50 protein-coding genes (1 of these 50 only partly in view) are annotated in these 57,671 nt (G+C 74.0%); 29 read left to right on the top strand and 21 right to left on the bottom strand.

Features of this window, described 5'->3' with window-relative positions:
- Window positions 1-769, bottom strand: the 5' portion of a protein-coding gene (locus ACIQBJ_RS09710; protein ID WP_400706412.1) for a metallophosphoesterase. The gene continues 374 nt to the left of window position 1, outside the view; 769 of the gene's 1,143 nt are visible here — the first part of the coding sequence; its start codon is at window positions 767-769; the stop codon falls past the left edge of the window.
- 146 nt (window positions 770-915) lie between these two features.
- Window positions 916-2,073 (bottom strand): LacI family DNA-binding transcriptional regulator, encoded by a 1,158-nt coding sequence (locus ACIQBJ_RS09705; protein ID WP_400706409.1) that lies wholly within the window; start codon window positions 2,071-2,073, stop codon window positions 916-918.
- Window positions 2,074-2,360: 287 nt separating this feature from the next.
- Between ACIQBJ_RS09705 and hisC the strand changes: the two genes are divergently transcribed.
- The 12 genes from hisC (at window position 2,361) to ACIQBJ_RS09645 (ending at window position 19,802) form a co-directional block, all read left to right on the top strand.
- Window positions 2,361-3,437 carry a histidinol-phosphate transaminase gene (hisC, locus tag ACIQBJ_RS09700; protein WP_400706406.1) on the top strand — a complete coding sequence of 359 codons (1,077 nt, stop codon included), beginning with the start codon at window positions 2,361-2,363 and terminating at the stop codon, window positions 3,435-3,437.
- Between the two features lie 185 nt (window positions 3,438-3,622).
- Window positions 3,623-4,915 carry a TrpB-like pyridoxal phosphate-dependent enzyme gene (locus ACIQBJ_RS09695; protein WP_400706403.1) on the top strand — a complete coding sequence of 431 codons (1,293 nt, stop codon included), beginning with the start codon at window positions 3,623-3,625 and terminating at the stop codon, window positions 4,913-4,915.
- A 204-nt stretch (window positions 4,916-5,119) separates the two neighbouring features.
- Entirely contained in the window at window positions 5,120-6,490 is a 1,371-nt protein-coding gene (locus ACIQBJ_RS09690) for an efflux RND transporter periplasmic adaptor subunit (protein ID WP_400706400.1), read from the top strand.
- Complete coding sequence (locus ACIQBJ_RS09685) at window positions 6,490-7,272, top strand: ABC transporter ATP-binding protein (RefSeq protein WP_400706397.1); 783 nt, start codon at window positions 6,490-6,492, stop codon at window positions 7,270-7,272. The genes ACIQBJ_RS09690 and ACIQBJ_RS09685 overlap by 1 nt, the downstream gene beginning before the upstream one ends.
- Entirely contained in the window at window positions 7,269-8,471 is a 1,203-nt protein-coding gene (locus tag ACIQBJ_RS09680; RefSeq protein WP_400706394.1) for an ABC transporter permease, read from the top strand. Before ACIQBJ_RS09685 ends, ACIQBJ_RS09680 begins: the two co-directional genes overlap by 4 nt.
- A 12-nt stretch (window positions 8,472-8,483) precedes the next feature.
- Window positions 8,484-9,128 carry a hypothetical protein gene (locus tag ACIQBJ_RS09675; protein WP_400706391.1) on the top strand — a complete coding sequence of 215 codons (645 nt, stop codon included), beginning with the start codon at window positions 8,484-8,486 and terminating at the stop codon, window positions 9,126-9,128.
- 149 nt (window positions 9,129-9,277) lie between these two features.
- The gene (locus ACIQBJ_RS09670) at window positions 9,278-10,039 is read left to right on the top strand and encodes a response regulator transcription factor (protein WP_400706388.1); all 762 of its coding nucleotides are present in this window, start codon (window positions 9,278-9,280) and stop codon (window positions 10,037-10,039) included.
- 1 nt (window position 10,040) lies between these two features.
- Window positions 10,041-11,564 carry a sensor histidine kinase gene (locus ACIQBJ_RS09665; RefSeq protein WP_400706385.1) on the top strand — a complete coding sequence of 508 codons (1,524 nt, stop codon included), beginning with the start codon at window positions 10,041-10,043 and terminating at the stop codon, window positions 11,562-11,564.
- A 264-nt stretch (window positions 11,565-11,828) separates the two neighbouring features.
- The gene (locus ACIQBJ_RS09660; RefSeq protein WP_400706382.1) at window positions 11,829-13,370 is read left to right on the top strand and encodes a cytochrome ubiquinol oxidase subunit I; all 1,542 of its coding nucleotides are present in this window, start codon (window positions 11,829-11,831) and stop codon (window positions 13,368-13,370) included.
- Between the two features lie 11 nt (window positions 13,371-13,381).
- The gene (cydB, locus tag ACIQBJ_RS09655; RefSeq protein WP_400706379.1) at window positions 13,382-14,383 is read left to right on the top strand and encodes a cytochrome d ubiquinol oxidase subunit II; all 1,002 of its coding nucleotides are present in this window, start codon (window positions 13,382-13,384) and stop codon (window positions 14,381-14,383) included.
- Between the two features lie 44 nt (window positions 14,384-14,427).
- Complete coding sequence (cydD, locus tag ACIQBJ_RS09650) at window positions 14,428-17,943, top strand: thiol reductant ABC exporter subunit CydD (RefSeq protein ID WP_400708111.1); 3,516 nt, start codon at window positions 14,428-14,430, stop codon at window positions 17,941-17,943.
- A 50-nt stretch (window positions 17,944-17,993) separates the two neighbouring features.
- Window positions 17,994-19,802 carry a GAF domain-containing protein gene (locus ACIQBJ_RS09645; protein ID WP_400706377.1) on the top strand — a complete coding sequence of 603 codons (1,809 nt, stop codon included), beginning with the start codon at window positions 17,994-17,996 and terminating at the stop codon, window positions 19,800-19,802.
- A gap of 18 nt (window positions 19,803-19,820) precedes the next feature.
- Here ACIQBJ_RS09645 and ACIQBJ_RS09640 read toward each other — a convergent pair whose 3' ends face one another.
- Entirely contained in the window at window positions 19,821-20,708 is an 888-nt protein-coding gene (locus ACIQBJ_RS09640; RefSeq protein WP_400706374.1) for an LLM class flavin-dependent oxidoreductase, read from the bottom strand.
- A 115-nt stretch (window positions 20,709-20,823) separates the two neighbouring features.
- On the opposite strand from ACIQBJ_RS09640, the gene ACIQBJ_RS09635 reads away from it, so the two are divergent.
- On the top strand, window positions 20,824-21,105 hold the full coding sequence (locus ACIQBJ_RS09635; protein WP_400706371.1) for a hypothetical protein: 282 nt from the start codon (window positions 20,824-20,826) through the stop codon (window positions 21,103-21,105).
- Window positions 21,102-21,494 (top strand): PIN domain-containing protein, encoded by a 393-nt coding sequence (locus tag ACIQBJ_RS09630; RefSeq protein WP_400706368.1) that lies wholly within the window; start codon window positions 21,102-21,104, stop codon window positions 21,492-21,494. Before ACIQBJ_RS09635 ends, ACIQBJ_RS09630 begins: the two co-directional genes overlap by 4 nt.
- Before the next feature lie 134 nt (window positions 21,495-21,628).
- On the opposite strand, the gene ACIQBJ_RS09625 is transcribed toward ACIQBJ_RS09630, so the two are convergent.
- Window positions 21,629-22,534, bottom strand: coding sequence for a serine/threonine-protein kinase (locus ACIQBJ_RS09625; protein WP_400706365.1), 906 nt, complete (start codon window positions 22,532-22,534; stop codon window positions 21,629-21,631).
- 79 nt (window positions 22,535-22,613) lie between these two features.
- Here ACIQBJ_RS09625 and ACIQBJ_RS09620 point away from each other — a divergent pair, with 79 nt between their 5' ends.
- From ACIQBJ_RS09620 to ACIQBJ_RS09610, 3 genes are all read left to right on the top strand, one after another.
- Window positions 22,614-23,159, top strand: a complete 546-nt coding sequence (locus ACIQBJ_RS09620) for an RNA polymerase sigma factor (protein WP_400706362.1) — start codon at window positions 22,614-22,616, stop codon at window positions 23,157-23,159.
- A complete protein-coding gene (locus ACIQBJ_RS09615; RefSeq protein ID WP_400706359.1) occupies window positions 23,156-23,944 on the top strand; it encodes a hypothetical protein in 789 nt (262 codons plus the stop codon). The genes ACIQBJ_RS09620 and ACIQBJ_RS09615 overlap by 4 nt, the downstream gene beginning before the upstream one ends.
- Before the next feature lie 95 nt (window positions 23,945-24,039).
- Window positions 24,040-24,759, top strand: a complete 720-nt coding sequence (locus ACIQBJ_RS09610) for a hypothetical protein (protein ID WP_400706356.1) — start codon at window positions 24,040-24,042, stop codon at window positions 24,757-24,759.
- A 61-nt stretch (window positions 24,760-24,820) separates the two neighbouring features.
- On the opposite strand, the gene ACIQBJ_RS09605 is transcribed toward ACIQBJ_RS09610, so the two are convergent.
- The 8 genes from ACIQBJ_RS09605 to ACIQBJ_RS09570 all read right to left on the bottom strand — a co-directional run bounded on the left by ACIQBJ_RS09605 (window position 24,821) and on the right by ACIQBJ_RS09570 (window position 32,949).
- Window positions 24,821-25,273 carry a hypothetical protein gene (locus ACIQBJ_RS09605; RefSeq protein WP_400706354.1) on the bottom strand — a complete coding sequence of 151 codons (453 nt, stop codon included), beginning with the start codon at window positions 25,271-25,273 and terminating at the stop codon, window positions 24,821-24,823.
- Window positions 25,270-25,479 (bottom strand): hypothetical protein, encoded by a 210-nt coding sequence (locus tag ACIQBJ_RS09600; RefSeq protein ID WP_400706351.1) that lies wholly within the window; start codon window positions 25,477-25,479, stop codon window positions 25,270-25,272. The genes ACIQBJ_RS09605 and ACIQBJ_RS09600 overlap by 4 nt, the downstream gene beginning before the upstream one ends.
- Window positions 25,480-25,531: 52 nt before the next feature.
- Window positions 25,532-25,675, bottom strand: a complete 144-nt coding sequence (locus ACIQBJ_RS09595; protein ID WP_400706348.1) for a hypothetical protein — start codon at window positions 25,673-25,675, stop codon at window positions 25,532-25,534.
- Window positions 25,676-25,845: 170 nt separating this feature from the next.
- Window positions 25,846-26,178: a hypothetical protein gene (locus ACIQBJ_RS09590; RefSeq protein WP_400706345.1), complete on the bottom strand. Its 333-nt coding sequence runs from the start codon at window positions 26,176-26,178 to the stop codon at window positions 25,846-25,848.
- 70 nt (window positions 26,179-26,248) lie between these two features.
- Entirely contained in the window at window positions 26,249-30,064 is a 3,816-nt protein-coding gene (locus ACIQBJ_RS09585; RefSeq protein WP_400706342.1) for a polymorphic toxin type 30 domain-containing protein, read from the bottom strand.
- The gene (locus ACIQBJ_RS09580) at window positions 30,061-30,789 is read right to left on the bottom strand and encodes a WXG100 family type VII secretion target (protein WP_400706339.1); all 729 of its coding nucleotides are present in this window, start codon (window positions 30,787-30,789) and stop codon (window positions 30,061-30,063) included. The genes ACIQBJ_RS09585 and ACIQBJ_RS09580 overlap by 4 nt, the downstream gene beginning before the upstream one ends.
- Before the next feature lie 127 nt (window positions 30,790-30,916).
- Window positions 30,917-31,786 carry a hypothetical protein gene (locus tag ACIQBJ_RS09575; protein WP_400706336.1) on the bottom strand — a complete coding sequence of 290 codons (870 nt, stop codon included), beginning with the start codon at window positions 31,784-31,786 and terminating at the stop codon, window positions 30,917-30,919.
- 197 nt (window positions 31,787-31,983) lie between these two features.
- Window positions 31,984-32,949, bottom strand: coding sequence for a LamG domain-containing protein (locus ACIQBJ_RS09570; protein ID WP_400706333.1), 966 nt, complete (start codon window positions 32,947-32,949; stop codon window positions 31,984-31,986).
- 909 nt (window positions 32,950-33,858) lie between these two features.
- On the opposite strand from ACIQBJ_RS09570, the gene ACIQBJ_RS09565 reads away from it, so the two are divergent.
- From ACIQBJ_RS09565 to ACIQBJ_RS09515, 11 genes are all read left to right on the top strand, one after another.
- Window positions 33,859-34,764, top strand: a complete 906-nt coding sequence (locus ACIQBJ_RS09565; protein ID WP_400706330.1) for a hypothetical protein — start codon at window positions 33,859-33,861, stop codon at window positions 34,762-34,764.
- Window positions 34,765-34,871: 107 nt separating this feature from the next.
- Window positions 34,872-35,684: an HAD family hydrolase gene (locus ACIQBJ_RS09560; RefSeq protein ID WP_400706327.1), complete on the top strand. Its 813-nt coding sequence runs from the start codon at window positions 34,872-34,874 to the stop codon at window positions 35,682-35,684.
- Window positions 35,685-35,841: 157 nt separating this feature from the next.
- Window positions 35,842-37,137: a hypothetical protein gene (locus ACIQBJ_RS09555; RefSeq protein ID WP_400706324.1), complete on the top strand. Its 1,296-nt coding sequence runs from the start codon at window positions 35,842-35,844 to the stop codon at window positions 37,135-37,137.
- Window positions 37,138-37,335: 198 nt separating this feature from the next.
- A complete protein-coding gene (locus tag ACIQBJ_RS09550) occupies window positions 37,336-38,214 on the top strand; it encodes a hypothetical protein (RefSeq protein ID WP_400706321.1) in 879 nt (292 codons plus the stop codon).
- 34 nt (window positions 38,215-38,248) lie between these two features.
- Complete coding sequence (locus tag ACIQBJ_RS09545) at window positions 38,249-39,130, top strand: hypothetical protein (RefSeq protein ID WP_400706318.1); 882 nt, start codon at window positions 38,249-38,251, stop codon at window positions 39,128-39,130.
- Entirely contained in the window at window positions 39,127-39,993 is an 867-nt protein-coding gene (locus ACIQBJ_RS09540; protein WP_400706315.1) for a hypothetical protein, read from the top strand. Before ACIQBJ_RS09545 ends, ACIQBJ_RS09540 begins: the two co-directional genes overlap by 4 nt.
- A complete protein-coding gene (locus ACIQBJ_RS09535; protein WP_400706312.1) occupies window positions 39,990-41,003 on the top strand; it encodes a hypothetical protein in 1,014 nt (337 codons plus the stop codon). The genes ACIQBJ_RS09540 and ACIQBJ_RS09535 overlap by 4 nt, the downstream gene beginning before the upstream one ends.
- Before the next feature lie 144 nt (window positions 41,004-41,147).
- Complete coding sequence (locus ACIQBJ_RS09530) at window positions 41,148-42,122, top strand: ABC transporter ATP-binding protein (protein ID WP_400706309.1); 975 nt, start codon at window positions 41,148-41,150, stop codon at window positions 42,120-42,122.
- Window positions 42,119-43,009, top strand: coding sequence for an ABC transporter permease (locus ACIQBJ_RS09525; RefSeq protein ID WP_400706306.1), 891 nt, complete (start codon window positions 42,119-42,121; stop codon window positions 43,007-43,009). The genes ACIQBJ_RS09530 and ACIQBJ_RS09525 overlap by 4 nt, the downstream gene beginning before the upstream one ends.
- A 10-nt stretch (window positions 43,010-43,019) precedes the next feature.
- On the top strand, window positions 43,020-43,937 hold the full coding sequence (locus ACIQBJ_RS09520; RefSeq protein ID WP_400706303.1) for an ABC transporter ATP-binding protein: 918 nt from the start codon (window positions 43,020-43,022) through the stop codon (window positions 43,935-43,937).
- Window positions 43,938-43,950: 13 nt separating this feature from the next.
- Entirely contained in the window at window positions 43,951-44,667 is a 717-nt protein-coding gene (locus ACIQBJ_RS09515; RefSeq protein WP_400706300.1) for an ABC transporter permease, read from the top strand.
- 140 nt (window positions 44,668-44,807) lie between these two features.
- On the opposite strand, the gene ACIQBJ_RS09510 is transcribed toward ACIQBJ_RS09515, so the two are convergent.
- Window positions 44,808-46,064, bottom strand: coding sequence for a CynX/NimT family MFS transporter (locus ACIQBJ_RS09510; protein ID WP_400706297.1), 1,257 nt, complete (start codon window positions 46,062-46,064; stop codon window positions 44,808-44,810).
- 59 nt (window positions 46,065-46,123) lie between these two features.
- Window positions 46,124-46,843 carry a FadR/GntR family transcriptional regulator gene (locus ACIQBJ_RS09505; RefSeq protein WP_400706294.1) on the bottom strand — a complete coding sequence of 240 codons (720 nt, stop codon included), beginning with the start codon at window positions 46,841-46,843 and terminating at the stop codon, window positions 46,124-46,126.
- Window positions 46,844-47,120: 277 nt separating this feature from the next.
- Here ACIQBJ_RS09505 and ACIQBJ_RS09500 point away from each other — a divergent pair, with 277 nt between their 5' ends.
- A complete protein-coding gene (locus ACIQBJ_RS09500; protein WP_400706291.1) occupies window positions 47,121-48,932 on the top strand; it encodes an LCP family protein in 1,812 nt (603 codons plus the stop codon).
- Between the two features lie 84 nt (window positions 48,933-49,016).
- Here the strand turns inward: ACIQBJ_RS09500 and ACIQBJ_RS09495 are convergent, their stop codons facing one another.
- The 7 genes from ACIQBJ_RS09495 to ACIQBJ_RS09465 form a co-directional block, all read right to left on the bottom strand.
- Window positions 49,017-49,835, bottom strand: coding sequence for an HAD family hydrolase (locus ACIQBJ_RS09495; RefSeq protein ID WP_400706288.1), 819 nt, complete (start codon window positions 49,833-49,835; stop codon window positions 49,017-49,019).
- Window positions 49,836-49,869: 34 nt separating this feature from the next.
- Entirely contained in the window at window positions 49,870-51,147 is a 1,278-nt protein-coding gene (gene serS, locus ACIQBJ_RS09490; protein ID WP_400706285.1) for a serine--tRNA ligase, read from the bottom strand.
- Window positions 51,148-51,914: 767 nt separating this feature from the next.
- Window positions 51,915-52,850, bottom strand: coding sequence for a prephenate dehydratase (gene pheA / locus ACIQBJ_RS09485; protein ID WP_400706282.1), 936 nt, complete (start codon window positions 52,848-52,850; stop codon window positions 51,915-51,917).
- 144 nt (window positions 52,851-52,994) lie between these two features.
- Window positions 52,995-54,305 (bottom strand): iron uptake transporter deferrochelatase/peroxidase subunit, encoded by a 1,311-nt coding sequence (gene efeB, locus ACIQBJ_RS09480; RefSeq protein WP_400706279.1) that lies wholly within the window; start codon window positions 54,303-54,305, stop codon window positions 52,995-52,997.
- Entirely contained in the window at window positions 54,302-56,329 is a 2,028-nt protein-coding gene (locus ACIQBJ_RS09475; RefSeq protein WP_400706276.1) for a FixH family protein, read from the bottom strand. The genes efeB and ACIQBJ_RS09475 overlap by 4 nt, the downstream gene beginning before the upstream one ends.
- Before the next feature lie 6 nt (window positions 56,330-56,335).
- Entirely contained in the window at window positions 56,336-56,809 is a 474-nt protein-coding gene (locus ACIQBJ_RS09470; protein WP_400706273.1) for a copper chaperone PCu(A)C, read from the bottom strand.
- On the bottom strand, window positions 56,806-57,483 hold the full coding sequence (locus ACIQBJ_RS09465; protein ID WP_400706270.1) for an SCO family protein: 678 nt from the start codon (window positions 57,481-57,483) through the stop codon (window positions 56,806-56,808). The genes ACIQBJ_RS09470 and ACIQBJ_RS09465 overlap by 4 nt, the downstream gene beginning before the upstream one ends.
- Window positions 57,484-57,671 lie beyond the last annotated feature (188 nt).

Genomic DNA, 57,671 nt, shown 5'->3' with positions numbered 1-57,671 from the left:
GCAGGTGGCCGTCCTCCAGGGCCATCGCGGGCAGCCGGGACAGCCAGCTGACGTGGTGCGGCTGCAGGCGCTCCAGGTCGTGCTGCTGGCCGCCGTTGAGCCGCCAGGCGGCCAGGAAGGAGGCGGTCCCGGCGGTGGACTGGACGGCCTCGTCGCCGTAGCGGGCGGCGCCGAGGAAGAGCAGTTCGTGGTTGCCCATCAGGGCGCGGCAGTAGCCGCCGGCCGCGGCGGCCTCGGCGGCGAGCTGCATGACCAGGTCGATGACGCCGATGCCGTCGGGGCCGCGGTCGGTGAAGTCGCCGAGGAACCAGACCCGGGAGCGGCCGGCCGACCAGTGGCCCTCGGTGTCGATCAGGCCCTGCTGGTGGAGGGCGGCGAGCAGCTCGTCGAGGTAGCCGTGCACGTCGCCGATGACGAACAGCGGCCCGGGGCCCTCGCCGGGCTCGGGCTGCGGGTAGGGGAAGTGCACCTCGACCGGCGGGGCGTCCAGCGGCGGGCCGAGCTCGATGGTCGGCGGGTCCTCCGAGGAGGCCGCGGTGGGCGCGTAGTGGCCGGGGACGGGGGCCGCGTCGCCGAACTGGCCGCTGGGGGCCCAGTGCTGTTCGAGGTAGCGGGCGCCGCCGTAGGTGCTGTGGGTCTCCTCGTACGGGGCGCCGGCGGGTTCGGCCGGCTCGAACCAGGAGCCCTGCGGGAGCACGTCGAGGTCCTGACGGGGGCCGTGGCCCGAGTACGGCTGCTCGGGATCGCGGAAGAGGTCCTCGGGTGTCATTCGCCCATCATAGGAAGCGCACTCTCCCGGCGTCCTCACCTGGTCGGTATCCGATGTCGCCGACCCCGCCGCGGGGCCGCCCCGCCGCCCGGTCTGCCCCGGTCTGGGCTGGTCCAGACCATTGGGCGGGAGCGCGGGCGGCGGGGTCACACCTCGCCGGGCGGGCGGGGCGGACTGACCGTGGTGCGCGGGCTGCGGCGCTGCGAGGAGGCCCGGACGATCAGCTCGGTCGGCATCAGGGTGCCGGGCGGCGGGCCGTGCCCGGCGGTCCGGTAGCGGGGCGGGAACAGCCGGCCGGGGGCGGCGCCGGAGCCGGCGTCGACTCCTTCGATCGCGTCGATCAGCAGGTTGACCACGGTGGTGCCGATCCGGCGGGGCTTCAGCGACAGGGTGGTGATCGGCGGTTCGGTGTTGGCGTAGACGTCGGACTCGCTGCAGCAGACCAGCAGCAGGTCGTCCGGGACGCGCAGGCCGTAGCGGCGGGCGGCGGCCAGCAGGTCGGTGCCGTTCGGGTCGAACAGGCCGTAGACCGCGTCCGGGCGGTCCGGGCGGGCCAGCAGCCGGTCGGCGGCGACCGCGCCGGCCGCCGGGTCGTGCGCCGGGTAGGTCTCGTACACCGGCTCCTGGCCGACCCGGTCGCACCAGGCCAGGTACGCCTCGGTGGAGAGCCGGGTGTAGGTGTCGGTGGAGGTGCCGGTGAGCAGGCCGATCCGGCGGGCGCCGGCCTCGCTGAGGTGCTCCAGGATGCCGAGCACGGCGGCCTCGTGGTCGTTGTCGACCCAGGCGGTGACCGGGCAGTTGCCGGGCTTCCCGTCGGAGACCACCGGCACCCCGGACCGGTACAGCTCGGTGACCAGCGGGTCCTGGTCGGGCGGGTCGATCACCACCGTGCCGTCCAGCGCGATGTTGCTCCACACGTCGTGCCGGGAGGACGCGGGCAGCACCACCAGGGCGTAGCCGCGGCCCAGCGCGGCGCTGGTGGCGGCCCGCGCCATCTCCGCGAAGTAGGCGAACTCGGTGAAGGTGAACGGCTCCTCGCCGTACGTGGTGACGGTCAGGCCGATCAGGCCGGACCGCCCGGTGCGCAAGGTCCGGGCGGCGGCGGAGGGCCGGTACCCGAGCCGCTCGGCGACCTCGCGGACCCGGCTGCGGGTCTCGTCGGGGAGTCGGCCCTTGCCGTTCAGGGCGTCCGAGACCGTGGTGATGGACACGCCGGCGGCGGCCGCGACGTCCCGGATACCGGCCCGCTCCAGGCGCCGTGATGCGGTGGTCCGGCGACCGTTCTGATTGGCTGCTGCTGTCATGGCGGACCGATCGTATGGCTCATGACGGCGTTCCGTGACCGGTTCGCTACAGGACGAAGAAGATACGTTTCTCCATGAACAGGTTTGGGACGTTCCCTTCGATAGCTGCGGTTTTCCGGCTCGGATACCTCTGACATGTGCCAAAGGAACCCGGCAGAATGGCTGATCTGCACCCGTAACCCGGACGAGCATCTCACCCTCACGGGTGAGGGCGGTCGGTATCGTTCACGGCACCCGACCGGGGACGGAACGGCGCCACCGCCGAGGAAGAAGAAACGGAGACCCCCGTGGTTCAGCGTGAGCACGGTCCCCGGCTGCGGCCGAACCTGGACGACATCCCCAGCTACAAGCCCGGCAAGCCGGCCGGCGCCGACGCCTTCAAGCTGTCCTCCAACGAGAACCCCTACCCGCCGCTGCCGGGAGTCCTGGAGGCCGCCCTCGCCGCCGCCGGGAGCTTCAACCGCTACCCCGACATGGCCGTCGGCGGCCTGACCGCCGAGCTGGCCGCCCGTTTCGGCGTCCCCGCCGAGCACATCGCCACCGGCACCGGCTCGGTCGGCGTCGCCCAGTCCCTGGTGCTCTCCACCGCGGGCGAGGGCGACGAGGTGATCTTCGCCTGGCGCTCCTTCGAGGCGTACCCGATCATCACCCGGATCGCGGGCGCCACCCCCGTGCCCGTCCCGCTGACCGCCGACGAGGCCCACGACCTCGACGCGATGCTCGCCGCGGTCACCGACCGGACCCGGCTGATCTTCGTCTGCAACCCCAACAACCCGACCGGTGCCGCGATCCACCGCGAGGAGCTGGTCCGCTTCCTGGACGCCGTCCCCGCGCACGTCCTGGTCGTGCTGGACGAGGCCTACCGCGAGTTCATCCGCGACGAGGAGGTCCCGGACGGCATCGAGCTGTACCGCGACCGCCCCAACGTCTGCGTGCTGCGCACCTTCTCCAAGGCGTACGGCCTGGCGGGCCTGCGGGTCGGCTTCGCGGTCGCCCACCAGCAGGTCGCCGACGCGCTGCGCAAGACCGCCGTCCCGTTCGGCGTCAGCCAGCTCGCCCAGGACGCCGCGGTCGCCTCGCTGCGCGCCGAGGAGGCGCTGCTGGAGCGGGTCGAGTCGCTGGTCGGCGAGCGCGCCCGGGTGAGCGCCGCGCTGCGCGCCCAGGGCTGGACGGTCGTCGACTCGCAGGCCAACTTCGTCTGGCTGCGGCTCGGCGAGCGCACTGCGGACTTCGCCGCCGCCGCGGCCGAGGCCGGCGTGGTGGTCCGCCCGTTCCCCGGCGAGGGCGTCCGGGTGTCGATCGGCGAGGTCGCGGGCAACGACCTGTTCCTGGCCGCCGCGGAGGCGTTCCGCAAGGAGCTCTGAACCGACCCGCCGCAGTCCGGCCGCAGACCCGCCGCAGACCGGCCGCAGTCCGGCCTTCGGTCGTCCGGAGGGTGACCGTCCGTCAGCTGATCGAACGTCAGTCCAGGGGGTGCGCGCGGAGGTTGCGCACCCCCTCGGCGTGGAAGGACCCCTGCGGCCGCGACCGCACCGCAGGGAGACTCCGGATGAGCCCGCACGACACCGACCCGATCCCCACCACCTGGTACAACATCCTCCCGGACCTGCCCGCGCCGGTCCCGCCGATGCTGCACCCGGGCACCAAGGAGCCGGTCACCGCCGAGGACCTCGCCCCGCTGTTCCCCGCCGAGCTGGTCGCCCAGGAGCTCGGCGGCCCGCGCGAGGTGGACGTCCCCGGCGCCGTCCTCGACCTGTACCGCCGCTTCCGCCCCGCCCCGCTGGTGCGCGCCGAGCGGCTGGAGCGGGCGCTCGGCACCCCCGCCCGGATCTACTACAAGTACGAGGGCGGCAACCCGACCGGCTCGCACAAGCTCAACACCGCGCTGGCCCAGGCGTACTACAACAAGCGGGCCGGGGTGACCCGGCTGGTCACCGAGACCGGCGCCGGGCAGTGGGGCAGCGCCCTCGGCCTGGCCTGCTCCTTCCTGGAGCTGGACTGCGAGGTCTTCATGGTCCGGGTCTCCTACGACCAGAAGCCCTACCGGCGGGCCCTGATGGAGACCTACGGGGCGGCCGTGCACGCCTCCCCCTCGCAGCTCACCGAGGCCGGCCGGGCCGCGCTGCTCGCCGACCCGGCCGCCCCCGGCAGCCTGGGCCTGGCGATCTCCGAGGCCGTCGAGTCGGTGGCCCGCTCCGGCGGCGCCGCCAAGTACGCGCTCGGCTCGGTGCTGAACCACGTGCTGCTGCACCAGACCGTGATCGGGCAGGAGGCGCTGGCCCAGTTCGCCCGGATCGACGACTACCCGGACGTGGTGATCGGCGCGGCCGGCGGCGGCTCCAACTTCGGCGGCCTCGCCTTCCCGTTCCTGGGCGAGCAGTTGGCGGGCCGCCGGGCGGTCCGGGCGGTCGCGGTGGAGCCCGCGTCCTGCCCCTCGCTGACCGCGGGCCGCTACGACTACGACTTCGGCGACAGCGCCGGCACCACCCCGCTGATGAAGATGCACACCCTCGGGCACGGCTTCACCCCGCCCGCGATCCACGCCGGCGGCCTGCGCTACCACGGCATGTCACCGATCGTCAGCCACCTCAAGGAGCTCGGGCTGATCGAGGCGGTGGCGGTCCCGCAGACCGCCTGCTTCGAGGCGGGCGTGGCCTTCGCCCGGGCCGAGGGCATCGTGCCCGCCCCCGAGTCCACCCACGCGGTGCGGGCCGCCGTCGACGAGGCGCTGGCCTGCCGGGAGTCCGGCGAGTCGAAGGCGATCGTGTTCGCGCTCTCCGGGCACGGCCACTTCGACATGCAGGCGTACCTCGACCACTTCGCCGGGCGGCTCACCGACTGAGCCGGGCGCCCGGGCGCCCGGGTGAAGCACTGACCGGACTTCGCTGGGAGGTTCCTGGGAGACGGGTCAAGAGCTGGTCGTCCGCCGGTGCGGCACGGCCCCCGCAGCGGGCGGCCTGTCCGGATTCGTCCGGATCGAGGGTCCCAGCCCGCTCCCAGGCTCCGCACAGGACGGCGCAAGAGCCTCCGGCGATGCTTCTGCGCCATGAAGGTGCTTCCGCGACGGCGTGGGGCCGTCCTCGTCAACTCCGCGCTCGGCGTGGCCCTGCTGGGCGGGGCCGCGCTGGCGTACACCACCGTGGACAGCGGCACCGGCCGGGCCGCCACCGCGACCAAGGTCCGGACCGCGACCGTGGCCAAGGGCACGGTCCAGGCCACGGTGTCCGGATCGGGCACGCTGTTCTCGCCCTCCGACGCCGGGCAGGACTTCACCACCGGCGGCCGGCTGACGGCGGTGAAGGTCGCGGTCGGCGACGCGGTGAAGAAGGGCCAGGTGCTCGCCACCGTCGACACCGCCGCCGCGCAGCAGCAGGTCGACCAGGCGCAGGCCGCGCTGAACACCGCGGAGGCCAACCTGACCAAGGCCGAGGCCGGCGAGACGGTCACCACCACCGTCCCCGGCACCGGCGCGGGCTCCGCGGGCGGCTCCTCCGGCCGCAGCGGCGGCTCCGGCGGGACGGCCGCCGCCACCCCGCAGCCGACCACCACGACCACGGTGAAGATCGACCAGGCGCAGATCGCCTCCGCCCAGCAGCAGGTCGACAACGCCGGGGCCACCCTCTCCAACGCCAAGGACGCGCTGGCCGGGACGACGCTGACCGCGAGCACCGACGGCACCGTCGCCTCGATCTCCGGCAAAGTCGGCGAGAACGTCTCCGGCGGCGGCAGCACCGGCTCCGCCGGAACCGGCGGCACCTCCTCCTCGTCGGGCGCCAAGTCATCGACCGGCGGCGGCAGTTCGAGCACCACCCCGACCGGGTTCATCGTGCTGACCAACCCGTCCGGGATGGAGGTCACCGCGAACTTCTCCGAACTGGACTCGCTCAAGCTGAAGAAGGGCCAGGCGGCCACCGTCACCCTCAACGCGCAGTCCGACACCAAGCTGCAGGCCACCGTCCTGTCGGTCTCCTCGCTGCCCTCCAGCTCCACCAACGGCGCGGTGCAGTACGGCGCGGTGCTGCAGATCGGCTCCGACACCTCGGCGCTGCGCACCGGCCTGAGCGCCACCATCTCGGTCACCACCGGCTCGGTCGAGAACGCCCTCTCGGTGCCCGCCGCGGCGCTCCAGGGCACCGGCGCCAGCCGCACCGCCACCGTGGTGCACGACGACGGCAGCACCGAGCGGGTGCAGGTCGCCGTCGGCATCGAGGGCGACACCACCGTGCAGGTCACCGACGGCCTGACCGAGGGCGAGAAGGTCGAGCTGACCGCCACCACCGCGGGCACCGGCAACGGCTTCCCGTCCGGCCAGTTCCCTGGCCTGAACGGCGGCGGCCTCGGCGGCGGCACGGGCGGCTTCGGCGGCGGCAACGGCGGGGGCGGCACCCGCAACGGCGGCGGCGGGGGCAACCGCTGATGAGCACCGCCAAGCCCCCGGTGATCCAGATCCGCCGGCTCACCAAGTCCTACGGCCACGGCGACGCCGTGGTGCACGCCCTGCACGGCCCGTCCGGGCCCGACGGCGAACCGCTCGGCGTCGACCTGGACATCGCCGAGGGCGACTACGTCGCCGTGATGGGCTCCTCCGGCTCCGGCAAGTCGACGCTGATGAACATCCTCGGCTGCCTGGACGTGCCCACCGGCGGCCGCTACCTGCTGGACGGCACCGACGTCGGCCACCTCGACGAGGGGCAGCTGGCGCTGGTCCGCAACCGCAAGATCGGCTTCGTCTTTCAGTCCTTCAACCTGGTGCCGCGCACCACCGCGCTGGCCCAGGTCGAGCTGCCGCTCGCCTACGCGGGCGTCCGGGCCGCCGAGCGGCGCCGCCGGGCGCTGGCCGCGCTGGGCCTGGTCGGCCTGGCCGACCGGGCCGGGCACAAGCCCAACCAGCTCTCCGGCGGCCAGCAGCAGCGCGTCGCGGTGGCCCGGGCGCTGGTCACCGCGCCCGCGATGCTGCTCGCCGACGAGCCCACCGGCAACCTCGACAGCCGCTCCACCGCCGAGGTGCTGGACATCATCGACGGCCTCAACGCGCTCGGCCGCACCGTGGTGGTGATCACCCACGAGGACGAGGTGGCGCTGCACGCGAAGCGGGTGATCCGGCTGGTCGACGGCGCGATCGTGTCCGACGTCCGGCAGGCCCCGGTCGACGGGCCGCCGCCCGCCCGGGCCGCCGCGGTCGCGGGGGTGGTCGCGTGATCGCCTGGCAGATGCTCCGCTTCGCGGTCGGCGGCCTGGCCGCCAACAAGGTCCGCTCCGCGCTGACCATGCTCGGCGTGCTGATCGGCGTGGCCTCGGTGATCCTGCTGCTCGCGGTCGGCAACGGCTCCTCGGTGGCGGTCAAGGAGTCGATCACCTCGCTCGGCACCAACTCGCTGACCGTCTCCTCGTCCGCCTCGCGCGGCTCGGCGACCGCCGCCAAGAAGCTCACCGTGGACGACGCCAAGGCGCTCGCCTCGGCCACCGACACCCCGGCGATCAAGTCGGTCGCGCCGGTGGTCACCACCACCGGCACCGCGCTGTACGGGAACATCTCGTACCAGCCCGGCCAGATCGTCGGCACCTATCCGGCGTACTTCGAGACCGCGAACCAGAAGGTCGACAAGGGCGACTACTTCTCCGCCGACGACGTGCTCAACTCCCGCAAGGTGGCGGTGCTCGGCTCCACCACCGCCAAGGAGCTGTTCGCCGCCGAGGACCCGATCGGGAAGAAGATCACCGTCGGCGGCACCCCGTTCACCGTGGTCGGCGTGCTGAAGGCCAAGGGCTCCACCGGCTTCAACGACCCCGACGACGTGGTGGTCGCGCCGCTGCCCACCGTGCAGAACGCGTTCACCGGCTTCGGCTCGGTCAACCAGATCCTGGTGCAGGCCGCCTCCGCGGAGACCACCACCGAGGCGCAGGCCGACATCACCCGCATCCTGATGGGCACCCACGCGATCAAGGACGCGAGCAAGGCGGACTTCCGGATCAGCAACCAGACCTCGCTGCTGACCGCCCGCGAGTCCACCACCAAGACCTTCACCGTCCTGCTCGGCGCGGTCGCCGCGATCTCGCTGCTGGTCGGCGGCATCGGCATCACCAACATCATGCTGGTGACCGTCACCGAGCGGACCAGGGAGATCGGCATCCGCAAGGCGCTCGGCGCGCCCCGCGCGGTCATCCTCGGCCAGTTCCTCGCCGAGTCCACCCTGCTGTCGGTGATCGGCGCCGGCCTCGGCGTGCTCGCCGGGATCGTCGGCTCGCACTTCCAGGTGGTCGGCATCAGACCGGTGGTGATCCCCGAGTCGGTGCTCGGCGCGTTCGCCATCGCCGTCGCCATCGGCCTGTTCTTCGGCAGCTACCCCGCCAACCGGGCCGCCCGGCTGCGGCCCATCGACGCCCTCCGGCACGAGTAGAAGGAGACCCCCGTGTCCGACGACAAGGACCTGCTGGCCACCGCGCCGGACGCCCGCGACATCACCGCCGAGCTGGCCGCGCCGCCGCGCCGCAAGCTCCCCTGGCCGACCCTGGCGCTGGCCGGCTGCGTCATCGCGGTGCTCTCCTTCGCGGGCGGCGTCTGGTACCAGAAGGGCGACACCCCTGCCGCCGGGAGCGGCACCCGGGCCGGCGCCCAGAACGGCCAGTTCCCCGGCGGCTACGGCCAGAACGGCGGCCGCCGCGGCACCGGCCAGGGCGGCTACGGCCAGAACGGCGGCGGTCAGGGCGGCGGCCAGAACGGCGGCCAGGCCCCCGGCGGCGCGGCGGGCGGCTTCACCCGCGGCACCGTCAAGTCGGTGGACGGCGACACCGTCTACCTGACCGGCCCCAACGGCGAGACCATCAAGATCACCACCGGCGACTCCACCAAGGTCACCACCACCAAGGAGGGCAAGGTCGGCGACCTGCAGCCCGGCCAGACCGTGACCGTGCTGGGCAGCAAGGGCGCCGACGGCTCCTACGCCGCCACCCAGCTCACCGAGGGCGGCGCGGGCGGTTTCGGCAGCCGCGGCGGCGGCAACGGCGGGGCCGCGCCGGGGACCGGAGCAGGTACCGGTTCGGGCACGACCGGATGACTAATCCAATCTTCATTCACTTTGCGTAGCCTGCCCGGGCTAGGGTCTGTCTGACGGTGTTCGGTCGGATTCGGCCCGGCAGCGCGCCGTCGGACAGGCCCCGTGATGTCCGGGGCGGCCCATTCGTCCGGCCGGGAGGCGGAGCAATCGTGTCGAGCGCAGTGCAGTCCAACCCGGACCGGACGCCCCCGGCGGGCGGCGAGCCCTTCCTGCTGGTGGTGGACGACGAACCCAACATCCGCGAGCTGCTCTCCGCCAGCCTGCGGTTCTCCGGCTTCCGGGTGGCCTCCGCCGCCACCGGCCAGGAGGCGCTGGAGGCGGTCGCCGCCGAGCGCCCCGACCTGGTGGTGCTCGACGTGATGCTGCCGGACCTGGACGGCTTCACCGTCGTCCAGCGGCTGCGCGACCGGACCCAGTGGGCGCAGAGCCCCGAGCACGTCCCGGTGCTCTTCCTGACCGCCAAGGACGGCACCGGCGACAAGGTGCAGGGCCTGGCGGTCGGCGCCGACGACTACGTCACCAAGCCGTTCAGCCTGGAGGAGCTGATCGCCCGGATCCGGGCGATCCTGCGCCGCGCGGGCGGCCCCGCCGACGACGGCCGCCTGGTGGTGGCCGACCTCACCCTCGACCCGACCGCGCACGAGGTCACCCGCGGCGGCGTCCCGGTCTCGCTCTCCCCCACCGAGTTCAAGCTGCTGCACTACCTGATGGCCAACGTCGGCCGGGTGGTCTCCAAGGCGCAGATCCTCGACCACGTGTGGGCCTACGACTTCGGCGGCGACCTCTCCATCGTCGAGTCCTACATCTCCTACCTGCGCCGCAAGCTGGACTCCGGCCCGGGCCACGGCCCCAAGCTGATCCACACCGTCCGCGGCATCGGCTACGCGCTGCGCCGCCCGCCGAACGGCTGACATGGCCCTCCGCCCGCCCCGCCGCCTCCGCCTGCCCCGCGGCCTCCGCCTGCCCCGCCGCCCGCTGGCCCGCTTCTCGCTCCGGGTGCGGCTGCTGGTGCTGGCCCTGCTGCTGGTCACCACCGGCCTGGTGGTGAGCGACACCCTGGTGCTGGGCACCGTCCGCGGGCAGCTGCTGGACCGCGTCGACCAGCAGCTGGAGCGGTTCGCGGAGCCGCTGTCGCGGCGGCCCCCGACCAAGCAGACCCCGGTCTCGGTGTTCAGCCCGCAGACCGTCAGCAAGCGGGCCGGGCAGACCCTGCCCAGCGAGTACGTGGTGCGCTACCTCGGGGCGGACGGCACGGTGCTGTCGGTGATCCGGCAGCCGGTGGCGGACTCCGACCCGACCCCGCAGCTGCCCACCCCGACCAGGGCCGGGCTGGCCGCGGGGGAGAGCGAGCCCGTCACCGTGAAGGTCACCCGCGGCAGCCACTGGCGCTCCCTGGTGCTGCCGCTGCAGCGCTCCTCGGGCAGCGACTTCGCCTCGCCCCGGTACGTGCAGGTCGCCGTGCCGCTGGACGAGGTGGAGTCGACCATCGCGCACCTGCGCACCACCTTCTTCACCATCGGCTGCGCGGTGCTGGTCGGCCTGGCCGGCCTCGGCGCGGTCGCGGTCCGGGCCGGGCTGCGGCCGCTGCGCCAGCTGGAGGCGGGCGCGCAGCGGATCGCCGACGGCGACCTGTCGCACCGGATGCCGGAGCTGCCGGCCCGGACCGAGGCGGGCCGGCTGTCGGCGGCGCTGAACGGGATGCTGGCGCAGATCGAGAAGGCGTTCGCGGACCGGGCCGCCTCCGAGCGCCGGATGCGCCGCTTCGTCGCCGACGCCTCGCACGAGCTGCGCACCCCGCTGGCGGGCATCCGCGGCTTCGCCGAGCTGCACCGGATGGGCGCGCTGGAGGACGTGGACCGGGCGATGGACCGGATCGAGTCGGAGGCGGTCCGGATGGGCGGCCTGGTGGAGGACCTGCTGACGCTGGCCCGGCTGGACGAGGAGCGCCCGCTCGACCTGGCCCCGATGGACCTGCGCACGCTGGCGGCGGACGCCCTGCACGACCTGACCGCGCTGGACCCGGGCCGCCCGGTGGCGCTGACCGGCCCGAACGGGGTGGGCGCCCCGCAGCCGGCCCCGGTGCTGGGCGACGAGGCCCGGCTGCGGCAGGTGGTGACCAACCTGGTGGGCAACGCGGTCAAGCACACCCCGCCGGGCACGGCGGTGCGGATCGGCGTGGGCCGGGCCGGCGGCGGCTGCCTGCTGGAGGTCGCGGACCGCGGGCCCGGCCTGACCGAGGAGCAGGCGGCGCTGGTGTTCGAGCGCTTCTACCGGGCGGACGCCTCGCGCAGCCGCCGGCCGGGCGAGGGCGGGGGAGCGGGCCTGGGCCTGGCGATCGCCACCGCCCTGGTGTCGGCGCACGGCGGCGAGCTGACCCTGCGGACCTCGCCGGGCGAGGGCGCGGCGTTCCGGGTGTCGCTGCCGCGCCAGTACTGACGGCCGGTCAGCCGGGCCGCTGTCAAGCGCCGTTCGGTACACCGGCCGGGCCCGGCCGCTGCTTGTGAGGGCCCGGCCGGGCGTCGGATCATCTGCTTGTCCGAAAACACCCACCCCCGTGCATCCGCGCTGATAAGCATCATGGATACTGAGCTTGTGAACGTGTTCACGTTCACAAGCGGGCAAGCTTGGCATGCTTCGGCGCGTTCGCGTGCTATGTGTGCATTTGTCCGGTATGCAGCACACCCTGTGAGAGAGGGCGCAGTGGATCTAGCAGTCGCTCACGAGACCATCTCCCGATGGCAGTTCGGCATCACCACCGTCTACCACTTCCTCTTCGTCCCGCTCACCATCAGCCTGGCCTCGATCGTGGCCGGCCTGCAGACCGCATGGGTGCGCACGGGCAAGGAGAAGTACTTCCACGCCACCAAGTTCTGGGGCAAGCTCTTCCTGATCAACATCGCCATGGGCGTGGTCACCGGCATCGTCCAGGAGTTCCAGTTCGGCATGAACTGGTCCGACTACTCCCGCTTCGTCGGCGACGTGTTCGGCGCCCCGCTGGCGATGGAGGCGCTGATCGCCTTCTTCTTCGAGTCCACCTTCATCGGCCTGTGGATCTTCGGCTGGGACAGGCTGCCGAAGAAGATCCACCTGGCCTGCATCTGGCTGGTGGCGATCGGCACCGCGCTCTCCGCGTACTTCATCCTGGCCGCCAACTCCTGGATGCAGCACCCCGTCGGTTACAAGATCGACCCGGCCACCGGGAAGGCCCAGCTCACCGACATCGTCGCGGTGCTGACCCAGAACACCACCGTGGTGCAGGTCTTCCACACCCTCACCGCGGCCTTCCTCACCGGCGCCGCCTTCGTGGTCGGCATCGCCAGCTTCCACCTCTGGCGGGCCAAGCGCGGCAAGCAGCCCGACGGCCGGAAGACCGCCGCGATGCGCACCTCGCTCCGGGTCGGCCTGACCATCGCCGTGGTGGCCGGCCTCGGCACCGCGATCAGCGGCGACACCCTCGGCAAGGTGATGTTCGAGCAGCAGCCGATGAAGATGGCCGCCGCCGAGGCGCTCTGGGACACCCAGGCCCCCGCCCCGTTCTCGGTGTTCGCGATCGGCGACGTCACCCAGGGCCACAACTCGGTCGAGCTGGAGATCCCCGGGATACTGTCCTTCCTCGCCCACAACGACTTCTCCTCCTCGGTCCCCGGCATCAACGACACCGCCGCCGCCGAGGCCGCGAAGTACGGCGGGCGGCCCACCGACTACATCCCCAACATCTTCGTCACCTACTGGGGCTTCCGGCTGATGATCGGCTTCGGCATGACGTCCTTCGTCGCCGCGCTGATCGGCCTGTGGACCACCCGCCGGAAGTTCTGGCTCGCCCCCGAGCACCGCACCGGCGAGGACGAGCCGCCGAAGCTGATGCTCACCAGGAACCGCGAGATGAACGTCTTCTTCACCCGCTGGAGCTGGCGGATCGGCATCCTCACCATGGGCTTCCCGCTGGTCGCCAACAGCTTCGGCTGGATCTTCACCGAGATGGGCCGCCAGCCCTGGGTGGTGTTCGGCCTGATGCGCACCCGCGACGCCGTCTCCCCCAACGTCACCGTCGGCACCCAGGTGTTCGGCCTGGCCACCCTCACCCTGCTCTACGCGATCCTCGCCGTCATCGAGGTCCGGCTGCTCGCCAAGTACGCCGCGGCCGGCCCCGACACCGACGAGCGGCCCCCCGCCAAGGACCCGACGCTGCGCGGCCCCTCCTCCGACGAGGACGCCGACCAGCCCCTCGCCTTCGCGTACTGAGGACGGATCACATGCAGCTGCACGACTTCTGGTTCATCCTGATCGCCGTCCTGTGGATCGGCTACTTCTTCCTGGAGGGATTCGACTTCGGCATCGGGGTCCTCACCCGCACCCTGGCCCGGAACACCGCCGAGCGCCGGGTCCTGATCAACACCATCGGCCCGGTCTGGGACGGCAACGAGGTCTGGCTGCTCACCGCGGGCGGCGCCACCTTCGCGGCCTTCCCCGACTGGTACGCCACCCTGTTCAGCGGCTTCTTCGTCCCGCTGCTGCTCATCCTGGTCTGCCTGATCGTCCGCGGCGTCTCCTTCGAGTACCGGCACCAGCGCAGCGGCGAACGCTGGCAGCGCAACTGGGAACTGGCCATCTTCTGGACCTCGCTGCTGCCCGCCTTCCTGTGGGGCGTCGCCTTCGCCAACATCGTGCACGGCGTCGACATCGACCGGGACAAGAACTACGTCGGCACCCTCTGGGACCTGCTCAACCCCTACGCCCTGCTCGGCGGACTCACCACCCTGGTGCTGTTCACCTTCCACGGCGCGGTCTTCGCCGCGCTGAAGACCGACGGCGAGATCCGGCTCCGGGCCCGCGCCCAGGCCACCGCGCTCGGCCTGGCCACCGCCGTGCTCGCCCTGGTCTTCCTGGTCTGGACGCAGGCCCACTCCGGCAACGGCTGGAGCCTCGCCGCCCTGGTCGTCGCCGTGCTCGCGCTGCTCGCCGCGCTGGCCGCCACCCGGCTGGTCCGGGAGGGCTGGGCGTTCGCCTTCAGCGGCCTGACCATCGTCGCCGCCGTCGGGATGCTGTTCCTCTCGCTGTTCCCCGACGTGATGCCCTCCACCCTCGACCCGGCCTGGTCGCTGACCGTCGCCAACTCCTCCTCCTCGCCCTACACCCTCAAGGTGATGACGGTGGTCGCGGTGGTCTTCACCCCGCTCGTGCTGCTCTACCAGAGCTGGACGTACTGGGTGTTCCGCCGCCGGATCGGCGTCCAGCACATCCCCGCCGCCCACTGAACCCCCCTCCCGCAGGAGCACACCCGATGGAAAGCCGGCAGCGGATGCGTCCGATCGACCCCCGGCTGCTGGCGTACGCCCGCACCACCCGCGCCTTCCTCGCCGGGACGGTCGTCCTCGGCGGGGCGGGCGCGCTCCTGCTGGTCGCCCAGGCCGCGCTGATCGCCTCGCTGGTGGTCGGAGCCTTCCAGGACGGCCGCTCCGGGCTGTGGGGGCAACTGCTCGGCCTCGCCGCCGTCTCGGCCGGCCGGGCCCTGGTCGCCTGGCTGACCGAACTCACCGCGCACCGCTCGGTGGCCGCCGTGAAGTCCACCCTGCGCCGCCGGCTGCTCGACCACGCCACCGCGCTCGGCCCCGGCTACCTGGCCGGCCGCCGCACCGGCGACCTCGCCACCCTCGCCACCCGCGGCATCGACGCCCTCGACGACTACTTCGCCCGCTACCTCCCGCAACTGGCCCTCGCCGTGGTCGTCCCGCTGGTCGTGCTGGCCCGGGTCCTCGGCGCCGACTGGGAGTCCGCCGCGATCATCTGCGGGACGCTGCCGCTGATCCCGCTCTTCATGATCCTGATCGGGTACGCCACCCAGGCCCGGACGGACCGTCAGTTCGCCGGCCTCTCCCGGCTCTCCCACCACTTCCTCGACGTGGTCGCCGGCCTGCCCACCCTCAAGGTCTTCGGCCGGGCGAAGGCGCAGGCCGCCGCGATCGGCCGGATCACCGAGGACTACCGCCGCGCCACCCTGCGCACCCTGCGGCTCGCCTTCGTCTCCTCCTTCGCGCTGGAACTGCTCTCCACCCTCTCGGTCGCCCTGGTCGCCGTCTCGATCGGCTTCCGGCTGGTGAACGGCACCCTCGACCTGGAGACCGGCCTGCTGGTGCTGGTCCTCGCCCCCGAGGTGTACCTGCCGCTGCGTCAGGTCGGCGCGCTCTACCACTCCAGCGCCGAGGGCCTGACGGCCGCCGGGAAGATCTTCGAGGTGCTGGAGACCCCGCGCCCCGAGACCGGCCGGCTGCCCGCCCCCGCCCGCCCCGACATCCGGGTCGAGAACCTGACGGTCCGCCGCCCCGGCCGCCCCGCCGCCGTCCTGGACAACCTCACCCTCACCGTCCCCGCCGGGCGCACCACCGTCCTCACCGGCCCCAGCGGCGCGGGCAAGAGCACCCTGGTCGACGCCCTGCTCGGCTTCGTCCGGCCGGACGGCGGACGGGTCCTGATCGACGGTCAGAACCTCGCCGACACCGACCTGGACAGCTGGCACGCCCGGATCGCCTGGGTACCGCAGCACCCCCACCTGTTCGCCGGGACCGTCGCCGAGAACGTCCGCCTCGCCCGCCCCGACGCCACCGACACCGAACTCGCCGCCGCCCTCGCCGCCGCGCACGTCGACTTCACCACCCCCGACACCCGCCTCGCCGAGAACGGCCACGGCCTCTCCGCCGGCCAGCGCCAACGCCTCGCCCTGGCCCGCGCCCTGCTCGCCGACCGCCCCCTCCTCGTCCTCGACGAACCCACCGCCCACCTCGACCCCGTCACCGAGTCCGCCCTCCTCGAAACCCTCCGCACCCTCGACCGCACCGTCCTCCTCATCACCCACCGCCCCGCCCTCACCCCCCTCGCCCACCACCACCTCCACCTCCCGGCCCCGGCGGCACCCGCCGTGCCCGCCGAGGCCGCACCGCCCGCGCCTCCGGCGCCCCGGCAGGGACGGGAGAAGGAAGGGACGGCGGAGCAGGTCGGCTCCCCGGCGTCCGCCGCCGTCCCGCCCCGGCAGGGGCGCGGGGTGGAGCGGGACGGCTCCGCGGGCCGGCCGCGGTTGTGGCCGGCCGTGCTGCTGGGCGCGCTCGCGCTCGGGTGCGCGGTCGCGTTGATGGGGACGTCCGGGTGGCTGATCTCGCGGGCCTCGCAGATGCCGCCGGTGCTGTACCTGATGGTCGCCGTGACTTCGGTGCGGGCCTTCGGCATCGGCCGGAGCGTGTTCCGGTACGCCGAGCGGCTGCTGGCGCACGACGCCGTGCTGAAGGCCCTGGGCGGGGTCCGGGTCGCGGTCTACCGGAGGCTGGAGCGGCTGGCCCCGGCCGGGCTCCCGCAGTTCCGGCGCGGTGACCTGCTGTCCCGGCTGGTCGCCGACGTGGACGCGGTGCAGGACCTGCACCTGCGCTGGCGGCTCCCGGCCGCCGTCGCCGCCGTGGTCTCGGTCGGCGCCTCGCTCGCGCTGGCCGCGTTCCTGCCCCTGGCCGGCCTGGTGCTGGCGGGCGGCCTGCTGCTGGCGGGCGTCGCCGTCCCGGCGCTGGAGCGCCTGGTCGCCGGCCGGACCGAGCGCCGGCACGCCCCCGCCCGGGGCGAGCTGGCGACGGCCGTGCTCGACACCCTGACCGGCACCGCGGAGGCGACCGTCGCGGGCGCGCTCCCGGCCCGGCTGCGGGCGGCCCGCGACGCGGACGGCGCGCTGACCCGGCTGGCGGCCCGCTCGGCGGCGCTCGCCGCCCTCTCGGCGGGCCTGGTCGCGCTGGTCTCCGGCCTGACGGTGGCGGCCGCGTCCGCGGTGGGCGTGCGCGGGGTCGCGGACGGCACGCTGCCGGGCGTCTGCCTGGCGGTGGTGGTGCTGACGCCGCTGGCCGCGTTCGAGGCGGTGGCGGGCATGCCGACCGCGGTGCGGTTCCGGGAGCGGGCCCTGGCCTCCCGCGAGCGCCTCGCCGAGGTGCTGGCCGCGCCCGTCCCGGTGGTGGAGCCGGCCGCCCCGCGCCCGCTCCCGCCGGTCCGACTGCCGCTCGCGGTAAGCGGCCTGACGGTCCGTTGGCCGGGCGTGGGGCGCGACGCGCTGTCCGGCGTCGACCTGGAGCTGGCGGAGGGCCGCCGGGTCGCCGTGGTCGGCCCGTCCGGTTCGGGCAAGAGCACGCTGGCGCAGGCGCTGCTGCGCTTCGTCGAGCCCGCGGCCGGGACGGTGCGGCTGGCGGCCGGCCGCCCGGGCGAGGTGGACGTCCGCGAGCTGTCCGGCGAGGACGTCCGCCGGGTGGTGGGGCTGTGCGCGCAGGACGCGCACGTCTTCGACAGCTCGGTGCGGGAGAACCTGCGGCTGGCCCGGCCGGACGCCGACGAGGAGGGGCTGCGCGCGGCCCTGGCCGGGGCCCGGCTGCTGGACTGGGCGGACGGCCTCCCCGACGGGCTGGACACCCCGGTCGGCGAGCACGGCGCCCGGCTGTCCGGCGGCCAGCGCCAGCGCCTGGCGCTGGCCCGGGCGCTGCTCGCGGACTTCCCGGTGCTGGTGCTGGACGAGCCCGCCGAGCACCTGGACACCGCCACCGCCGACGCGCTGACCGCCGACCTGCTGGCCGCCACCGCGGGCCGCACCACCCTGCTGATCACCCACCGGCTGGCCGGCCTGGACGACGACTCGGTGGACGAGGTGCTGGTGCTGGACGGCGGCCGGGTGGTCGAGCGCGGGCGCTGGTCGGAGCTGGCCGGGCGGCCGGGCGGCCGACTGGCCGGGATGGTCGAGCGGGAGCGGGCCGGGGAGGCGGCCGCCGCCGGTCTGGCCCGAGCGGGTGTCCCCGCCCCGTGAACCGCACCGCGAACAGCGGGACAAAAGTGACGAACGGGCACACTGGTGGCATGCAGACCCCGGAGGACCCGAACGACCCGAACGCCCCGGTCGCCGAGAGCGGCCCGCCGCGGATTCCCGAGATCTCCTCGCTCGGGCTGGACACCCTGGTCACCGAGGTCTCCGAACGGCTGCAGTCCGCGGCCGCCGTGACCGACCGGATGCAGCGCCTGCTGGAGGCCGTGGTCTCGGTCGGCGCGGGCCTCGACCCGCACGCCACCCTGCAGCGGATCGCCTCCGGCGCGGCCGAGCTGGTCGACGCGGAGTACGCGGCGCTCGGCGTGGTCAACCCGCACGGCAGCGGCCTGTCCGACTTCATCCACGTCGGCATCGCGGACGGCACGGCCGACCGGATCGGCCACCTGCCGACCGGCCGCGGCATCCTCGGCGCGCTGATCGACGACCCGCGCCCGCTGCGGCTCACCGACCTGTCCACCGACCCGCGCTCGGTCGGCTTCCCGGCCGGGCACCCGCCGATGGTGTCCTTCCTCGGCGTCCCGATCCGGGTCCGCGGCGAGGTGTTCGGCAACCTGTACCTGACCGGGAAGCAGGGCGGCGCCGCGTTCACCCCCGAGGACGAGCAGGTGGTGCTGGCGCTGGCCGCCGCGGCCGGCGTCGCGATCGAGAACTCCCGGCTGTACGAGGAGGGCCGCCGCCGGGAGCGCTGGATCACCGGCGCCGCCGCCGTCACCACCGCGCTGCTCTCCACCGACGAGGCCCGGCTCGCCCTGACCGTCGCCGCCGAGCAGGTCCGCGAACTCGCCGAGGGCGCCACCGGAATGGTCCTGCTGCCGGCCGGCGAGGACCGGATGCGGGTCGCCCACGCCGCCGGCGAACGGGCCGAGTTCCTCACCGGCGAACTCCTCCCGGAGCACGGCCTCGCGTCCCGGCTGCTGGCCGGCGAGGCCGTCCACCTGGACGACCCGGCCGGCTCGCCCGACACCGGCTCGGACGCCCAGTTCGACCGGCTGGCAAGGGAGTTCGGGCCCCTGATGGCCGTCCCGATGGTGTCCTCCGGGCGGGTCCTCGGCGCGCTCGGGGTGTGGCGGCGGGCCGGCACCGCGCCCTTCACCGACAGCGAGCGGCAGCTCGCCCAGACCTTCGCCTCGCAGGCCGCGCTCGCCCTGCGGCTGGCCGAGTACCAGCTCAACCAGCAGCGCCTGGCGGTCTTCCAGGACCGCGACCGGATCGCCCGCGACCTGCACGACCTGGTCATCCAGCGGCTGTTCGCCACCGGGATGATGCTGGAGTCCGCGGCCCGCCGGGTCGTCGTCCCCGAGGTGCAGGAGCGGATCGGCCAGGCCGTCGACGAACTCGACGCCACCATCCAGGAGGTCCGCACCACCATCTACGCGCTCCAGCACGCCGACACCGACGACCGGCCCGACACCCTGCGCACCCGGGTGCTGCGCGAGGGCAGCCAGGCCGCGGCCGCGCTCGGCTTCAGGCCCACCATCACCTTCACCGGGCCGGTGGAGAGCCTGGTCGGCGAGAAGACCTCCCGCCAACTCCTCGCCGCCCTGCGCGAGATGCTCTCCAACACGGCCCGGCACGCCCGCGCCTCCCGGGTCGCCGTCGAACTGGACGCCACCGTCCACCTCGACGACGACGGCCGCCCGGTCTCCGCGCACCCGGCCCGCACCGGCCTGCCCGGCGTGCTCCTCACCGTCACCGACGACGGGGTCGGCATCCCCGACGGCGGCCGCCGCTCCGGGCTGCGCAACCTCACCCGCCGCGCGGAGGCCCTCGGCGGCGACGCCTGGCACGAGCCCGGCCCGCACGGCCGCGGCACCCGGGTCCGCTGGACCTCCCGGCTCTGACCCGCCGTCAGGGCCCGCTCAGCCCAGCTGGGCCAGGCCCTCGGTGGCGATCTCCTCGAACACGGCCAGGTCGTTGGCGAAGATCGAGTCGGGCACCGGCCAGTGCACCACCAGCTCGGTGATGCCCAGCTCCCGGTAGGTGCCCGCCCAGTCCACGAAGGCGCCCAGCGATTGCAGCGGCTTCTCCAGCGTCGACCCCTGCAGCAGCACCTTCTCCAACCCGCCGACGTCCCGGCCCTTCGCCGCGCAGGCCGCCGCCAGCTTCTCGATCTGCCGGGCGATCACCCCGGGCGCCTGCTCGGCCGGCACGTCCGCCGGGCCCTTCGCGTCCCCGTACGTCACCCAGCCCTGCCCGTACTCCGCCGCCAGCCGCAGCCCGCGCGGGCCGGTCGCCGCCACGTAGAACGGCACCCGCGGCGACTGCGCGCAGCCGGGGATGTTCCGCACCTCCACCGCCGAGTAGTACGCCCCCTCGCGCGTGGTCGCGTCGTGCGTCAGCAACTCGTCCAGCAGCGGCAGGAACTCCGCGAACCGGTCCGCCCGCTCCTTCGGCGACCACGCCTCCTGCCCCAGCGCCGTCGCGTCGAACCCGGCCCCGCCGGCCCCGATCCCCAGCGTCAGCCGCCCGCCCGACACGTCGTCCAACGTGATCAGGTCCTTCGCCAACGTCACCGGATGCCGGAAGTTCGGCGAGGTCACCAGCGTCCCCAACCTGATCCGCTCCGTCGCGCACGCCGCCGCCGTCAACGTCGGCACCGCCCCGAACCAGGTCTCCTCCCGGAAGCTCCGCCAACTCAAGTGGTCGTACGTGTAAGCCGCGTGGAAGCCGAGTTCCTCGGCCCGCCGCCACACCTTCTGCCCCTCGCTCCACCGGTGGATGGGGAGGATCACCGTACTCAGTCGCATACCGCCGACCCTACGCGTGAGATTGCGTGGGCGAGGGTCGGGCAACGCGGAGCGACGGCATCGGCGCGATCTCAGCACCGCCATGGATTCACAAGTGATGTACTACACTTTTCCCATGGACGCCCCTCGCGCCGGCAAGACCCGGGTCACCAGTGTCTCCTTGCGTGCCGAGACGCTGGAGGCGATTCGCCTGCGCGCCGGGAAGCAGGGGGTCTCCTCGTACATCGAGGAGGCCGTGCAGCGGCAGCTCCAGCGCGAAGCCATCGACGAGTACATCGCCACCGCCGAAGCGGAGCACGGCCCGGTCGATCCGGCCGAGGTGGCGGCCAGGGCCGAACGCATCCGCGCCCACCACGCCGCCCACCGTGGCAACTCGGCTCCGGCGGATGCGGCGTGAGCGGAACGCTTGTCCTCGACAGCGAAGCGCTCTCCAAACTCTCCCGCCGCCACCGTGACATGACGGTCTGGCTGGACGTTGCCCGCAGCCTCGACCTCTTGGTCGTCACCAGTGCGGCGACCCTGGTCGAGGCCCGCGACCCGAAAGTGCCGCAAGCCGCGTTCGACTACGCCCTCTCGTTGGCCAAGGTGCGCCCCGTCACGGAGGAGGTCGCACGCGCCGCGAGCAGGCTTCTCGTGACCGAAGGGCTGCACGGCCACAAGTACGCCATCGACGCCATGCTCGCGGCCACGGCCCACCTCGAGCGTGGCGATGTCACCATCGTCACGAGCGACACGGACGACCTGCGCCGGCTCTGCCACCCGCGTATCGCAGTCGAGCAGATCTGAGCTTCCCCTCTACCGGCCTGCCGCGTCTTCGCAGGTCCGGGCCATGATGGGAGGGCGAGGACCGACCTGGGTCACCAGCGTTCCCCACCTGATCCACTCGGTCGCCGCGGAGGGGAGCAGGCTGCCGGACGGGTTCAGCGGAGCAGCCAGGTCAGCAGGGTGGTCGCGGTGAACACCGCGCCCGCGGCCAGGGTGACGGTGCGTCGGGTCAGGCGGCCGGGGGTGGGCTGCGGGGGCGGGGGTGGGGTGAGGAGGGCGTCGGCGAAGGCTCGGGCGGTGGGTGGGCGGTCGGCGGGGTGGGTGGACATCGCGGTGCGGAGGAGGAGGGCGATGTTGGGCGGGAGGTCGGGGTGGGCGGGGAGGGCCGGGAGGGTGGAGGCGGTGGGGAGGTCGGTCATCAGGGCGGTGGCGCGGCCGCCCGGGCCGAACGGCTTCTGGCCGGTGAGGAGTTCGTAGGCGACGACGGCCAGGGCGTACACGTCGGCGCGGCCGTCGAGGCCGCCGGTCTGGAAAGCCTGTTCGGGGGCCATGTACGCGGGCGTGCCGGTGGTCACGGTCAGTCCGGAGGCGTCGGCCAGGTGCTTGGCGCTGCCGAGGTCCGCGACCAGGACCGCGGCGGGCCCGGGGCCGGCGGTGAGCAGCAGGTTGGACGGTTTGACGTCGCGGTGCACCACGCCCGCCTCGTGCAGGACCTGGACGGCGTAGCCGGCCTCCGCGGCGAGCCGCAGCGCCTCCTGCGGGTCGCACTGCCCGACCCGGTCGGCCAGGGTGCCGCCGCGCACGTGGTCCATGACGAAGTAGGGCCGGTCGTCCTGGACGCCGACGTCGTGGACCCGGACCACGCGCGGGTCGGCGATCCGGCGCAGCAGCCGGGCCTCGGTCAGGAACCGTTCGCGGACGTCCGCGTTGGCGGCCCAGTTCTCGGCCAGCACCTTCACCGCGACCTCGGTGTCGAGCTCCGGGTCGTAGGCCTTCCAGACCGTGGCGAAGGAGCCGGCGCCGAGCCGCTCCAGGAGGAGGTAACGGCCGAGCTTGTGCATGTGGCAGCATTCTGCCGGAGTCGGGGGGAGTGCGGAACTCCCGTTCGACGCAGGTGGGTCGGCGGAACGGGGAGTCCGGGTGTTCGAGGAAGACGAGCTGGAGCGGCTCGTGGCGGCGGCCCGGGCGGGGGACCCGGGGGCGACGGAGTACCTGCTGGCCAAGTTGCGACCGGTGGTGCTGCGCCGCTGCTCGCGCTTCCTGCCGCACCACGCCGACGCCGAGGAGGCCGCGCAGGACGCGCTGCTGTCCATCAGCACGCACCTGGGCGAGTACGGCGGCCGCGGCTCCTTCCTGGGCTGGGTGACGGTGATCGCGTCGAACGCCGCCCGGTCCACCTACCGTTCGATGCGCCGGCGCGCCGAGGACAGCCACGCCGACCTCCCCGAGTCCGTCGACCCGCGCACCACCAGCGTCATCGCCGGCACCCGGCTCGACCTGATGGAGGCGCTGGCCGCGCTGGAGCAGCAGCACCCCGTCCTGGTGGAGCCCTTCGTGCTGCGCGACCTGGGCGACCTGACCTACGCCCAGGTGGCCGAGGAACTGGACGCCCCGCTGGGCACGGTCAAGGACCGCATCCACCAGGCCCGGCGCTTCATGCGCGAGCGCCTGGTCAGGGGCCTGTGAACGGCGGTCCCGCGACGGGCGGCGGCCGCATCGCCGTCCGGCCCCGGACCGCCGTCGCCGCGCTGGTGGCGGCCGCCGCGCTCGGGCTGGTGACCGGCGGGTTCCTGCTGCCGGCGCGTTCGGACGGGGACCGCCCGAGGTCCGCGCCCGCCCCCGTCCCCGCGTCCGCAACCGCGTCCGCCTCCGCGCCCCCGGCCGGTGCGACCGGGCCCGTGACGGCCGCGAACCTGCTGGGCCCGGCGGCGTTCGCCCCGGGCATCGACAGCGCGAAGATCCACGTCGCCGACCGGTACGGCGACGGGTCCTACGCCAACGCGGCCTGCTCCGGAGAGAAGACCCTCGAACAGACGCTGGGCGGGCCCGGCGCCCACTTCCGCGGACTGATGACCGGCACCCGCACCGTCCCGGAGGACGCCACGCAGGCGCTCCTGCAGAGCGACCAGGTCGCCCGCGAGGTCGTCGGCGACGCCCGCACCCCCTCCCTGGCGCAGAACTTCTCCGACCGCCTGCTGCTGGAGGAGGTGCCCTGCCAGGAGGAGGCGCCCGGCCACTGGGTCTACGGGAGGACCACCGCGGTGCAGCTCGCGCCGGACGTCACCGCGAACTGGATGGGCTACTACCGGGGGGACCTCAACACCACCGGCCGGGCGCCCGAGGGCGAGGAGCCCTGCGGCGGCATCGCCGTGCTGCGCAGCGGCAGCCACTACGGGGTGCTGGAGGTCTCGGCCTGCCTCGGGACGGCCGAGATGGACCGGGTCGTCAGGGCCGCTCTGTCACAGCTGTGAAACAGCGGTCCGGGGCTCCAACTTTCCTTCCCCCGGCGGCATCTCCCCGGTTGTACGAGGACGCAGCGGGCGTCCCGACCAGCAGGGGGACCACGATGACCGAGAACCTGACCGTCCAGCAGCAGGCCGCCGAGCAGGAGTCCGTCCGGCCGAAGTCCGGTCGTCGCAACCGGGTCGTCGCCGCGGCCTGCTTCGCCGCCGCGCTGATCACGGCCAGCGTGATCGGCACCCAGTCGGCCACCGCCGACAACGCCGAGCGGCGCCCCGCGGCTCCGGCTCCGGTCGCGGTCGGTTCCGCCGCCACCGGGCCGGTCGGCTCCGCCGGTCTGCTCCAGAGCGAGGACCAGCGGGGCCTGAACCCGGTCGGCGCGACCGTCTCGCTGACCGGGGGCCAGGCGCTGTCCGCCTGCTCCGGCGAGCAGACGATGCGCGACCTGACCAAGGGCCGGGCCACCGGGTACGCGTCCGCGAGCTGGAACTTCGCCGCCGACGGCCTGCTCACCGAGTCGGCCGCGAGCGCCGGCACCGCGGCCGAGGCCGCCGCCTGGGAGAAGCAGCTCGTCGCGCTCGTCGAGGACTGCCGCACCGAGCCCGCCGGCCACTGGTACTACGGCGCGGCCCACACCCTGACCACCGCCGGCGGCACCGCCCACTGGTACCTCGCCCACAACGGCGACGGCACCGTCAGCGGCGGGGTCGCGGTCCTGCGCAGCGGCACCAGGTCCGCCGTGGTCGAGCTCACCGGCCGCTCCGCCGACGCCCAGACCCGGGTCGAAGGCCTCGTCACCGCGGCGCTGACCCGCCTCGCCGCCTGACCCCCCTCACAGATTCCGGCTCCGCCCGCGGCGGCGGGCGGAGCCGGTCCTTGACGCACTGTCAGCCAGATCGGCTCGCGGCCAGGAACCGGCGGAACTGCGCCAGGGACGTCTCCAGGTCCTGTCGGCCCGCGTCGTCGGCCGGGAGTGCGGGCAGCTCGCGGGCCGCGAACTCCTCGGCCGCGGACAGTACGGCGTGGAGAAGCTCCGTCAGGGGCGGTCGGCCCAGGACCCTGCCGTCGCTGGAGACCGTGACCGTCCGGTCCTTCGAACGGAAGTCGACGCGGAACGAGGAGTCGACGGCCACGAACGGGAACGTCCCCCGGTGCCCGGTCTCCAGGCGGGCCAGGCCGTCGAGCAGCAGCACCAGGGACAGGAAGACCATCATCCCCTGGTCGGGCGAGCGCCCGGCCGAGGTGCTGCGGCCCAGGTCTCCTTCGATCTCCAGGTCGCCCAGGTCGAAGCCGCTCTCGGGCGCCTGGTCGGGGCGGCAGGTGAAACGGAAGACGATCATGACGTGGTGGAACGGACGAGCCAGATGTCGTGCTCCTCGGTGGTGACGCCGCAGGAGGCGTGGCCGTCGGGCTCCAGGGGGAAACCGGCGACCGCCTGCCGGACCTGGGTCGGCGACGGCAGTCCGGCCGGGTCCGGCGCGCCGAGGACGGTGAGACCGGCGGCCTCCAGCAGGAGCCGCCTCGCCTCCTCGGGAGAGGTGGGCATCGCTTGCTCCAGGGGAAGAGGTGGTGATCTCCGGTTCGGGCCGGAAGCCCGGTCAGGGGCCGCCGGGGGTGTCCAGCAGCCCGCCGGACGGGGAGTCCGACAGCGCGTCCCAGCTGTGTCGGCCGAGTAGGGGCGGGGCCATCGGGAAGGCGTCCCGCACCGCGTCGAAGAACCCGGCCCGGTCGGAGACGGTCACGGCCGCGTCGAGCGCGGCAGGGTCGAGCAGTTCGGGCAGGACCCGGGTGCCGCCGTCCGCGCTGCCGGAGGGCGGACGGCCTTCAGGACCGCCCCGGCAGGACGTCGTCCGACAGCACCCTGAGGTCGATGCCCCGGACCGGTGCCGGGAGGAGACCGGGCACCGTGCGCTCATTCGCCGAGTTCCTGGAGGGCGTCGAGGTACTCCTGCTCGCTCGGGCCCAGTGTGTTCCGGTCGAGCCGCTCGACGGGCTCGAAGGACTCGACGCCGAAGAACCCGGTGTCGGCGAGTTCGCCCAGGGCGTGCAGTTCGCTCTCCCGGCAGGACGGGTCGGGTTCGGCGGCCGCCGCGGTGGCGAGGGTCATCGCCAGCAGGCGGGCCTGGAAGGGGTCGAAGACGGAGATCCAGTCCGTGACGGTGCCGCAGGTGTCCTCCCGGACCCGGGAGTCCGGGGAGGTGAGCCCGTGGAGGAGGCCGATGATTTCGCGGTCGGTGGCCGGCATCGCTGCTGTGTCCTTCTCGTGGTGCGGGTCGGTGCGGGTCGGTGCGGTTCGGCGCGGTCGGGAGCGCGGGTCAGGGGGTGGTCGGACCGTACCCCGGGGGGAAGGCCCACGGGACCGGCCACGGCATGTGCGAGTCGTTGGCGGCGGTCGGGTTGTAGTGCGGGCTGTTCGGGTTGTGCGAGTTGGGGTGGTGGAGGTTGCCGGCGAGGTCCTGGTACCGCTTGCCGACCTGGATGCGGAAGATGTCGCCGTTGGCGGCGTTGGAGCCGGCCGGGGCGAGGCCGTCGGGTCCGTGGATGCGCATGCGGACCACGTGCCCGTCCTCGTTCGTCCATTTGTACTCGACCCCGTACTGCGCCCCGCCGCCGGAGTGCGGTGTCAGCTGCCGGACCTCGGCGTCCTTCGGGACGATGCTGAGCGGGTCCTTGCCGCGCAGGTCGTACCCCTTCGCGGGTTTCTTCGGCGGGGTCGGTGTGCTTCCCTGCGGGTGGGGGGAGAGCCCGAGCGGGTCGGTCCAGGTGTGCGGGTTGTGGACGTAGGTCTCGGGGTTGGGGGCGGCCGCCAGCCCGAGCGGGTCCGGTGTGGTGTAGCGCGCCGTCTCGGCGTCGTAGTAGCGGTTGAGGTTGTAGTGGAGCCGGGTCTCCGGGTCGTAGTACTGGCCGGGGAAGCGCAGCGGGGTGTAGGTGGTGCTGTCGGACGGCCAGGTGGTGTGGCCCCAGAGGCTGGAGATGGCCCGCCAGGCGACGGACCCGGAGGTCGGGTCGACCAGTTCGGTGGGCGTGCCGATCAGGTCGGTGACGATGGCGAAGAAACGCCGGTCGACCCGGTCCTGGGCGCAGATCGTCTCGGTCTGGGCGAGCGGCAGCAGCCCGTCGTGGTCCCAGCTGATGGTGTGCGGGCCCGGGAGGTACGGGGCTTCGGCGGTCTGTTCGACGAGGGTGGGGCCGTCCCAGGTGAAGTCGGTCCGTTCCTCGACGGTGCGGCCGTCGGCGGCGAGCCGTTCCTTGGCGACGCGTCGGCCGAGCGGGTCGTAGCGGTACCGCCAGCGGCTGCCGTCCGGAGTGGTGACTCCGGTGAGGCGGTTCTCGGCGTCCCAGGTGTAGTGCCAGGTGTCGGGCTTGCGGGAGAGCCGGGTGACCTGGCGGAGCGTGGTGCGGCCGGCGGCGTCGTACTCGTAGCGGACCCGGCCGGCCGCGGTCAGGCGGCCGTCGGCGTAGGTGCGGGGTCCGACGGCGGCTCCGCCGCTGCCGGAGGCGGGCCACCGGGCGTCGGTCAGGTTGCCGGAAGGATCGTAGGCGTACGACTCGGTCCGGTCCGCGGCGTGGACCGCGGTGACCCGTCCGGCCGGGTCGAGGTCGAAGGTCCGGGGCCCGTTCGTCCGGTCGCCGACGGAGGCGAGGGCGCCGTCCGCCCGGTAGCTGTAGGCGCGTTCCACCAGCCGCTGGTGCGGCGTGTCGAGGCTCTGGCCGGTGAGCCGGTGCAGGTCGTCCCAGGACCTGGTCAGGGTGAGGTGCTCGGCGATCGTCCGCCGCTGTTCGCGTCCGGCGCGGTCGTAGGCGATGTCGATGCTGCCGCCGGGCGTCGCCAGGGCGGTCGGCCGGCCGACGGCGTCGTGGCTCCAGGCGCTGGTGTGCCCGGTGGGCGTGGTGCGGCCGGTGCGGCGGCCCAGGGTGTCCAGGGTGAAGCTGACGGTCCGTCCGTTCACCGTTTCGGTGAGCAGGTTGCCGGCCGGGTCCACGGTGCGGGCGAGGACGGTGTCGGCGTTCGCGGCCCGGACGAGGTTCCCGGCCAGATCGTAGCCGAAGGTGGTGGCACCGTCGGCGGTCTCCCTGCTGACCAGGCGGTCGAGTACGTCGTAGGTGTAGGCGGTCTGCTCGCCGGCCGGGTTGACCGCGGCCGAGATGCGTCCCGCGCCGTCGAGCCGGTAGCTGGTCACGCCGCCGTGGAAGTCCCGCTCGGCGGTGAGCCGGCCGGCCGGGTCGTAGCTGTACTGCCACTGCTGGCCGAGGGCGTTGGTGACCGCGACGAGTTGCATGGCGGCGTTGTGGGTGAAGGTGATCCGTGCGCCGTCGGGTGAGGTGCGGGCCGCCAGCGTCTCGAAGTGGGTGTACTCGAAGGTGCTGGTCCGGCCGAGCTGGTCGGTGTGGGTGAGGCAGTTGCCCTCGCCGTCGTACGTCCAGGTCTCGGTGCAGCCGTCGGTCGTGGTCCGGGCGGCGAGCCGGCCCTCTGTCGTCCAGGTGAGGCGGGTGGTGTTCCCCAGCGGGTCGACGACCGCGACCGGCCGACCGAAGGCGTCGCGCCGGTACTGGGTGGTGGCGCCGGTCGGATCGGTGATCTCGACCGGCAGGCCGGCCGCGTCGCAGCTGATCCGGGTGGTGTGGCCGAACGCGTCGGTGACCGAGGACCGGTGGCCGTTCTCGTCGTACGAGAAGCGGGTGACCGCGCCGAGGGGGTCGGTGAGCGTGGTGCGCAGGCCGTTGTCGTCGTAGGTCTGCTGCCAGGTGGCGCCGCCGGGTTCGGTGATCAGGGTGGGGAGGCTGAGGCGGTCGAGGTAGGCGGCGGTGGCGTGTTCGCCGTCGGGGCGGGTGACGCGGACGAGGTCGCCGGCGCCGTCGTACGCGTAGCGGGTGGTGCGGCCGAGGGGGTCGGTCTCGGTGAGCAGGCGGTCGTGGTCGTCGCGTTCGTAGCGGGTGACCGCGCCGAGGGGGTCGGTGACGGCGGTGATCTGGGCGTGGTCATTGACCTGATAGGTGGTGGTGTGGCCGAGGGCGTCGGTCTCGGTGTGGGTGCGCAGGCCGGTGGCCGGGTCCGGGTCGGAGTAGGTGAAGCGGAAAGCGAGGGCGCCGGTGGTGCCGCCCTCGTCGGTGACGCGGTCGTGGGCGTCGTAGGTGTAGCGGTACTGGGAGTCGTTGCGGTCGGTCCAGGAGAGCACCCGGCCGGCGGCGTCGTTGGCGAAGCGCATGGGCTTGCCGCTGGAGTTGTAGGCGGCGGTGAGGTGGCCGTCGGTGTAGCTGTAGCGCATCAGCAGCGCGTCGCCGCCGGTGTCGCCGGCACTGGCGAGGCGCAGGGCGGTGATGCGGTCGTTGTCGACGGTGACGAGGAGCTGGTAGCCGCCGGAGTGGGTGATCGAGAGCGGGACGCCGTCCCCGTCGTAGGCGAGGGCGCAGTGGCGGCCGTGGCGGTCGCGGACCTCGGTGAGCAGGGCTTCGTCGCCGTCGGGGGTGAAGGTCTTCACCAGGCCGGTGGCGGGATCGGTGATGGTGAACAGGCCGTCACGGATGTCGAGTTCGTGCCGTGAGCCCGCCGAGGCGTGGACGGGGTCGCCGGGTTCGGGGCGGGGGTAGGACTGGGTGATCCGGTCCGGGCGGACGTGGACGACGCCGTCGGCGTCGATCTCCAGGCGCTCGTCGAAGGGGCACAGCCACTTGGTGCCCATCCAGCGGCCGGTGAGCAGGCCGGAGTCGAAGGAGCGGGTGAACTCCAGCGGCAGTGAACCGGGGAAGGAGGCGTCGACCTGGTCGATGTACATCCGGCCGGTGGCCATGTCGACGGGCTCGCCGCCGCCGCAGCGGGTGTCCTGCGGGCGGCCCTCGGTGCGCGGGCTCCGGACCTGGTCGCGGCCCCGGCCCTTGGGGTGCGAGCCGCCGCGCTTCCCGCCGCCGCTGCCGCGCCCCGGGTGGGAGACCTTGGAGTCGTGGCCCTCCAGGATCTTCTTCAGGTCCTTGGTGTGCTTGGCCTCGATCTCGCGGGTGTTGTGGGCGACCTTCTTCAGGTTGTCGCCGGCCTTGCGGTAGAAGTTCTTGAGCGCCTTCCCGGCGTCCTCGGCGAGGGTCTTGCCGAGCTTCTGCGCGCCGTGCTCCAGCGCCTTGACGATCTGGTTGCTCATTCGAAGCTCACCGCCGCGATCTTGGACTGGAACATCTCGGCGTGGCCCGCCACGGTCTCGGCGTGCTCGTGCATCGTCCGGGCGTGCTCCTCCAGCAGGTCCGGGTCGATGGTGAACCCGGTGCCGCCCCCGCCGCCGTCCACCGACACCCCGAGTGCGGACTCCGCGGCCTGGAACACCAGGCCCTGCACCGCCCCGGCGACGGTGTCGATCAGCGGTTCGATCGCGGCCTCGACCACCTGGGCGATGATGTACTGCTCCAACTGCTGTTCCAGGTAGTTGATCAGGCGCTTCGCGGCTTCCTCGATGGCGATCACCGCGGCCTCGGCGATGCCGAAGGTTGCCACCGCCGCCGCCTGGTCCGCGACGAACGCCGCCGCCAGCACGACGAGTTCGCCGATCGTCTCGACCTTCATGGCGACGATGACGTCCGCGGCGATCTCCAGTGCCTGCGCCACCACGTGGCACGCCTGCACCAGTTCGTTCAGGTGGCTGTCCGAGACCGACGCCCACTTCGCCAGCAGCGCCTCGTAGGACGCGCCCTGGTAGGCCTCGCCCAGGCCCTGGACGGTCTGCGTCGACTGCTGGTGCGCCGACTCCACGTTGTCGGCGAACTCCCTGACGTGGCCCGCGAACTCGCGCACGCTGTCCTCGTTCACCGTCGGCCAGTTGATGCCGATGAACGACAGGAGATCCACCACTTCACCGGGTAGTTCGATCGCCACGCCAAGCCCTCCCCCGAAGACGTCCGGACATGCAGGCGACCGTAACCAGCGGCGTGTACCGGTTGGGACGAATTTTCCACAACCTTGACCGTGCACATTCCCGGTCCGATCGGCCCGGGCGGGCCGGTCAGTTCGGGAAGGCGGGGGCCAGGGGGGAGGGCAGGGCCGAGGCGAGGGCGGCGCGGACCCGGGCGGCTCCGCTGCGGGCGACGGCGGGGTCGGGGGTGGTGGGGCGGGGGACGAGGCCGGTGCAGGGGAGGCAGTGGCCCGGGCGGGGGACGGGGTCGTGGCAGGTGGGGCACTCGGGGCGGCGGCGGGGCACGGCGGGGGGTGCGGCGGCGGGCGGGAGTTTGCGTTCGAGGCGGTTGCGCAGGACGCCCGTCGGGGAGTGCATCGGGACGGGCAGGCCGGGGAGCAGGGCCTGCGCGAGGTCGGCGACGGTCGCGCCGCGCTCCAGCCAGCGGGCGACCAGCGGGGCGAGCGCCCGGGCCTCGGACTCGCCGAGGCGGAGCCGGGGTTCGGGGCGGATCGCCCGGAACAGGGTGTCGATCGCGGCGCGGGTCCGGGCGTCCGGGGGCGCCGGGGCGGGAGGCGACGGCTCGGCGGGGAGGGTGGGTGCTTGGTCCCGTTCCTTTCGGAGGGGAGCGTCAACCTCGGCGACGGTCGTCCCACCGGGTACCGGACGGGTGGTACTCGGCAGGAACTGCCACGGCGTGTCGTAGACGTGGTTCTCGGTGACGAAACGCCCGTCGGCGAGCTGGATCCTCTCGACCCGGTAGAAGCCGGCCTCGGTCAGTTCCTTGAGGGCCTTGGCCACGGCGCGCCGCCCCTGCGGGCTGCTGTCGGCCATCTGCCGCCCGTCCTCGCGCCAGCCGTCGGGCCGGGAGAGCAGGTCCGCCAGGAGGCCCCGGGCGGTGTACGACAGCTGCCGGTACTGGAGCAGGAAGTTGGGCAGGACCGTGAAATGGCGCGCGTGCGCGCTACGATGAACGTGCATCGGGAGGTTCAGCTCCGGGTGTCGGGCCCCGGGGTGTTGGTAGCACCGCCGGGGTCATAAGTTTCTGTATGTGCGCGGAACGTAGCACACCGTGACGCCGGGAGCCGATCCGGTCGCCGGGCGATCGGGACCGTTCCGAAACGATCCCGATCGCCGTACGAGGCAGATCATTTGAGTGCGGATCAGGCCGGTTCCGCTCAGGGGTTGAGGACACCGCCCGCAGTGGCCGGGCCGCCCTTCGGCAGCTTGCCGACCTGATCGGCCGTCAGCGCCTCCTTCCACACCCGGACGTCCGTGATGCCGCCGTTCCAGGCGTCCGACCACTTCCCCTTCCAGCGGGCCCGGCCGAGCTCCAGCGGGCCCTGGCCGGGGATGATCGCGGGCGCGGCGGTGGTCTGCGCGAGGGCGCCGTCCACGTACAGCGAGATGGTCTTCGCCTTGGCGCTGTAGACCCCGGTGAGGGTGGTCCAGCGGCCGGTGGCGGCCGCGCCGGGGGAGAGCGCCATCGCGGTCTTCCCGGCGTCCTCGGCGGTCTGCACCTTGAACACCCAGCGGTTGCGGGTGGCGGCCGAGGAGTCCTCCCGGCCCAGGTAGAAGGCGAAGAACTGGGCGCCGTTCTGCGAGAGGGCCGCCTTCGGCGCGCTCGCCGCCTCGTTGCGGACCACCGCCGAGACGGTGAAGTCGCGGGTGGTGTCGACGGCAGCGCCGGTCGCCTCCGCCCAGCTGTCGCCGCTGCCGGTCAGCAGCGCCGCCTGCCCGTCCCGGCCCGCCGCCGCGCCGACCTTCGCCGCCGGGCCGAGCTTCAGGCCGGGGGCCGAAACGGTGGTGGCCGTACCCGCGCCGGGGCCGTCCGCCTGCGCGGGCCCGGCGGAGGCGGTGCCAGGCGCGGCGGACGCGGCGACACCGGCCGCGCCGGTCCGCTGCCGGTCGTCGGCCGGACGCCCGTCGGCCCGGTTCTGCACGATGACGGCCACGGCCACCATCGCCCCGACCGCCACCATCGCGGTCGCCCAAGCGGTCATCGCCACCGTCTTCTTGCGGCGCGCCTCCCGCTCGTCGGCCGCCGCCATCACCTGCCAGTACGAGGCCTCGGCTCCCCCCGGGGCCGGCCGCTCCGCCACGTCCGCGCCGCCCGCCCTGCCCGTCCCCCGCCTGCCCGCCACGCATCTCCCCGTTCGTCCGTTCGGTTCGTCGGCGGAACTCTAGTGACGCGCCGGACGGGCGCGCTAACCGGAAGGGGCCGGAATGCGATTCGTCACAGAATGCGACAACGACCTTCACCCGCAAGCCCGTTGACCAGGGAGGCGGTTGCCGACAAACCCGCCGGGAGAGGGCCGAAGCGGACATCGAACATACGGGGAGGGGGTATGCTGCCCGGATGGAGCGGACCCCGGCCACCACCCCGGCCCCCGCCGGACGGCCCCCCGCCCGGTGGGCCGTCCTGTGCGCCCTCCTGCTCGGCCTCTTCCTGATGCACGGCAGCCCGGCGAGCGCCGCCGGCTGCCACCCCACGACGACCGCCACTACGCACGGCGCGGGGTCGCAGGCCGCTGCTCCGCACGGCGCGGGGGCGTATGCCGCTGTGCTGCGTGAGGCGAGGCCGCTGACCGCCGAGCCGCACGGTGCGAGGCCGCAGGCCGTCATGGTGCGCGACGCCCGGCCGTATGCCGCTGAGTCCCACGGTGCCCGGCCGCAGGCCGCCGCGTTGCGCGGGGGCGAGTCGCGCGCTGGGGTGGTGGCGGGCGGGCGGTACGTTGCCAAGGTGCCGGTGGGGCACGGTGGTTCCGCCGAGGTGTGCGTCTCGACCCAGGCCCGTGACCGGGTGGGGGTCGGTGCTCCGGGGGCTGCGGCCGTGGGGTGGGCGTGGTCGTGGTCGGCGGGGACCGTGGCGCCGGGGCCGGTCGGGGCGGCCGAGGACGGGCGGGGGCCGCCCGGGGGGCGGGAGTTGCTGCTCCGGGTCTGCGTCGCCCGCAGGTGAGGGCGCCACCCGGCCGGGCCCGTCGTACGGGTCGGCCGGGCGTCGCGTCCTGTCCACCACCGCGCGATCCGCGCACACCCTGGAGCGAACTCCGATGACCCGCAACACCCGTACCCCGGCCGCCGTCGCGGCCGCCGCCGTGCTGACGCTGACCCTGGCCGCCTGCGGCAGCGAGTCGATGGCCGGCATGGACCACGCGAAGTCCGCCCCGGCGGCCCCCTCCGGGCACGACATGGCGGGGATGAGCCACGGCCCGGACGGCATGGGCGGCGCGTCCACCGGCGCGTCCGCCGGCGGGGCCGCCCCCGGCCTGGCCGCCGAGCAGGGCGGCTACCGGCTGGACGGCCGACTGTCCGGCACCGAGTACCGGTTCACCGTCACCGGGCCGGACGGGGCCAGGCTGACGGCGTACCGGCCCGATGCGACCAAGCAGATGCACTTCTACGCGATCCGCGCCGACCTGTCCGGCTTCCAGCACCTGCACCCGACGATGGCCGCGGACGGCACCTGGACCGCCCCGCTGGCCGCCCTGGAGCCCGGCGACTGGCGGATGTACGCCTCGTTCGTCCCCGGCGCGGGGGCGGGCGCGGGCACCGGCCTGGTGCTCTCCCGCACCGCCACCGTGCCCGGCACCGCCGCCGCCGTCCCGCTGCCGCCGGCCGCCGCGAGCACCACCGTCGACGGCTACACCGTCACCGTGGCGGGCGCCCCGAAGGCGGGGACGGCCGGGGAGTTGAGCGTCACGGTCAGCAAGGACGGGCAGCCCGTCACCGACCTGCAGCCCTACCTGGAGACCTACGCCCACCTGACGGCGTTCCACGCCGGCGACCGGGCCTTCGCGCACCTCCACCCGGAGACGAAGGCCACCGGCGCGGGCGGCGGCCCGACCCTGCCGTTCCACGCCGAACTGCCCGCCCCCGGCGACTGGCGGCTGTTCCTGCAGTTCCAGACCGGCGGCACCCTGCACACCGCCGCGCTCACCCTGAACGTCGCGGCCTGATCCCGGGGCCGGGCCCGCCCCCGTCCGGGCGGGCCCGGCCCCGTGTCCCGCCCCGGCCGGGTCGCCGCCCTGGTCCGGTTCCCGGACGAGTGCGCGAAGATGGACGGGTGACCTCCTCGCCGCGCCCCCGCCTGATCGCCACCGACCTCGACGGCACCCTGCTGTGCTCCGGCGGAAGGGTCTCGGCCCGGACGGCGGCCGCGCTGGCCGCCGCCGAGGAGGCCGGGATGCAGGTGGTGTTCGTCACCGGGCGGCCGCCGCGCTGGATGCAGCACCTGGGGCCGCACATCGGCGGCCACGGTGTGGCGATCTGCTCCAACGGCGGCGCGGTGGTCGACGTCCGGCGCGGCGAACTGCTGGAGACCTCCCCGCTCGACCCGGCGGACACGCTCACCGTCGTCACCCGGATGCGCGCCGAACTGCCCGGCACCACCTTCGCGTTCGAGTTCCCGGGCGGCTTCGCCCGGGAGCCCGGCTACACCGTGGTGATGTGGGAGTCGGACAAGGAGCACCCGGTCGCCCCCACCGAGGAACTGCTCGCGGACGGCCGGGTCAACGGCCTGTTCAAGATCCTCGCCAAGCACCCCGACCTCGACCCGGACGTCTTCCTGGAGCGGACCCGCGCCGCGATCGGCCCGCTGGCCGAGAGCACCCGGTCCAGCCCCATCCCGCTGGTCGAGATCAGCGCCCCGGGCGTCACCAAGGCCAGCAGCCTGGCCCGCTGGTGCGCCCAGCACGGCATCTCCGCCGCCGAGGTGGTGGCCTTCGGCGACATGCCCAACGACCTGGAGATGCTGGCCTGGGCCGGGCAGTCGTACGCGGTGGCCAACGCCCACCCGCTGGTGCTCGCCTCGGTCGCCCGACACACCGTCAGCAACGAGCAGGACGGCGTCGCGGCGGTCATCGAGACCCTGCTCTGACCGCAGGCCGACCCGGACCCCCGGTCCGACATGTGCATCCGGGTCCGTCGGCGCGGCCGGAACGGGCCCAGGGGCGCTGTGGGAAACGTGGGAGCAGCGCCCTAGGCTCGGCCTGGCATCCCGAGGCGCGGGAGCGACGGACTCAGGAGGGGTACGGATGAGTGGGGACAGCGGCAGTCCGGGGCAGCAGCCCTACGGGCAGCAGCAGCCGGGCGGTCACGGGCAGCCGGGCGGTTACGGACAGCCGGGCGGCTACGGGCAGCCGGGCTGGGGTGCGCCCGGCGGGTGGGGGCAGGGGCCCTGGGGCCGGGTGCCGATGGCGCCGAAGCCGGGCGTGATCCCGCTGCGGCCGCTCGGGTTCGGCGAGATGTTCTCCGCCGTCCTGGAGACGGTCCGCCGCTACTTCAAGGCGATCTACCTGCCGCTGCTGGCGGTCACCGGCATCGCCGCCGTCCCCGCGCTGGTGCTGTCGTTCTTCTTCGTCGACGGGCTGGGCAAGGCGCTCGACAAGCTGCCCGAAAGCGACGACTCGGTGACCGACGAGCAGGTGCTCACCGTCCTCGGCGCGATCGCCGTGGTGGCCGTGGGCTACCTGCTCGCGGTGCTGGTCCAGTACGTGGTCGCCTCGGTGCTGTCCGCCGTGGTGGTCCGGGCGGCGGCGCTCGGGCGGCCGATGACGGCGGGCCAGTCCTGGAAGGAGTCCAAGCCGCACCTGCTGCGGGCGGCCGGCGCGCTGGGGCTGCTGTTCCTGCCGATGATGCTGGTGGCGGTGGGCCCGCTGCTGCTGGTCCTGCTGCTCGACGACTCCCCGGGCACCCTGGTGGTGACCGAACTCCTGTGGTGGACGGTCATCCTCGGCGGCACCTACGTCACGGTGCGGCTGGCGCTGCAGATCCCGGTGCTGGTGCTGGAGGAGAGCACCCCGGTGGCGGCGCTCCGCCGGGCCTGGCAGCTCAACGACGGCAACTGGTGGCGCAGCCTGGGCCTGCCGCTGCTGGTCTCGCTGGTCGGCCGGATCGCGGTCAACCTGGTGACCTACCCCGTGCTGATGGTCGGCATGGCCGTGGTGTTCAGCGCCGTCGACACCAACGGCTCGCCCTCCGACAGCACCGGCGCGATCACCGTGGCCCTGATCGGCATCGGCCTGCTGACGCTGATCTCCGCGGTGGCGACCACGCCGCTCGGCATGATCGCCAACGGCATCCTCTACATCGACCGCCGGATTCGCAACGAGCGCCTGGACGTCGCGCTGGCCGAGGCCGCGGGCATCCGGCTCGCCGAGTCCGCCGGCTACCCGGCCTACCAGCCGCCCACCGCCCCGGCCCCGGCCCCGGCTCCGGAAGCCCCGCCGGCCCCGGCTCCGGCCCCCGCGGCCGAGCCCACCGTGCCGCCGCAGGCCCCTGCGGCGGACGCCCCGGCCAAGCCCGCGGAGGAGGGTTCGGGGTCGAACTGACCTTGTGTCGGTTGCGGTTCGATCACGGCCTGTCCGATTGCTGAGGAATACGGCTATTGGGCACCGGAATCGTGTTGTTGACGGTCTTACAGGGCTCACATAATTCGTTCACCGCACGTGGAAATCGGTGTCCGGACCGGCCGGGGGGACGGCCGGCACCGCCGTGCGGTCTGCCATGTGAGCCCTGGGGGGAGACCCTTGTCCGTTCCCGAAAAGCCGCCGCTGCCCGAGCAGTCCCCACTGCCCGAGCAGCCTCCGGCCCCCGAGCAGTCGCCGGACGTCGAGCCGCCGAACGCCGAAGCGCCGCCTGCTGACCAGCCGCCCGCCGGGGCGCGGAAGCTGCCCCGGGCCGCCGGGGTCGCGCTCGCGGTGGCCGGACTGCTCGCGGTGACCGCGACCAGCGCGGCCGTCACCGTCGCCGTCGGCAAGCCCGACCACGCCGGACGCACCGTCGCGGCCCCCGCGGCGACGGCCTCGACCGCCCCGAGCGCGTCGCCCGGCCCGAGCGGGAGCCCGACCCCGACGCCGGTCCCGAACGCGGTGACGCCCGTCCCGCGCCCGGCCAGCACCCTGCAGGGCAGCGTCTCGGGGGACCGGCACAGCGGCGACCTGCGCTACTTCCTGCTGCCGGTGCCGGACATCGCCGACCCGTACGGTTCGCCGGACGGCGCGATGCTGTCGGTCGAGGAGATGCAGAAGGCGTACGGCGACGACGTCGACATCAAGGGCATCCTCGACTCCTGGGGCTTCAAGGACGCGGCGACCCGCACCTACCGCACCCGCGACGGGAAGATGGAGGTGGACGTCGAGCTGCGCCGGTTCAACCGGGCGGACGACGCGCGCGGCTTCGGCAAGGCCACCACGTACAAGCTGGAGCCCTTCGACGTCGACGGGGTGCCGGGCGCCCGGGGCTACATCGACAAGCCCGAGCAGCAGGCCTTCACCGGGCGGCTGCACGGCATCGGCGTGGTCGGCGACGTGGTGTACGAGGTCCACGTCCGGGTCCAGGGCGACCCCGACAAGGCGCTGCTCGCCGACGCGATGAAGCGTCAGCGCGACCGCCTCGCCAACGGCTGAGCGCCGTCCCGAACCCTTCTTCCAGGAGCACCAGTTGAGCACCGAACCGACGGGCGCCGCGGAGCCCGGGACGGCCGCCGCCGGTCCGTCCGAACCGCCCGCCCCCACCCGGTCGCCCGAGCCGGCCAGCGAGTCGTCCCCGGAGCCGACCATCGAGTCGTCCGAGTCGTCCGAGTCGCCCGAGTCCTCCGAGGTGATCGGTTCGGCGGCCGAACCAGCGCCGCGCAAGCGGAAGTTGGGCGTCGGCGCGCTGTTCCTGACGGCCGTGCTGGCCGGTCCGGCGCTCGGGGTCGGGGTCGGCTACGGCGTCCAGGCGTCCCGCCCGGAGACCCCGCTGCCGAAGATCACCGCCACCCCGCTGGCCTACCCGGCCGCCCGGGTCGACCCGGCGGCGCTGGCCGCGGCCGCCCCGAAGCCGCTGAACATCGACGGCGACCTGCGCGAGCTGCTGGTGAAGAAGCCCGACGGCGCGCAGGACACCAAGGAGTTCGGCACGGACGGCTGGATGGACGCCGCGGACATCGCGGAGACCTTCGGCGACACCAAGGGCGTGTTCCAGCAACTGCTGACCAACGGCTTCCGCCGGGCCGCCGTGGTCGCCTGGGAGGCCGACGACGCGCAGTACCGGGTCGAGCTGCTCCAGTACCTGCCGGAGAACACCAGCGAGGTGATCAGCCAGCTGAACATCATCACCACGCACGCGGACATCTCCAGGATCCCGGGCAACGAGGACGGCCTGGTCGTGGTCCGCAAGGACGCGCTGCACTACGCCAAGAGCACCGAGCAGTACTACTACGGCGAGGCGGTGGCCCGGAAGGGCACCGTGCTGATGCACGTCCAGGTCTACGGCAAGAACCCCGTCGACCCGGCCAAGCTGGGGGACCTCGCCAAGCGCCAGTGGGAGCGGATCGCATGACCGACATCGAATCCCCCGAGCCCGCCGCCGAGGTGACGGAACCTCGGGTGACGCCGACCGAGGCACCGATCGAGGCACCGGCCGAGGTGCCGGTCGAGGCGTCGGCCGAGGCCCCGGCGCCGGTCCGCACCGGCCCGCGCCGCACCGCGCTGAAGGCCGCCGCCGCGGTGGTCGCCGCGGCGCTGGTCGGCGTCGGCATCGGCGAGGTGATCCTCCGGACGAACTACCGGGACGACGCGCCGGTCGCGGCCGCCCCGGCCCCGGCCCCGTCGTCGAGCACGCCCGCGCCGTGGGGCGCGAAGTCCAACGGCAGCCACTTCGGCAGCCTGCGCGACCTGCTGCTGCCGATCCCGGCGGGGTACCGGGCCGGGCCGGACTACCAGTCCCTCGGCAACGACAGCGAACTCCGCGGCGAGGCGCTGGACAAGGCGCAGAAGGACATGCTGGCCGAGGTGCCGGAGAAGTACCGGAAGAACACCGAGGACCTGCTCTCCTCCATGCGCCTCCAGGGCATCGGCACCCGCACCCTGGTGACCGGCGACAACCGGATCTCCGTCGCGCTGTCGCTGCGCCAGTTCAACCAGCAGTGGGTGGCGGCGCAGAGCACCGCGTACGGCGCCTGGTACACCGACAACGAGCTGTACCGGCAGGGCCCCGGCGTCGCGGGCCACCCGGACGCGCACTGCGCGCTGCCCGCGCTGAAGGCCGGCGACCAGCTGGACTTCGTGCAGTGCTACTCCGCGATCGGCGACCTGCTGGTGGAGATGGAAGTCTCCGGCGTCGCCCCCCTCGACCAGAACAAGGTCGTCGACCTGTTCCGTCAGCAACTCGACCGACTGGCCATTCCGGGAGCCTCCGTATGAGCAGCGACAGCGCCACCACCCCGGGCGCCGAGCCCACCGCGGGGGCCGCCGCGCCCGCCGTGCCCGCACCCGCTGCCCCCGCCGCCCCGGCCGCGCCCGCGGACCCGTTCGCCCCGGCCGCGGACCCGTTCGCGCCGGGTGCGTACGGCCCGCCGCCCGCGCCCCCGCGCACGCCCGCCGAGCGCAAGCGGCTCCTGCAGGTCGGCGCCGCCGTCCTGCTGGCGGTGGTGACCGGTGCGGCCACCGCCGTCGCGGTGACCCTGCCCGAGCGCACCGACCTGCCGGGCCTGGCCACGCCGAACGACGGCCGGTACGCCTTCCCGGCGTTGACGCTGCCGCCGCTGCCGGCGGGCGCCTCGGCCCCGGCGCAGTCCCCGGTCCGCACGCACGCCGCGGACCTGCGGGCCCTGCTGCTGCCGCTGCCCGAGGGCGCGACCGCGACCGGCCCGGCGAGCCCGACCTCGGCCCCGTCCCCGTCCGCCACCGCCTCCGCCGCCGCCTCGTCGAGCCCGTCCGCCGCGCCCTCGGCGTCCTCGGCGTCCTCGGCCCCGGCGGCCGCGCTGCCGCCGGTGACGGGCCGCTGGGTTCCGTGCGACCAGGACGCGATGCTGGCCAAGGACGGCACCTACAGCCTGCGGCTGACCACGGCCGCCTGCCGGGCCGCCGCCGCCCAGGGCTGGACCGCGAAGGACGGCACCCGCACCGAGCTGCGGCTGTTCAGGTTCGGCTCGCAGTACGACGCCTCGGACTTCTACTCGCGGGCGACCCTGATGGGCTCGACCAAGGACATCGACGGCAGCAAGCCCAGCACCAACGGCGAGTACCCGATCGCGTCCGGGCAGGTGGAGGTCCGCAACGCCACCGCGCTGGCCGGCGACGTGCCGACCGGCCGGTTCGCCTGGCTGCAGTCCGGCGACGTGGTCGCGCTGGTCCAGCTGACCGACCCGAAGGGCGTCCCGGTGCAGGCGTTCCGCCAGGTGGTCGCGCTCCAGAGCGAACTGCTGTCCTGACGCCGCGTCAGGAATCCCGCGCACCCGGCCCGCCGCCCCCACCGAACCCCTAGGGGGCGGGCCGGGAAGGTCATCCCGTGGACGGAGGGAGCCCGGTCCTCCCAGCGCATTCCGCGCCTCCGCGCCCAGGGCTAGGTTGATGCCGTGTCCACAGTCATCCAGACGGACGGCCTCACCAAGAGGTTCCCCCGGGTCACCGCGCTCGACCGGCTCACCGTGGAGGTGCAGCCCGGCGTGGTCGGCCTGGTCGGGGCGAACGGTGCGGGCAAGTCCACCCTCATCAAGATCCTCCTCGGGTTGTCCCCGGCCACCGAGGGCACCGGCCAGGTGCTCGGCCTGGACATCGCCACCCAGGGCCCGGCGATCCGCGAACGCGTCGGCTACATGCCGGAGCACGACTGCCTGCCGCCCGACGTGTCCGCCACCGAGTTCGTGGTGCACATGGCCCGGATGTCCGGCCTGCCGGCCTCCGCGGCCCGCGAGCGCACCGCCGACACGCTCCGCCACGTCGGCCTGTACGAGGAGCGCTACCGCCCGATGGGCGGCTACTCCACCGGCATGAAGCAGCGCGTCAAGCTCGCCCAGGCCCTCGTCCACGACCCGCAGCTGGTCCTGCTGGACGAGCCGACCAACGGCCTCGACCCGGTCGGCCGGGACGAGATGCTCGGCCTGATCCGCCGCGTCCACTCCGACTTCGGCATCTCGGTGCTGGTCACCACCCACCTGCTGGGCGAGCTGGAGCGGACGTGCGACCACCTGGTGGTCATCGACGGCGGCAAGCTGCTGCGCTCCTCCTCCACCGCCTCCTTCACCGAGGCCACCCAGCTGCTCGCCGTCGAGGTCACCGACCACCCCACCGACCGCTCCTTCGACGCGGACGCCGTGCTGCGCGAGCGGCTCACCGCCGCCGGCCTGTCGGTGCGCGCCGACGGCAGCCGGGTCCTGCTGGTCGAACTCGCCGGCGACGACACCTACGACACCGTCCGCGACACCGTGGACGACCTCGGCCTCGGCCTGATCCGGCTGGAGCAGCGCCGCCACCGGGTCGCCGAGATCTTCAGCACCCCGTCCGAGGACCAGCAGGCCGCAGCCGTGGCGGCAGGAGGCGAGCAGGCATGACCACCCGCCCCGACGCCCACACCGGCGTCATCCACGACATCGGCTACCGCCCCTACACCGGGCCCCGGTTGGGCCGCCGCTACGCCACCCGGTCGCTCTACGTGCAGAGCCTGCGGGCCGCCTACGGCCTCGGCCGCTCCGGCAAGTCCAAGGTGCTGCCGTTCCTGCTGCTCGGCGCGATGACGGCGCCCGCCCTGGTGATGCTCGCCATCGCGGTGTTCGCCAACCTGACGAAGATGCCGCTCGACTACGCCGACTACGTCGTCAGCTTCGGCGTCCTGCCGCAGATCTTCCTGGCCGCCCAGGCCCCCGTGCTGATGTCCCGGGACCTGCGGCACCACGTCGTCCCGCTGTACTTCTCCCGGCCCGCCACCCGCGGCGACTACGTGGCCGCCAAGTTCGCCGCCCTGTTCAGCGCCCTGCTGATCATCCTGGTGCTGCCGCTGGTGGTGCTGTTCGCCGGCTCCCAGCTCGCCAAGTTCCCGCTCGGCGACAACCTCACCCACCTGTCGTACGGTCTGCTGTCGGCGCTGCTCCACGCGCTGCTGTACGCCGCCCTCGGCATGCTGATCGCCGCCCTGACGCCGCGCCGCGGCTTCGGCGTCGCCGCGATCATGGGCACCCTGATGATCACCGCGGTGCTCGCGGTGGTCTCGTACAACCTGGTCGGCGGCTTCCGGCCGGTCCCGCCGCAGTCCGCGGGCTGGGCCTTCCTGCTCTCGCCCGCCCAGACCGTCGCCGCGCTGATCAACCAGCTCTTCGACCTCGGCTCCCCGGACGCCCCGCACGCCCCCGGCGGTTTCGGCGCCCTGGTCTTCGCCGCCGCGGTCGTCGCCGTCACGGCCGCCTGCTACGCGCTGACGCTGCGCCGCTACCGGAACGTCTGAGAGGGCAGCCATGGCCGTCATCACCATCGACAAGGTCTCCCGCTGGTTCGGGAACGTGGTCGCCGTCAACGACGTCACGATGACCATCGGACCGGGCATCACCGGTCTGCTCGGCCCCAACGGCGCCGGCAAGTCCACCCTCATCCACATGATGAGCGGCTTCCTCGCCCCGTCCTCCGGGGCGGTCCAGCTCGACGGCGCCCCGATCTGGCGCAACCAGGAGGTGTACCGGCAGATCGGCCTGGTCCCCGAGAAGGAGTCGATGTACGACTACCTGACGGGCTGGGAGTTCGTCCTCGCCAACGCCGAACTGCACGGCCTGGCCGACCCGGCGGGCGCCGCCAAGCGCGCCCTCGCCCTGGTCGAGATGGAGTACGCCCAGGACCGGCAGACCGGCACCTACTCCAAGGGCATGAAGCAGCGCGTCAAGATGGCCTCCGCGCTGGTCCACGACCCCGCCGTGCTGCTCCTCGACGAGCCCTTCAACGGCATGGACCCGCGCCAGCGCCTCCACCTCATGGAACTGCTGCGCCGGTTCGGCGCCGACGGCCGCACCGTGCTGTTCTCCTCGCACATCCTGGAGGAGGTCGAGCAGCTCGCCCGCCACATCGAGGTGGTGGTGGCCGGCCGGCACGCCGCCTCCGGCGACTTCCGCGAGATCCGCCGCCTGATGACCGACCGCCCGCACCAGTACCTGGTGCGCTCCAGCGACAACCGGCGGCTCGCCGCGGCACTGATCGCGGACGGCTCCACCGCGGGCATCGAGGTCGACACCCGCGAGGACGCGCTGCGCGTCGAGGCGATCCACTTCCAGGGCTTCACCACCCTGCTGCCGAAGGTCGCCCGCGAGGCCGGCATCCGCCTCTACACCGTCTCCCCGGCCGACGAGTCGCTGGAAAGCGTCTTCTCGTACCTGGTCTCGTCCTGAAGGGCCGCACCCGATGAACACCACCGTCGCCAGGCTCACCGCGCGCGGCCTGTTCGGCCGCCGACGGGTCCTGATCCTGCTCGCCGTCCCGATCATCCTGCTGGCGATCTCCGTGATCGCCCGCAACACCGACCTCGACAAGCTCGACCTCGCGCACACCATCCTCGGCAAGCTCGCCCTGGGCACCCTCGTCCCGCTCACCGGCCTGATCGTCGGCACCGGCGTCATCGCCACCGAGATCGAGGACGGCTCCATCGTCTACCTGCTGGCCAAGCCGCTGCCGCGCTGGCAGATCGTCACCACCAAGCTGGCGGTCGCGATCGGCTCCACCTGGCTGCTCGCCTCCGTCCCGACGTACATCGCCGGGCTGCTGATCTACGGCACCGAGGGCGACGTCGCGCTCGGCTACGCCGTCGGCACCCTGGTCGCCGGGGCCGCGTACAGCGCGCTGTTCCTGCTGCTCGGCGTGGTCACCCGGCACGCGGTGATCGCCGGCCTCGCCTACGCGCTGATCTGGGAGAGCCTGATCGGCAACTTCGTCGAGGGCGCCCGCACCCTGTCGATCCAGCAGTGGGGCCTCGCGGTGACCGACGCGGTCGCCGCCGACGGCACCGTCATCCCCGCGGTGGCGCTGTCCACCGCGGTCTGGCTGCTGGCGATCGTCGCGGCCGGCGCCACCGCCCTCGCCTCGGTCAAGCTCGCCGGGCTCACCCTCAGCGGCGAGGAGTGACGGCGGCCGCGACAGCGGAACGGCGGGGACGGCTTCGGCCGTCCCCGCCGTCCTGTTCCTCGCCGCACCTCCGCCGCCCGGCGTGCCCGGTGCTCCGCGCACCTCCGCCGTTCGGCGTTCCGTGCTCCGGCGCCGCTCCCTCAGACCGTCCGGTCGCGGCCCGCGCCCCAGCCGGCCGCCGCCGCCAGCACGGCCAGCACCAGCATCACCAGCAGCGTGGTGTTCCAGCCGCCCGTCACCTGGTGCAGCGTGCCCGCGCCCACCGGACCGGCCGCCGCCACCAGGTAGCCCACCGCCTGGCTCATCCCGCCCAGCCGGGCCGCGCCCAGCACGCTGTCGGTGCGCAGCACGATGAACGCCAGGCCCAGGCCCAGCGAGCCGCCCTGCGCCAGGCCGAGCACCGCCGCCGAGAACCAGGCCCCGGACACCGGCGCCAGCAGCAGCCAGGCGATCCCGGCCGCGTTCAGCAGCGCCATCCCCGCCGCCAGGCCGCGCTGCCGGGTCATCCGGCCCGCCGCCAGCGGCACCAGGAACGCGCCGGCCACCTGCACCAGGTTGCTGAACGCGAACACCAGGCCCGCCTCGCCGCGCGGCATCCCGTGGTCCGCGAGGATCTGCGGCATCCACGCCACCAGGGTGTACACCAGCAGCGAGGAGACGCCCATGAACGCGCTGATCTGCCAGGCCAGCCCGGACTTCCACGGGCTCGCCCCCGGGGCCTGCGGCAGGGCCGGGGCCGCCGCGACGGTCCGCACCGGCGCGACCCGCTCCTGACGGGCCTTCAGCACCTGCGGCAGCCAGGCCACCGCCGCCACCAGCGCCAGCAGCGACCAGGCGCCCAGCGAGGCCTGCCAGCCGCCGCCCAGCGCGTGCTCCAGCGGCACCGACAGGCCCGCCGCCAGGGTCGCGCCCACCAGCATGGTGGTCGAGTAGACACCCGTCATCGCCGCCGCCCGGTGCGGGAACTCCCGCTTCACCAGGCCCGGCATCGACACGTTCAGCACCGCGATCGCCACGCCGATCACCACGCAGCCCGCGTACAGCGCCAGCACCGAGGGCAGCACCCGCAGCAGCACGCCCGCGCCCAGCAGCAGCACCGCGCCCAGCACCACCCGCTCGGCGCCGAACCGCCGGGTCAGCCGGGGCGTCAGCGGCGCGCCCACGCCCTGGAACAGCACCGGCACCGTGGTGATCAGACCGGCCGCCGCGGCGGACAGGCCGAAGCTGCGCTGGATCTCCGCCACCATCGGCGACACCGCGGCCAGGCAGGCCCGCATGTTCAGCGCCACCAGCACGATGCCGACCAGCAGCACGGCGGGATGCGCGAACCGGGCGGCGGTTCGGGTACCGACCTTTCGGTCGAGGGTGGGACGGGCGGCGCGGACGACCGAGGACATGGCAGAACTGGCTCTCTGTGCTGAGGAGTGGGTGAAGGAGTACGGGCGCCGGCGGGCCGTTACTTGCGCGCGGCGATCTCGGCGAGCAGTTGCTCCACGGCCGCCGTCGGCTCCGCCAGCAGGGCCCGGCAGGCCGCCTCGGCCCGCTCCGGGTCGCGGCTCTCGATCGCGTCGACCAGCGCGGCGTGGGTGGCGATCACCACCTCCGGCATCTCCTGGTCGCCGAACGCCGTCCGCATCGACTCCCGCACCGAGGCCCCGAAGTACCGGTACACCTCGGTCAGCGCCGGATTGTGCGCGGCCTCCACCACGGCGGTGTGGAACTCCAGGTCGTGCTCGACGGTCGCCTCCCGGCCCGTCCGCTCCGGGTGCGCGGCCATCACCTCGGCCTCCCGGGCCAGCGCGGCCCGCATCCGGGCCAGGTCCTCGGGGGTGTGCCGCTCGGCGGCCAGCCGGGCCGCCTCGGTCTCCAGCGCGGCCCGCACCTCCAGCACGTCCCGCACCCCCGAACGCTGCACCCCGCGCAGCACCGCCGCCGGGTCGCTGGTCGAGCGGACGAACGTCCCCTCCCCCTGCCGGGAGACCAGCATCCCCGCGTGCACCAGCACCCGGATCGCCTCCCGCACCGTGTTGCGCCCCACCCGCAGTCGCTCCGCCAGCTCGTGCTCGGTCGGAATCCGCGCCCCCACCGGCCACGCCCCGCCCGCCAACTGCTCCCGCAACTGCTCGATCGCCTCGTCCACCAGCGAACGCCGCCCGGCTGCCTGCAACCCCTCCACGCCGAGCCCCTTCCACCGCGCCCACCGATCCGACCCGAGTCATCCTACAACCAGTTGCCCGGTCGTCCTACAACTGGAAGTCGGGAGCGGTGAGGCTCACACGCCGAATCGGGAACCGGCCATCCGCATACGGCGTTCCAGTGCTCGGAGTGGTGCCCCGGGCAGTGACTCGGACATGATCCCTTTATATGCTCCGCTCTCCGGCTTCATCCGTCCGCCCAGCAGACGGAGCGGTGGCAGAGGCGCCCGAGGGCCGCCTCCGGTGAAGGGTGCAGGAATGACAGGCCAGAGGGCGGGGGCGTCGGACTCGGACGCCGGCTGGTGGGAGAACCTCCCTCCGCAGGGCGGCGGCTACGAGCAGGACGCCCCCTACCGGGACGACGCGGCGCCCGGCATCCCGCGCCGCCGCTCCGGCGCCCACGACGCCACGACGCCCCGCCGGGCGGCCACCTCGGCCGCCACCCCGGTCCGCAACGGCGGCCGCGCCGAGGCCCGCCGGGCCGGCCAGGGCCGCCCGGGCGCCCCCGCGGAGACCGAGTCCGCCGAGCAGCCCCCCGGCGGCGGCCGGGCCGCCCGCCGGGCCGCCCAGGGCCGCCGCAAGCCCCGTCGCACCAAGCGGATTGTCATCTGGACGCTGGTCGGCACCAGCCTCGCCGTCCTCGGCACCGGCGGCTACTTCTACTGGCGGCTGAACGCCAACATCGACTCCTTCGACGGGGACGGCGTCAGCGCGGACCGCCCGGCGGCCGCCGAGGCCGACGCCGCCGGCCGCCGCCCGATGAACATCCTGCTGATCGGCTCCGACTCGCGCGAGGGCGCCAACAAGGACCTCGGCGGCGGCGACGAGGGCGGCGCCCGCTCCGACACCACGATCCTGTTGCACGTCTACGCCGACCACAAGAACGCCGTCGGCGTCTCGTTCCCCCGCGACGCACTGGTCAACATCCCCAAGTGCATGCTGCCGAACAAGAGTTGGACCAAGCCGCAGACCAACGTCATGTTCAACAGCGCCTTCTCGGTCGGCAACAGCGAGAAGGGCAACCCCGCCTGCACCCAGAACACCGTCGAGGCGATGACCAACCTGCGGGTCGACCACACCATCGTGGTCAACTTCCAGGGCCTGTCCTCGATGACCGAGGCCGTCGGCGGCGTCGAGGTCTGCCTGCCCAACGCGATCTACGAGCGCGACCTCAACCCCAAGCTCCCCCGCAAGGGCAAGGAGATCTACCCCAAGGGCCTGCAGAACGTGAAGGGCCAGTCCGCGCTGGACTACGTCCGGCTGCGGCACGGCATCGGCGACGGCTCCGACGTCGGCCGGATGCAGCGCCAGCAGGCGTTCCTGTCCTCCCTGATCAAACAGGTCAAGGCCAAGGGCATGAACCCCACCACGCTGCTGCCGCTCGCCGACGCCGCCACCAAGTCGCTCACCGTCGACCCCGACCTGGCCGGCGTCGACAAACTGCTCGACCTGGCGATGTCCCTCAAGGACATCGACCTGCACAACATCAAGTTCCTCACCACCCCCTGGCACTACCAGGGCGACCGGATCGGCCTCAACCACCCCGAGGTCGACCAGCTCTGGGCCTCCCTCAAGGCCGACCGCACCCTCGACGGCAAGGACGCCAGCGGCGCCGCCGCCAGCCCCGCCGCCACCCCGGAGGCCCCGGCCGCCAGCGCCCCCGCCGCACCGGCCGCCAACGGCGCCGGCATCAAGGTCGGCGTCTACAACGGCACCCCCACCGGCGGGCTCGGCACCAAGGCCGCCACCACCCTCAAGGGCGCCAACTTCACCGTCACCACCGTCGGCAACGCCCCCAGCCAGAACCACGCCACCACGGTGGTCCAGTACGGCTCCGGCCAGAAGGCCAACGCGCAGGCCGTCGCCGCGCTCTTCCCCGGCGCCACCGTCGAGGCGGGCACCGCCGCCGGCATCTCGCTGATCCTCGGCAAGGACTACGCCGCCACCGCCGGCACCCCCGCCACCGGCGGCGCCACCGACCCGGGCCCCGTCCCCAGCAAGGTCGCCGAGGACGCCCGCTCCGCCGACGACGACCCCTGCTCCAAGCTCAGCTACGGCGCCGACGGCTGACCGGGCCGCCCGGCCCCGCACGACGGCGGCGGGGGCGCCCCCACCGCTGGGAGCGCCCCCGCCGTCCGGGTACCCGGCCCGTGCTCAGCCCAGGCCGAAGACCCGCTCCAGGACGACCGCGACGCCGTCCTCGTCGTGACTCGCCGTCACCTCGTCGGCGACCGCGAGCAGGTGCTCGTGCGCGTTGCCCATCGCGACGCCGTGGCCGGCCCAGCGGAACATCGGGATGTCGTTGGGCATGTCGCCGAAGGCGATCGTCCCGGCCGCGGTGGCGCCCAGCCGGCGGGCCGCGATGGACAGGCCGGTGGCCTTGGTCAGGCCGAGCGGCAGCAGTTCGACGATGCCCGGGCCCGCCATCACCACGCCGACCAGCTGACCGGCCACCGCCTCGGCGGTCTCGGCGAGCCGGTCGTCCGTCAGCTCCGGGTGCTGGATGTACAGCTTGCCGACGGGGGCGGCCAGCAGTTCCTCCGGGGCGGCCGCGCGCAGCGGCAGGCCGGCGCCCGTGGTGTGCAGCGCGTAGCCGGGCCCGGCCAGCACCTCGCCGTCCAGGCCGTCCCGGTTGGCGGCCACCGCGAGCGGCCCGGTCTCGGCCTCGATCTTGGCCAGCGCGAGCGCGGCGAGCTGCCGGTCCAGGGTGACCGAGGTCAGCAGCTTGTGCGCGCCCGCGTCGTAGACCTGGGCGCCCTGCCCGCAGACCGCGATCCCGGTGTAGCCGATCCGGTCGAGCACCGGCCGGGTCCAGCCCGCGGACCGGCCGGTGACGATGATGTGCTGCGCCCCGCGCGCGGTGACCGCGGCCAGGGCGTCGAGCGTCCGGGTGGAGACGGTGTCGGCGCTGGTGAGCAGCGTCCCGTCCAGGTCGGTGGCGACCAGCCGGTAGGGCAGGGCGTCGGTGCTCATGCGCGGAAGTGCTCCAAGTCGGCGGGAGGGGAGGTCACTCGGTGACGGGCTCCAGGACGGCCTTCCCGCCCAGGAAGGGCCGCAGGGCCTCGGGGAGGACCACCGAGCCGTCGGCCCGCTGGTGGTTCTCCAGCAGCGCGACGATGACCCGGGGAACGGCGACCAGGGTGCCGTTGAGGGTGGCGAGCGGGCGGACGCCGTCCGCCTCGCGCATCCGGATGGAGAGCCGGCGGGCCTGGTACTCGGTGGTGTTGGAGGTGGAGGTCACCTCGCGGTACTTGCCCTGGGTGGGCACCCAGGCCTCGATGTCGAACTTGCGGGCGGCGGACGCCCCGAGGTCGCCGGAGGCGACGTCGATCACCCGGTAGGGGAGTTCGAGGGCGTTCAGGAAGTCCTTCTCCCACTGGAGCAGCCGGCGGTGCTCGGCCTCGGCGTCCTCCGGGGTGGTGAAGACGAACATCTCCACCTTCTCGAACTGGTGCACCCGGATGATGCCGCGGGTGTCCTTGCCGTAGGTGCCGGCCTCGCGGCGGAAGCAGGAGGAGAAGCCGGCGTACCGCAGCGGCAGCCGCTCGGCGTCCAGGATCTCGTCCATGTGGTAGGCGGCGAGCGGGACTTCGCTGGTACCGACCAGGTACCGGTCGTCGTCCTCCAGGTAGTACACGTTCTCGGCGGCCTGGCCGAGGAAGCCGGTGCCGTCCATCGCGGCGGGGCGGACCAGCGCCGGGGTGATCATCGGGGTGAAGCCGGCCGCGGTGGCCTGCGCCATCGCCATGTTGACCAGGGCGAGTTCGAGCAGTGCGCCGGGCCCGGTCAGGTAGTAGGAGCGGGCCCCGGCCACCTTGGCGCCGCGCTCGGTGTCGATCGCGCCGAGCAGCCGGCCCAGCTCGACGTGGTCGCGGGGCTCGAAGCCCTCGGCGGCGAAGTCGCGCGGGGTGCCGATCTCCTCCAGCGTGACGAAGTCCTCCTCGCCGCCGACGGGGGCGGCCGGGTCGATCAGGTTGGCGAGCGCGCGCTGCAGCCGCTCGGCCTCCTCCTTCGCCTCGCCCTGCGCGGCGTCGGCGGCCTTCACCTCGGCGGCCAGCTCCTTGGTGCGGGCCAGCAGCGCGGCCTTCTCCTCGCCCTTGGCGGCGGCCACCAGCCTGCCGAGCTGCTTCTGCTCGCTGCGGAGCTCGTCGAAGCGGGTTCCGGCCGCGCGGCGGCGTTCGTCGGCGGAGAGCAGGGCGTCGACCAGGTCGACGTCCTCACCACGGGAGCGCTGCGAGGCACGCACTCGGTCGGGGTCGTCACGGAGCAGGCGAAGGTCGATCACGGGCTCCAGCCTACCGGTGGCGGGGTGCCGCTCCGGGCCCCCGACGGGCCCGCCGGGGGCCCGGAACCGGCCACTGCCGCGGGCTGCCCCGGATTGGGGAGGTGTGTCACTTTCTGTCCGTATTTCTGGCATCCTGTGCCGGGCCCGGGGCGGCGGGGCCGGGGGAAAGCCGCCGGAGCCTGGGGATAACCCGCCCCGTCCTGTGGATAACCCCGGTGGACAACCCGTCCGGGAGGCGGTTTTCCACAGGTTCGCGGCAAAGCCTGTGGACAGGGGAAAACCCAAGGCGCATCGGCCGTCGAACCGGCAATTCCGGGTTTCAAACCTCGATACGGCCTCACGAGTGAGGGAATTGGCTCGCTCGGACAGGTGATTTGTCGGACCGAGGGTGACTCTGGTGCGATTAGTCCGCCCTATGCCCCTAGCTGATGATCTGACCGGGACTGGGGATGTCTTTACCGTTTTGTCGACTCGGGCCGCGCCCTGTGGATAACCGGACCCGATCTGGGGACAACCGGCCCTGTGGACGCCGCGCCTCCCCCTGTGGATGAACCGGACGGGCCGCGACCGCCCGCCCAGGCCCCCGGTGAACGCCCGTCGGCCGGGCAGGTGACGGCCCGGCGTGTCGGACATGAACGGGGCGGGACCGGGCCCGGCCCCGCCCCGGCTCGAATCGCCCTCTTGCGACGAACGGCGCCGAAGTGCTCAACGCCCGGAGTGCCTCAACACCCGGAGTGCGGAGTACAGGGCCTTCCGAGCGCAGGGCCTCAGAGTTCTCCGCGGCCGTCCAGGCAGCGCGACAGCCAGTCCGCGGCGTTCGCGAAATCCAGGTCCGAAGTGCCCTGCCGGACCGGGAAAGCCGGACCCCGGTCGGCCCGCGGATAGGAGCCCAGGAAACGCACCTGCGGGCAGATCCGCCGCAGGCCCATCAGCGCCTCGCCGACCCGCCGCTCGCTCAGGTGCCCCTCGCAGTCGATCAGGAAGCAGTAGTTCCCCATGCCCTCGCCGGTCGGCCGCGACTCGATCCGCATCAGGTTGATGCCGCGCACCGCGAACTCCTGCAGCAGCTCCAGCAGCGCGCCCGGGTGGTCGTCCGGCAGCCACACCACCATCGAGGTCTTGTCCCAGCCGGTCGCCGAGGAGACCCGCCCCGGCCGGCCCGCCAGCACGAACCGGGTGGTCGGCGCCGCCGCGTCGTGGATCTCGTCGGACAGCACCTCCAGCCCGTACAGCTCGGCGGCGAACGCCCCCGCCACCGCCGCGTCGTAGCGGCCGTCCTGCACCAGCCGGGCGCCCTCCGCGTTGGACGCCGCCGACTCCCACTGCGCGTCCGGCAGGTTCGCCGCCAGCCAGTGCCGCACCTGCGGCTGCGCCACCGGGTGTCCCGTCACCGTCTTCACCTCGGACAGCACGGTGCCCGGGCGGACCAGCACCGCGAACGAGATCGGCAGCAGCACCTCGCGGTAGATCATCAGCGGGCTGCCGTTGACCAGCTCGTCGCTGGTGGTGGTGACCGCGCCGTCCACCGAGTTCTCGATCGCCACCATCGCACCCGCGGCCTCGCCGGCCCGCACCGCGTCCAGCGCCGCCGACACCGAGGCCACCGGGGTCAGCTCCCGGGTCGCCGCCTCCGGCAGGGTGCGCAGCGCCGCCTCCGTGAAGGTGCCCGCGGGCCCGAGGTAGGTGTAACGGGTCGCCGACATGACCGCCTCCGAACGAACAACCGACAGCGAGAACGCACGCCGGGCGGTGCCCCGCCCGACCACGTCACCATAGCCACTTCCGCCGCCCCGCCGGGCGCCGTCCCGCTCTGCGGGCATTTGACGCACCGCCTGTGGTACGGGCCCTCAGCCCTCCAGCAGCGGCTGCCCCACGTACCCGCCCTCGGGCGCCCCCGGCGGCACCGCGAACAGCGCGGACGCCTCGTGCCGCAGGTACCGGGAGAGGCCGTCGCCGCGGGCCAGCCGCTGCTGGACGGGCACGAAGCCGCGCGCCGGGTCGGCCTGGAACGCCGCGAACAGCAGCCCCGCGTCGGGGGAGCCGTCCGGCAGCAGCCCGTCCTGGAAGGAGAAGCCGCGGCGCAGCATCGCCGCCCCGCCGTTGGAGTCCGGCGCGGCCAACCGGACGTGCGCGTCCGGGCCGATCGCCAGGGTGCCGTCGGCCCGGGTCGCGGCCAGGTCGACGGGGGTGCGCTCGGTCGCGTCCGGGCCGCCGGAGAGCGGGGCGCCGTCGCTCTTGCGCCGCCCGATCACCCGTTCCTGACGGTCCGTCGGCAGGGTGTCCCAGCCCTCCAGCAGCATCCTGATCCGGCGCAGCACCGCGTAGCTGCCGCCCGCCATCCAGTCCGGGCCGGTGGCGAACACCCTGGCCGCGAAGTCCGGGTCGGCGGGGCGCGGGTTGTTGGTGCCGTCGACCTGGCCCATCAGGTTGCGGCCGGTCGCCGGGCGCGCCGTCGCGCCCGGGGTGCGGGCGAAGCCCGACATCTGCCAGCGCGGCGCGGCCAGCCCGGTGGCGAGCCGGGCCAGCACTCGCAGCGCGTGCACCGCGACCAGGGCGTCGTCGGCGCCGATCTGCACCCACAGGTCGCCGTCCGAACGGGCCGGGTCGAGGACGTCGCCGGGGAAGGCGGGCAGCGCGGCCAGCGCCTCCGGGCGCCGGTCCGCCAGCCCGGCCTTGGCGAACAGCGAGGCGCCGAAGCCGAAGGTGACGGTCAGCGAGCTGGGCCCGGCGTCCAGCGCGATCTGGTTCTCGCCCTCGGCCGCGGGCTCCCCGGCGGCCATCCGGGCGGCCGCCGCGGACCAGCCGCGCAGCAGGGTGACCAGCCCCGGCCGGGCGGTGCTGCCCAGCAGGTCGAACGCCACCCACTCGACCCTGGCCTGCGCGGGCTCCACGATCCCGCCCTGCCGGACCCCGTGGAACGGCACCCGGGCCGCCCCCAGCCCCCCGCCGACGGCATCGGACACCCGCGCCGAGGCCCGCCCGCCCCACACCCCGCCGGCCGCCCCGACCGCCAACCCGACCCCGGCCCCACCCAGCACCGCCCGCCGCGACACCCCGCCGGGGCCCGCCCCGGCCGCGGCACCGCTCCGCCCGCCCGCCGGGCCGGTTCCCCCGTCCTCCCGCTCCGCGCGTTCCGGCTCCGTCGCCGGGCCGCTCACTGGACGCCGACCTTCAGCTGCTGAGTGGCCGTCACCTGGTCGATGTCGGAGGAGCGGACGGTCACCGACACCACCCACACCCCGGCCAGCGGCAGCTGCGCGGTGCCGCTCCAGCTGCCGGTGCCCTGGGCCTGCAGGGTGACGGGCAGCGGGCCGAGGTCCCGGTCGGGGAGGGTGAAGGCGAGTTGCAGCTCGGGGACGTCGGTGGGCCCCCCGGTGCTGTCGGTCAGCTTCAGGGTGACCGCGTTGGGGCCGGTGCCGACCGGGTTGACCGTCACCACGGCGGTGCCCTTGGCGTTCGGGGTGCGGCCGCCGGTGTCGTACTTCAGGGTCAGTTCCTGGGTCTTCCCGGGCACCGCGCTGGCCCCCGCCGCGGGCGCGCCGGTCGCGCCGGGCTGCGCGGCGACCGCCTGCGCGACGCGTCCGGGCGGAGAGTTGGTGAGCATCGTGGTGACCACCAGCACCACCACCGCGACCGCGCTCTCCACCGCCACGCTGCGGCGCAGCCCGGCCCGGGCGGGCGAGCCCTCGGCGGCCTGCCGCTCCCGCTCCCGGTCCCGCACCGCGCGCTGGCGGGCGAGCTGGGCGGCGCGCTCCGGGTCGGCCGCCCCGTCCGCCGGCTCCGCCGGTCCGTCGGCGACGGCGGACGCGTCGTCCGGCTCGCCGGCGGTGCGCAGCCGGGCCGTCCAGGCCCGGGAGATCCAGGCCACGCCGAGCATCGCCACCACCGCGCCGGTCTTGATCAGCAGCAGCCGCCCGTACTCGGTGTCGATCAGCGCGCCCCAGGAGCCGAGGCCGCGCCAGGACTGGTAGACGCCCGTCACGACCAGGACGGCGACCAGCCAGAACGCCAGCCGGGAGAAGCGGTCGACGGCGGCGGCGGGCAGGCCGTGCCGCAGGCCGGCCACCAGGACGGCCAGGCCGCCGAGCCAGCCCGCCATCGCGAGCAGGTGCAGCGCGGCCAGCGGCAGCGCCAGGCCGACCTGGATGCCGACCGAGGAGTGGTCGGCGCCGACCCAGGTCGCGGACAGCGCGAGCGCCAGGGCGAGCCCGGCCAGGCCGAGGCCGAGCCGGGTGTCGCGCTGCGGCCGCTCGGCCACCGCCCGTTCCAGGCGCCGCAGTTCGGCCTCCTCCTCGGCCTCCTCGTCCAGCGGCCCGTCCAGTGCCTCGTCCGGCGCGGGCTCCGGCGGCCCGGCGGGCTTCGGCTGCAGGCCGAGCTGGCCGACCAGCAGCGAGAGGAACACGCCGGCGGCGGCGAGCAGCAGCAGGCGGGCGGCGAGCGCGGTGCCGATCCGCTCGTCCAGGGTGGCGCGCACCAGCGACAGGTCGAGGGCCTGCCCGATGCCGGTGCCGCGCTCGTAGGGGCCGCGCAGCATCAGCACGGCGACGGTGGAGACCAGCAGCGCGATCCAGCCGGTCATCAGCAGCCGCTGCACGCTCCGGACGGCCGCCCCGCCGGGCCAGACCACGATCACGAACGCGGCGGCGCCGACCAGCAGCGCGAACGCCCCGTAGGCGACGGTCCGGGCGGTGCCGTAGGCGAAGGCCACCGTGCTGTCGGCCTTGGCGCCCTGCACGGCCGCGGCGTTCACCGAGGTGTCGGACGGGGCGCCGACGGAGAAGGTGAACGCGCCGCCGATCGGGTGCGAGTCCTCGGAGACGGCCCGCCAGGCCACCGTGTAGGTGCCGTTGGCGATGCCCTGACGGAGCGCCACCCGGGCGGTCGAGGACCGGCCGTCGACGTGCTCGGGCCGGCCGTCGTCGACGGCGTTGCCCTGCGGGTCGAGCACCCGGACCGAGTCCGCGGCCAGCGACACGCCCTCGCTGAAGGTCAGCGTCACCGCGGCGGGGGCGGTCGCCACCACCGATCCCTGCGCCGGGTCGGTGCCCTCCAGGGTGGCGTGCGCGGACGCCGCCGTCGCCCCGCCGAGCACCAGTCCGAACGCCGCCACCAGCACCGCCAGCAGCGCCCCGAGCCGCCGCCTCGCCACCGTCACCACGTGCCTGCCTCTCCTCGTCGCCATCGCCGATCAGCTCCCCGGACGGTACGTCAGCGGCTTCACCGGGACCTTGACCACGACCTTGCCCGCCTTGGCGAACTGCAGGTCCAGCTCCAGCTCGTCGCCGAGCGCGGGCTGCTTCGCCCAGTCCATGATCATCAGGTGGGCGCCGCCCCGGGCCAGGTCCAGCACGCCGTTGGCCGGCACCTCCATCGCGCCGACCGCCTCCATCGTGGTCTCGGTCGAGCGGTGCAGCGTCACCGACCCGGCGGCCGGGCTGCTCACCCCCACCAGCCGGTCCGCGCCGCCCTCGTTGCGGACCGTCAGGTAGCCCGCCCCCATCCCGCCGGGCGTCGCGGGCAGCGGTATGTACGGGTCGGCCACGGTCAGCCGGGGCGCGCCCGCGCCGTCCACGGACCGGTACGCCACCACCCCGGCGCCCGCCGCCAGCAGCGCCGCCACCCCGGCCCCGGCCAGCGCGGTGCGGCGGAAGGACCGGCTCACACCGCCACCCCGTCCGCCAGCAGCGCCAGGTCGTGCTGGTAGACGCCGGTCGCGGTGCCGGACATGTACAGCAGGTGCGCCTTGTCGTCCGCGGGCAGGAACGCCAGCACCTGCGCGCCGTGCGTGGAGGTCACCGCGCCCTTCGCGTCCACCACCGGGTCCTCCACCAGGATGCCCAGCGGCTTCGCGGCGGCCTTCACCTTCGCCAGGTCGCCGGTCAGCCCGACGAAGTCCTTGCCCATCGAGTCCAGCCAGGTCCGCAGCACCTGCGGGGTGTCCCGCTGCGGGTCGGTGGAGACGAACACGATGTCGAGCTTCTGCCGCTGCTCCGCCGTCAGCTTCGACATCGCCACCCCGATGTCGCCCATCGTGGTCGGGCAGACGTCCGGGCAGCTGGTGTACCCGAAGAACAGCAGCACGGTCCGCCCGGCGGTCCGCGCCCGCAGGTCGTACGGCTGCCCGGAGGTGTCGTCCAGCACCAGGTCCGGCTTGTCGAAGTGCTTGTTCAGCACCGTCCCCTGGTACTTGCTGGTGGACGCGGGCCGCACCACCTTGGCCGCGCCCTCGCTGCCGCCGTCCCCGGAGGAGGAGCAGGCCGACAGCGCGAGCGAGGCGCCGAGGACGAGGGCGGCCGCGGTCAGGAGCCGGGGCCGGGAGCGGAGGAGGGATGCCAAGGGTCTTTCCTGTTCCGTGCGGAGCGGTGCGGTGCGAGGAGGGATCGCGGTGCGGGGGAGCGGGGAGCGCCGGGGCGGGGCCGCCGCGGGAAGTGCGGCGGCCCCCCCCCCGCGGGTGCGGAGGCCTGCGCGGGCCCGCGGCGCCGCCCCGCCCCGCCCGGGCGCGCGCCCCCCACCCCCCCCCCCCA

It is taken from the genome of Kitasatospora sp. NPDC088391, from assembly GCF_044753345.1.
Classification (GTDB): Bacteria; Actinomycetota; Actinomycetes; order Streptomycetales; family Streptomycetaceae; genus Kitasatospora.
Note: the sequence above shows the minus strand (reverse complement) of the source record. Positions and strands in the feature narration are given on the sequence as shown.

Coding starts and splice junctions, on each gene's coding strand:
- ACIQBJ_RS09705 (WP_400706409.1), bottom strand. CDS start 2,073: ATGACAGCAGCAGCCAATCAGAACGGTCGCCGGACCACCGCATCACGG.
- ACIQBJ_RS09695 (WP_400706403.1), top strand. CDS start 3,623: ATGAGCCCGCACGACACCGACCCGATCCCCACCACCTGGTACAACATC.
- ACIQBJ_RS09690 (WP_400706400.1), top strand. CDS start 5,120: ATGAAGGTGCTTCCGCGACGGCGTGGGGCCGTCCTCGTCAACTCCGCG.
- ACIQBJ_RS09685 (WP_400706397.1), top strand. CDS start 6,490: ATGAGCACCGCCAAGCCCCCGGTGATCCAGATCCGCCGGCTCACCAAG.
- ACIQBJ_RS09665 (WP_400706385.1), top strand. CDS start 10,041: ATGGCCCTCCGCCCGCCCCGCCGCCTCCGCCTGCCCCGCGGCCTCCGC.
- cydB (WP_400706379.1), top strand. CDS start 13,382: ATGCAGCTGCACGACTTCTGGTTCATCCTGATCGCCGTCCTGTGGATC.
- cydD (WP_400708111.1), top strand. CDS start 14,428: ATGCGTCCGATCGACCCCCGGCTGCTGGCGTACGCCCGCACCACCCGC.
- ACIQBJ_RS09645 (WP_400706377.1), top strand. CDS start 17,994: ATGCAGACCCCGGAGGACCCGAACGACCCGAACGCCCCGGTCGCCGAG.
- ACIQBJ_RS09640 (WP_400706374.1), bottom strand. CDS start 20,708: ATGCGACTGAGTACGGTGATCCTCCCCATCCACCGGTGGAGCGAGGGG.
- ACIQBJ_RS09635 (WP_400706371.1), top strand. CDS start 20,824: ATGGACGCCCCTCGCGCCGGCAAGACCCGGGTCACCAGTGTCTCCTTG.
- ACIQBJ_RS09625 (WP_400706365.1), bottom strand. CDS start 22,534: ATGCACAAGCTCGGCCGTTACCTCCTCCTGGAGCGGCTCGGCGCCGGC.
- ACIQBJ_RS09610 (WP_400706356.1), top strand. CDS start 24,040: ATGACCGAGAACCTGACCGTCCAGCAGCAGGCCGCCGAGCAGGAGTCC.
- ACIQBJ_RS09605 (WP_400706354.1), bottom strand. CDS start 25,273: ATGATCGTCTTCCGTTTCACCTGCCGCCCCGACCAGGCGCCCGAGAGC.
- ACIQBJ_RS09600 (WP_400706351.1), bottom strand. CDS start 25,479: ATGCCCACCTCTCCCGAGGAGGCGAGGCGGCTCCTGCTGGAGGCCGCC.
- ACIQBJ_RS09590 (WP_400706345.1), bottom strand. CDS start 26,178: ATGCCGGCCACCGACCGCGAAATCATCGGCCTCCTCCACGGGCTCACC.
- ACIQBJ_RS09585 (WP_400706342.1), bottom strand. CDS start 30,064: ATGAGCAACCAGATCGTCAAGGCGCTGGAGCACGGCGCGCAGAAGCTC.
- ACIQBJ_RS09575 (WP_400706336.1), bottom strand. CDS start 31,786: ATGCACGTTCATCGTAGCGCGCACGCGCGCCATTTCACGGTCCTGCCC.
- ACIQBJ_RS09565 (WP_400706330.1), top strand. CDS start 33,859: ATGACCCGCAACACCCGTACCCCGGCCGCCGTCGCGGCCGCCGCCGTG.
- ACIQBJ_RS09555 (WP_400706324.1), top strand. CDS start 35,842: ATGAGTGGGGACAGCGGCAGTCCGGGGCAGCAGCCCTACGGGCAGCAG.
- ACIQBJ_RS09540 (WP_400706315.1), top strand. CDS start 39,127: ATGACCGACATCGAATCCCCCGAGCCCGCCGCCGAGGTGACGGAACCT.
- ACIQBJ_RS09535 (WP_400706312.1), top strand. CDS start 39,990: ATGAGCAGCGACAGCGCCACCACCCCGGGCGCCGAGCCCACCGCGGGG.
- ACIQBJ_RS09525 (WP_400706306.1), top strand. CDS start 42,119: ATGACCACCCGCCCCGACGCCCACACCGGCGTCATCCACGACATCGGC.
- ACIQBJ_RS09520 (WP_400706303.1), top strand. CDS start 43,020: ATGGCCGTCATCACCATCGACAAGGTCTCCCGCTGGTTCGGGAACGTG.
- ACIQBJ_RS09515 (WP_400706300.1), top strand. CDS start 43,951: ATGAACACCACCGTCGCCAGGCTCACCGCGCGCGGCCTGTTCGGCCGC.
- ACIQBJ_RS09510 (WP_400706297.1), bottom strand. CDS start 46,064: ATGTCCTCGGTCGTCCGCGCCGCCCGTCCCACCCTCGACCGAAAGGTC.
- ACIQBJ_RS09500 (WP_400706291.1), top strand. CDS start 47,121: ATGACAGGCCAGAGGGCGGGGGCGTCGGACTCGGACGCCGGCTGGTGG.
- ACIQBJ_RS09495 (WP_400706288.1), bottom strand. CDS start 49,835: ATGAGCACCGACGCCCTGCCCTACCGGCTGGTCGCCACCGACCTGGAC.
- pheA (WP_400706282.1), bottom strand. CDS start 52,850: ATGTCGGCGACCCGTTACACCTACCTCGGGCCCGCGGGCACCTTCACG.
- ACIQBJ_RS09475 (WP_400706276.1), bottom strand. CDS start 56,329: ATGGCGACGAGGAGAGGCAGGCACGTGGTGACGGTGGCGAGGCGGCGG.